We start from the raw sequence: 56,075 nt of genomic DNA on the forward strand, positions 1-56,075 counted from the left end.
AAGATGAGGTGGGCCGTCTCCTCGTCGGAGAGTTCGTCGGCTTCCGCCGCCGAGAGGACGCCGGCGTCGACGGCCTCAGACCGGAGACGATCCGGGTCCAGTCCACTTCCGTCGTCCGAGACGGTGATCGTCACCTGGTCGCGCGTTCGGCTCGCGGTGACCTCGATCTGGCCCTCCCGAGGCTTCCCGGCTGCGTCCCGTTCGTCCGGCTTTTCGATCCCGTGATCGACAGCGTTGCGGACCAGGTGTACCAGCGGGTCACGTATCCGGTCGAGAACGCTTCTGTCGAGTTCGACGTCTTCGCCCCGAATCTCGAAGGAAACGTCTTTGTCCTGTTCGCGGGCGATGTCGCGGACGATCCGGGGAAGGCGATTGACGACGGTCTCGAGCGGGACGAGCCGGACGTTCATCACGGTTTCCTGAAGTTCGGTCGTCAGCCCCTCGAGGTCGTCGAGTTCGGCTTCGATCGCTCCGAGATCGCGGTCGGATTCCACCTCGTGACGGAGCCGAACGCGACTCGTGACCAGCCCCTCGACGAGCGTCATCAGTTCGTCGACCTGATCGGTATCGACGCGGACGGACTGGATCCCATCGTCTTTCTGACTGGTTTCCGGTCGATCGGACGGCTCCGGAACCGTAATATCCGGAATATCGAGCGACGGTTCGTCGACGATCCTGGGGACGTCCTCGTCGGCCGCGCTCGGTTCGTCGGTCGCGCGATCGCTCGAGGCCGTTTCCGAGTCGCTCGAACCGAACCCGTCGATGCCGACGCCGAATTCCGTATCGTCGACGTCCTCGAACGCGTCGTCGCCGAACGTCTCCTCGAACGAGTCGTCGGCGTCGTCAACCAGGTCGAGCGGATCGACCGAGTCGTTGGCGTCCTCGAGCGCGCTATCGGAACGGTCGCTCGAGTCGGCGGCATCCTCGCCCGAACGGTCGGATTCCACCGAAGCCTCGACACCGTCGGAGTCGTCGAAGCCGATATCGTCGCTGCCGAACTCGTCGTCGAATTCGGCGGAATCGGCCCCGCCGAAGCCCACGTCTTCGGATTCGTCGAATCCGTTCGAAGCGTCGTCGAATCCACTGCGTTCGCCGGCCACATCCTCGAAGCCGCCGGCTCCGGAGTCGTCGAACTCGTCGAAACCGCCCGAATCAGTCTGGCCGAATCCGTCGTCTTCGAAGCCGTCGACGGGGGAAACGGTCGACTCCTCCGATTCGTCGAACGATACGTCCGGCTCTGCAGAGTTCGCCTCGAGGGTGTCTGGCGGTTCGACGTCTTCGAACGCTCCATCGGCCGTTTCCTCTTCGAACGCTCCGTCACCTGTTTCCTCTTCGAACGCTCCGTCACCTGTTTCCTCTTCGACCGCCTCATCTTCGGTTGACCCGTCTTCGGTTTCGTCCAGTAATTCGTCGGGGTCCTCCGACGTGTCCGCCTCGTCGATCTCGGCGGTATCCGGTTCGGTGAGGTCGTCTGTCTCCTCCGTTTCCAGTTCCGGATCGGGATCATCCGCCGTCGCTTCGGCCGCTTCCGGAGCGTCGTCGCTCTTCGGACTCCCGTCGTCGACGTCTGCCGGTTCGTGGCCGTGATCGTCCTCGAGACCCGTGCTCTCGACCGTATCCTCGGCTTCGACCACCGTATCGGCGGTATCGACATCCGGGCTCCCGAGAACGTCTTCGGCTTCGACCGCCGGTTTGGCGTCCGATACTTCGTCGGCTCCGTCGTCCGGATCGACGAGAACGTCCTCGAGGTCGTCGTCACGCTCGTGGGCGTCGACTCCGTCGGTCTCGTCTTCGAACTCGTCCCCGAGGAGTTCGTCCATGCTGACTTCTTCCTCGTCGCCGAACTCGTCGAACTCGAGTTCCGCGAGTTCGTCCTGAAGTTCGTCGAATCCGACCGTATCAACCTCCGCTTTCAGTTCCGCGAACACTTCCTCGGCGTCCTCGACTTGCTCGTCGTCGTCACTCGAGCCAGCGTCGGACGGGGTCGAGGCGTCTGGCTCGTCCGAAGACTCCGATCCCGACTCGATGGGATCTTCGGATCGGCTCTCCTGCTCGTCGAGCGAGCCCTCGGCCTGTTCGAACAGATCGTCGAACGAGCCGGCCTCTCCCATCTCGTCGAAAACGCCGAGATCGTCGTCCGCCTCGACTTCCTTTACTTTCTCGTCCAGGTCGTCGAACTCGTCGAACTCGTCGAGGAGTTCGTCGACTCCGAGCTCCATGGCCTCGTCCGAGGAAATGTCGGCTCCGTCGACGTCCGGCGTAAGCGTTCCCGTCTCGATCGGCTCTCGTTCACTCGACCCGGCTCGAGAGGCGGCCGCAAGCTCTTCGGTCACCTCGACGAGTTCGAAATCAGAAACTTCTTCGACGGGCTCGAGTCCCGATACGATCGCGGCTTCGCCCACGGCACAGCCGAAGACGGCATCGAACTGTCCGCCGTAGGCACCGTCTTCGATTCGCTCCCGGGAGGGGACGGTCCCGATCAGATCGAAGGCGTCGACGAGCGCATCGACGACAAGCGTTCCGTTGGTCGGGGCCTCGGAGTCGCCCTCCGCTATCGCGATGCGGGCGAGATAGGCGTCGTGATTGTCGTTCGCCGGCGGATCGAACCGCGACAGAATCGACGACCGTTCGTCCGCCGTCGGTGCCTCGATCGACGTGATCGCCGACCTCTCGAGGTAGTTCCTGAGCGTCCGGATCGTCGACGAGGGGTCCGTTCGGATTTCGCCTTCGCCGTCAACCTCGTCGATCATGGCCTCGAGTTCGTCGACCGCATCGAAGATCCCGTCCATCAGTTCGGGCGTGACGGAGATCCGCCCGCCACGGACCGCATCGAGGAGGTCCTCGATCGCGTGTGCGAGATCGCTCGCGGACTCGAATCCCGCCGCACCGCAGTTCCCCTTGAGGGTGTGTGCGATTCGGAAGATGTTCTCCATCGCCTCCTCGTCGTCAGGGGTTCGCTCGAGGCACAACAGCGCGTTGTTCAGCTGCGTGATCCGTTCTCGACTCTCCTGTACGAAATCGGTCCAGTACTCACTCATCCGTCTCACCCGTAACCGCGTCGATGATTTCGTCGGCGAGGTCGCCCGCAGGGACGACGTCGTCGACGCAACCGGTCTGAATCGCTTGCCGCGGGATTCCAAAGACCGGACTCGTCGCCTCGTCCTGGGCGATGGTGTGGCCACCGGCCTCCTTGATGGCCTCGATCCCCGCCGCACCGTCACGACCCATTCCCGTCAGGACGACACCACAGAGTGGGTCCTCAACCCGGCGAGCGGCGCTTTCCATCGTGACGTCGATCGCGGGTTTGACGCCGTGGACGGGGTCGCCGTCGTCGAGACGCACTCGAACGTTTCCGCCGACGTTGTTCGTGATTTCGAGGTGGGATCCGCCCGGGGCGACGATCGCCTCCCCGGCCCCGATACGGTCGCCGTCGGCCGCTTCGCGGACGGCGTATTCACTGATCGTATCGAGACGTTCGGCGAACCGTCCCGTGAATCCGGCCGGCATGTGCTGGACGACCAGAAGTTTCGCCCCGAGATTCGCCGGGAGTCGGTCGAACACGCGCTCGAGAATCTTCGGACCCCCGGTCGATGCGCCGATGACGATCGTCGAATCGGTTTCCGGTTGCGTCGTGATGTCGACAGAGTGTGTGGACGCCGCCGCCGGACCCGGTTGCGTCTCGACGGGGCTGGCGGTCGTCTCGGAGTTCCCTCCCGCCGTCTGCGTGGTCGAACCGGATGCGGTCGCCCGACCAGTCCGGATCGATCTTGCGGTCGATGCCGTGTGTGCGACCGCGAGCGAGGACACGTCAGCCTCCTCGAGCGCTTCGATCGTCTCGACGAGTTCGTCCGTCAGGTGGGCGATATTTCGCGCCCCCGATCCGTCTGGTTTCGAGAGGAAATCGACCGCTCCCCGCTCGAGCGCATCGAGCGTCGCTTCTGCTCCCCGTTTCGTGTACGCACTGAGCATAACGATCGGGGTCGGGTCCGATCGCATGATCCGATCGACGGCTTCGATACCGTCCATCTCCGGCATCTCGACGTCCATCGTCACGACGTCCGGGTCGAACGTCGATACCATCTCGAGCGCATCGACTCCGTTTTCGGCCGTTTCGACCTCGTATCCAGCAGTAGTGAGTGCGTTGTCGATAACCATTCGCATAAACCGGGAGTCGTCGACAACGAGTACTCGCGTCATGCCGCAGCGACGTCCGTGAGGGCCTTTCTAACGCTCGGTTCCTCGAACGGTTTCGTAACGTATCCATCGGCACCCGCCTTGACCGCCAGTTTCATCTTCTCTCGTTGTCCGACGCTCGTACACATTATCACCCGGGCGTTCGGATCGATCTTTTTGATCGCAGCGGTTGCTTTGATCCCGTTGCATTTCGGCATCACGATATCCATCATCACGATGTCGGGATCGTGTTCTTTGTACAGTTTGACGGCTTCCGCGCCGTTAGTTGCCTCTCCAATGATGCGGTAATCCTGCTCTAGAATTTGGCGCAGTAGATTCCGCATAAAATGAGAGTCGTCCACGATGAGAACCCCTGTCGACATTCACTAGTACACCGACTGTTAGTACAAAAAGAACTACTATAAATGCTGTCTCCCGGCTATCAATAGTGATAACGAACGGAGACCGACGGTGACAGCGGTCCTCTCGGCGACTCTCGCGGGAAGAAGGAAACCCGTCCGGACTCACTCGTCGCGGTGTTCGGGCGCCGTCTCCGAGATCAGATGACCGGAAGCCAACAGGAGTTTCTCGACGTCGACGAGCGGCGTCACCTCGAGGACGAGTTGGCGACTCCGATTCGCGTCGGCGCCATCGTTCGTCTGGATCTCCTCCAGAGGAGGCCGGTCACCCGATGCGGACGGCGGTGGTGACACCGCGTTATCGGCATCGACGGCTGGCATCGTTTTTTCGGCGTCGGCAGGCATCGCGTTCTCGGCGCCGGCGGCATCCGTACCGACGGCTGTGGACGCCGATGATCCGACTCTGTCACCGCGTCGTTCTCGTTCCTGTTCGACGAGTTTGTCGACGAGCGGGTGCTCGAGGGAATCGCTCGAGTATTCCCGGGATTCCACGTCATCAGGTCCCAGAACGTTACGTTCGGGAACGGCGTCGACGCTGAAGACGTCGTCGACCCGGGCTGCCGCCGACTGCTCGTCTGCGGGCGTATCGAAGACGAGCAACTGCTCGCGACCGTTCCGCGTTTCGGAGGTGGGGAAGTGTGCGGTGATGTCGAGGACCGCCGTGATCTCCCCGCGGAGATCGGTCATCCCCTCTATCGCTTCCGGCGTCCGTGGTACCCGCGTCAGATCGGACGGAACGTCCGTGATCGTCTTGACACTGTCGACGGGTACCGCGAGCCGATGTTCTCCGACCCCGAACGACACGAACCGGACGAGTTCTTCGTCTTCGGCCGTCTCCGTCGGGTCCCGCGTCTGTCGATCGTCCGCAGCACCGATGTCGATGCCGAGTAGCTTCTCGGGGAGATCCGGAGCCATCGTTCTTATTCGTCTATACGATTCCAGCGATAAAACGTTGACTCTCCGCCGGATACTATCGTAGCCACTGAACGTCACCCCACACTCGATCGCCAGACCGATCGGCGATCGGTGTGAATCGTCTCATACGGTTCACCGCAAATTCCGCTGAAACGCCGTCAGGATACCCGATCTGGCGAACGGCCCCATCAAAACACTTATTTCACACTCGAGTCGGGTAGATGACGATGACAGCGCCCTCCAGTCGAGACGGTTCCGACGCCGACGCGGACCGGGCGACGGTCCTCACGTTCTCTCTTGCCGAAACGCGGTACTGCGTCCGGGTTGACGCGGTCGCGTCGGCTCTCGGCGTCGGCGATACGAGTTCGATCGATGCGGCCGACGACCCGTGGAACGCGGGTGCGACGACCGTCGACGACGAGCGCATTCGCGTCGTCGATCTCCGACGCGTTTTCGAACCGACGGCTCGCCTCCCAGACCGGTCGGAGACGCCACAACTGCTCGTTCTCACCGAATCCGACGAACGCGGACGTCGGTACGGATGGCTCGTCGACGACGTCGATACCACGAGAACGATCCGAACGGCCGACATAGCGCCCGCCCGAACGAGCGCCAGGTTCGTCGAGGGGAAACTCGAGGTCGACGGCGACGACGTCACCTGGCTCGACGAGAGCGAGATGCACAACTACAGTAGCCACTGAACGTCATCCCACACCCGATCGCGGGACGGATCGGCGATCGGTGTGTACATCGTTTCAGTTGTTACTTTAGGAATTTACGCCGAAATCGAACCGTTCGAGTCGAACAAACTGGCGCTGATCACTTGAACCCCGGCGGCGGTCCGTCGTTGTCGTCGTCCTCGACGTCGACGTCGAGGCCGAGTTCCTTTCGCTGTTCCTCGAGGCGCTTGACCTGTCGGTAGTAGTACCCGATACCGACGCCGCCGATGGTGACGGCGATCACCACGAGCCCGCCGAACAGCGGGATGTCCTGAGCCCGGTAGAACCTGAGCGCAACCGTGCTATCCACCTGTTCCCATTGAATCCGTTCCTGATCGTCGACGACCTCTCGTTCGTACCCGCCCGGGTTGACGTCCCCGAACAGCAGGTTCGACGTTCGATACCCTTCCGGGATCGTCAGGTCGTACGATCCGTCCACGTACGCAGGAAGCTGGAACGTTCGAGCGCCGGTGGAGCCAGAAAACGCGATCGTTCCGTTCCCGTCGGGCACTCGGACCTCGGTACTCGAACGACTTTGGTCGACGTCGAGTTCCGAGCCGGTCAGTTCCGTCCCGTTCGGATACCAGTAGCGAACGCTGTGGATGTCGAGCGCTTGGTCCCGGAAGATGTTCGACCGGTACATCGACAGCTCTTCCGTTTCGTTCAGGTCGTAGACCGCACGGAACTCGCCGTTTCCGACCAGGCCGCCGCTTTCGATGTCGACGGCGACGTCCGCGTCTCGGTCCCGCAGATCGTCGTACTCCTCGTCCCGGTCGAGTTCCTCGTCCGAGATGCCGCCGAATATCATCGAACACCCGGCCAACCCGACGAGTAATCCGACCGCGACGACGGCGAGAACGAGACGCCTGTTCATACTAGGGGACGACACATCGGAGCTCTGCCGGGAGGTACTCGCCGACGCTCGCGAGCAGTCCCGGCGGATCGGTGTCGTCGGTACAGACGACGCTCTGTTCTAACAGGCCGAGACGTTCGACGGTGACGTAATCCTGGGCGTGTCCGGCGCGATTGAGCGTCGCCCGGACCTCCGCTCGCGTCGCGCTGTTGACGTTCAGTCTCCCGCTCCCCCGGGTCCACTCGAAGAGCCGGTCGCGTTCGGCGTCGGCGAGCCGGGACGGCTGGCCACCGTCGACGTCGTCGGATCCGCCGTAGACGAACCGCAACGGGACGTGCTGGACCAGACCGAATCGCTCCCGGACCTGAATCGCCGTCCCCGGGCCGAGCCCGAGTTCGTCGACCGGAATGCGTACCGCCTGCCCGGCGTCGAGGACGAACCCGTCCTCGTCCCAGGACTCGAGCGTGCCGACGTAGGTTTCGCCGGCCTCGAGATCCGGGACGATCTCGCCGAACTCCTCGCGGAGAACGTTGCGTGCGACAGTCGCGTCCTCGCCGTCGATCGTCACCGAAGGGAAGTCGTCGTGGCGCACCCCGAGTTCGAACTCGACGGCGAGTTCGCCGATCTCGTTGTCGACGAGCGACCGGAGCGAATCGAGCGACCGCTCGCGAGCGTCGCCGTCGACGTAGAGTTTGGTTGCGAGTACGACCATCAGGCGTCCGCGTCGATGTTGAGTTCGTCCTCGAGCGCGGCGAGGCGGTCGTCCATCGCGTTGACGAGCCTGTCGTTGTCCATCGATTCGAGCGGCGATCCACACTCCGGACACTCGAACCCGAAGTCCATCGCTTCGCCGAACTCGAAGCGGATCGAACAGATCTCACAGAGGTAGAACTCGTGATTTCGCTCGTACTCCTGTCGGTCCTCGAGGGCGTCGTGGAGGCGGTACATCTCCTCTTCTAGGTTCTCCGGGATGTTGTCGTACTCGAACGTCCAGAGGTAGGTGAGCCACCCCGAATCCTCGTCGCGCAGCCGTCGGTAGCTGGCGAGGTCGTTCTCGTACAGAATGAATAGCGCCCGGCGCACGTCGTTCAACTCGAGGTCCAGTTCCTCCGCGAGTTCCTCGTCGGTCACTTCCCCGTCCGGCGGCGCGGCCGCGACGGGCATCCCCTTGGGACCGACCAGCTCGTGTAGGTACTTCTGGATGACCGGATCCTCGAGCAGGTCCTCAAAAGCCATTACCTATCCGTAACGGCATGTAGCCATTAAGTCTTTTGAGGCGCTTCGACCATCCCCGCCGGTCGTCACGACGGATCGAACTGCGGTCGGCTGAGATGGATTACTGTACCTGGGTCCCGGCGCACCCACCGCCCGGGTCGCGGCTGGGCGGGCAATGACGTACAGCAATCCGTATGAATCACCCGTCTTCGGACTTCTCGACCCCCCACTCCAGCGAAAGCGTGATCTCTTCGCGATCACCGCCCAGCATCGGGGATCGTTCTTCGACTTCGATCCCGTACTCGACGATGGAGCTGGGCGAAAGCGTCAGCATCTTGTTTCCGACGCGAACCTCGGCCGTCCCACCGCTTCGAATCTCGCGGGCGAGCTCCTGGAGCAAGTCGGCTGCCTCGTCGCGCGAGACGTCCTCCTCGTAGTTCGTGGTTTCGCTCATGGGTCCAGTGCCAACGGACGAACAGAAATAGTTTGGCTGCGAGCAGGCAGGCCTCGAGGCGGTGGCTGATGCGGTTTACTGTACGCCACCGCCGGCGAACCCGCCGCCCTGGTCGCGGGTGCGCCGGTACACAGGGGCAGTACTCCGTATGAGACCGCGATCGGCGAGATTCGGCGGGGTCGATTCACTCACCGCCTTCGGGAACGCCGTCGCCCCGAACCGTCCGCCACGCGACGACGAGGAAGACGACGACGAGCGCCAGCGTGAGGCCGCTGACGAGGCCCATCGCGACTGCGGACGGCAAGGTGTGACCGGTCGCGAGCAACCAGACGACGTTGAGAATGACGAGGACGGCTCCGAACATGTACCACTCTATCGCCGTCCGCGGCAGCGACGCGATCGAACTCATACCCACAGTCCGTTCCGGAAGGGTGAAAAACTATGCCGATTCCGGTCCGTTATCGTCCGTTTCGCCGTCACCGCCCGTTTCGCCGTCACCGCCCGTTTCCTCGTTCTCATCCGTTTCGCCGTTGCCGTCCGCCGGTTCGACTCGCTTTCCCGTCTCCATCGGGATCACGCGGCGGTCGGCCCCGACCCACTCGCGCTCGAGTTCCCGGCCCTCGAACAGCCGGTCGAGGAAGACGGCGAGTCCGGCGACCTCCGAGTGAGGCTGGTTCGTCACGCCTACGTTCCAGTCAGCCGCCTCGTAGACGTCGAAGGCGACCTTCTCGGAGCCGACCACGAGCAACAGCGGCTCGCCCTCGTCCCGATGGGCGGACCGGATGTCGCCTTCGACGTCCTGGATTCGCTCGCCGTACATCGTCAGGTGGACGACCCGCCCGTCCCACCCGCGGATGACCGCGTTCGGCGAGTCCGTCAGTTCGACCTCGAAGGGGCCGCCGAAGCGGTCGGTGATGTCGGCGACCGTCTCGAGGGACTGACCGGCGTTGTCCGGAAAGAGGACCCGGTCCGCACCGAGGGCGCGGGCCGTCAACCCGACGTGGGTCGTCATCCGCTCGTCCCGGCCGGGGCGGTGACCGAGTCGGAGGACGGCAACCTCCTGATCGTCGTGCATGAAAGAACCCACTCGTGGTCAGGGTTAGGGGGTTTCGCTTTCGCCCCGACAGCCTTTTTCGCTCACCCCCGAATCACACAGTCGATGATCGTTCGTGCTCGAACGGGGTGTGGCGGATCGTGACGACTCCACGCGACTGGCTCGAGCAGGCTCGTGCCCAGAAGTGGGGGATGTTCGTCGATCTCGTGTTCGCGGTCGGCTGGGTGACGATGGTCCACCTCCTCTTTCGGGTACTCGACGGTCCGGAGTGGGCCTACTACACGTTCATGCTCGCGGGCGTCGTCGCCTACTTCGGCTTCGTCTCGAGTCTCGAGTCCGCGACTGCCGGTCGCGAGCGCTCGGAGAAGTGAGACGGACTGCTATCAGTACCGTCGCGACTGCGACCCGTCATACGGTTTGCTATGACTGATTGCCGGTCGATCGCCCACCGTTCTGCGATCGACCGGTAAAGACCCATAGCAGACCGTATCAGGGTCCCATCGGAATCGATTGACACCGGTTCGTATCAGTCCTCGTCGCGGACGTCGACGACCAGTACCGGAACGTCCGTCGTCCGGAGGGTTCGTTCGGCGACGCTTCCGAGTAACACGCGACGGACGCCACCGCGGCCGGCCGATCCCATGACGATCAGATCGACGCCGTGATCGTCGGCGTATTCGGCGATCCGCTTGTGCGGGTTGCCCGCGACGATCGATTCCGTGACCGGGACGTTGCGGTCGCTCGCCCGTTCGCTCACCCGAGCAACGGCGTCTTTGGCCCGCTGCTCGAGCTCGGGCAGATCGCCGAGGTCGCCCTGTCTGAATCTGTCGATCTGTTCCGTTCCGACGGCGACGTCCATGGCGCTCAAGTCGACGACGTACAGCGCGTGAACGTCGGCGCCGTAGGTCGCCGCGAGGTCGATCGCGTGGTCGATCGCGTTCTCTGCAACGTTGCTTCCGTCCGTTGGAACGAGGATCGTATCGTACATGGTCAGTCGTCTCCAGGGGTGGCGTCGTCAGTAACGGCGTCTTCAGCCGATTCCATTCGGTGCATCGGTTCCGGACTGTGACATTGGCGGACGAGGCGCTTGACGTTTTGCGGTGGGGATTCGGTCAGGATCGAAACGACCACGATCACGGCGAAGACGATCGGAACGCCGAGTAGCGCCGACGACGTCCCCGGCAACCACGTCGCGAGTGCCGGAACGACCGCCTCCTCGTAGCCCGTATACATCGGAATCGCGGTATCGTTCAGGATCGCGCCGAACGAGAGGAGGATGCCGGTGATCATGCCGGCGAGCGCACCTTCTCTGGACGTATTCTCCCACCAGAGTCCGAGGAAGAAAACCGGGAAGAAAACGCAGCCGGCGATGGCGAACGACATCGCCACGAGTTCCCCGATGAGTGCGGGTGGATTCAACCCGATCAACGTCACGAGCAAACCGATTCCGAGGATCGTCGCCCGTCCGACGATCATCTGTTCGCGCTGGGTCGCATCTTCCTTGTAGAGATTCGTGTAGATGTCGTGTGCGGCCGCCGACGAAGCGGTGATGAACAGCCCGGCAGTCGTCGCCAGCGCGGCTGCAACGCCACCGGCGGCGACGAGTCCGACGAGCCACGTTGGCAGGCCAGCGAGCTGGGTCGTCAACACGACGAGTGCATCGCTTTCGGCGGGTGCCATCCCCGCGAAACCGCCACCTTCGGTCACGACCTCGTCGTAGAGAATGCCACCGTAGGCCGCGTAGGTTGCCGTCCCCCAGTACAGCAGGCAGATGAAAAAGAGCCCCCAGACGGTCGACCATCGGGCCGTCCGTTCGTTTTCGACCGTGTAGAATCGAACGAGCACGTGTGGCAGACCACACGTTCCGACGATCAGGCTAAACGCGAGCGCGATCCACTGGTAGTAGCCGGCCGTCGCGAACGGCTCGACGAACTGGGCCTCGATTTCGGCTGCCACTGCGACTTCGGATCCGAACTCGAGATACGGAAAGACCGTCGCCCATCCCTGTGACCATCCGGTCGCGTACAGTCCGAGTGTGAACGCGATAATGAGGATGACGTACTGCAACGCCATGTTCTTCGTCGTGCCGAGCATCCCCGAGAGAGCGACGTAAGCGATGGTGACGCCCATTAACATAACGACGCCGGCCTCGTAGGATATTCCGAAGATGTACTGGGCCATCAGTCCCATCCCGCTTGCCTGCCCGATCGCGTACGTGAAGGCGATTGCGAGCGTCGTGAACGCGGCGATGCCACGCGCCCACTCCGAGTAGAACCGATCCCCCACGAAGTCGGGTGCGGTGTACTTACCGAACCGCCGAAACTGCGCGGCGAGGAAGATAAGCAGGATGAAGTAACCAGTCGTCCAGCCGACGACGTACGCCAGCCCGAAGTACCCCGACAGCGCGACGAGCGACGCCACGCCGAGATAGGACGCGGCACTCATCCAGTTTGCGCCGATCGCCATCCCGTTCTCGATGCTTCCGATCGAGCGGCCGGCGACCCACAGTTCGTCGACTGCGGCGACCCGAAAGAAGTAGCCGACGCCGAGAAACAGGATCAACATTGCGGCCACCGTCAGCGCGGGCACCAGTTTGAACTCGCCGACGTCGAGTGCTGTCTCCTGGAGGACGATCGGTTCGACGACCTCGAGCATCAGTCTTCACCTCCGTCGGTGGCGACGGAGTCACTCGAGTCGGGCGACTGTTCGTGAGAGATACCGTATCTGGTGTCGAGTCGGTCCCGCTGTATGGCGTAGGCGATCGACAGGAGCAATGCTCCGAGTGGGGTGAGAATCGCTGCAAAGAGAAAGTGCAGCGGAAAGCCGCCGAGTATCGTCGTTTCCGTCATGAACGTCGGCGCAATAAGTATCGCGGTCGTCGGTCCGAAGACGACGAGAACCCACGCGGCGAACGCCCCCCAGATCACTCGCAGGTGGTCGCGCATGAACGGTGTCGCCGGCTTGAATATGTTTATCTCCTCGTCGAGGTACGCTTCCGTCTTTACGCCACCGTCGGTGTCGACGGCATCGGCTGAGTCGTGTTTGTTATTATTTGACATTGTATCGATCTCAACTGTCTCTCGATCGGATAGAAAGAGAGAATCAGTCGCTAGTCGTCGCCGACCTGCGCGGCGATATCGTCGACGACGTCGGGGTTACGAAGCGTCGACGTGTTTCCGAGTTCGTTGCCGCTCGCGATGTCCTCGAGCAGGCGGCGCATGATCTTGCCCGAGCGCGTCTTCGGCAGTTCGGGCGTAAAGACCACTTCCTCGGGTTTCGCGATCGGGCCGATGGAGTCGAGGACGCCTTCGACGGCGCGCTCCTCGAGGTCGTCACCTCCCTCGTAGCCGTCTTCGGGGATGGCGTAGACGTAGACGGCTTCGCCTTTGACCTCGTGGTCGCCGCCGACGACCGCGGCTTCGGCGATACCCTCGACGCCGACGACGGCCGACTCGATCTCCATGGTGCCCAGCCGGTGGCCGGAGACGTTGATGACGTCGTCGACCCGGCCGAGAATGGTGATGTAACCGTCGTCGTCGATCTTTGCGCCGTCTTCGGGGAAGTACACCCACTCGTCAGTCTCTTCGTCGGAGTACTCCTCCCAGTACTCGTTGATGAACCGCTCGTCGTTGTTGTACAGCGTCCGGAGCATGCCCGGCCACGGTTTGTTCACCGTGACGTAGCCGGCCTGTCCGGCGTCGACTTCCTCGCCCTGGGCGTCGACGACCTGCGCGCCGATCCCTGGCAGCGGTGGTCCCGCAGTGCCGGGTTTCATGGTGTTGATCCCCGGCAACGTGGTGATCATCATGCCGCCGGTTTCGGTCTGCCACCAGGTGTCGACGATCGGACACTCCTCGTTGCCGATGTGTTTGTAGTACCACTTCCAGGCGCGGGGGTTGATCGGCTCACCGACCGTCCCCAGCAGTCGAAGCGAGGACAGGTCGTGTTGCTCGGGGTACTCCGTGCCCCACTTCATGAACGCGCGGATCGCCGTCGGCGCGGTGTAGAAGACGTCGACTTCTTCCCGCTCGATGATCTCCCACAGCCGGTCCTTGTCGGGATAATCAGGCGTGCCCTCGTACATGACGGTACTCGTCCCGAGCGCCAGCGGCCCGTAGACGATGTAGGAGTGGCCCGTGATCCAGCCGATGTCCGCCGCACACCAGTAGGTGTCTTCGGGTTTCAGGTCGAGCACCGAGTGCCCGGTCCAGGCGGCGTACGCGAGGTAGCCGCCGGTGGTGTGTTTGACCCCTTTCGGCTTGCCAGTCGTTCCCGACGTGTACATCAGGAACAGCATGTCCTCGGCGTCCCGTGAAACCGGCTCGACCGACGCACCCTCGTTTTCGGCGACCAGTTCGTCGTAGTCGTGCTGGTTCTCCGAAAGCGAGTGCTCGAGTTCGTCGCCGAGGCGGTCGACGACGACCACATCGGAGACCTCGTGGTCGACGCCCTCGAGCCCCTCGTTCGCTTTCGAAATGTGATCGAGGGCGTCCCCGCGTCGGTAGTAGCCGTCGCAGGTGACCAGGTACTCGCTGTCGGCCGAGTTCATCCGCGTCGCGAGCGCGTCGGCGGAGAAGCCGGCGAAGACGACGCTGTGTGGCGCGCCGATCCGGGCACAGGCCAGCATCGCGATCGGCAACTCCGGAACCATCGGCATGTAGAGGGTGACGACGTCGTCCTCCTCGACGCCGAGCTCTCGAAGCGTCGCGGCGAACGCTTCGACCTCCGCCAGCAGGTCGCCGTAGGTGTACGTTCGCGTCTCGCCCAGTTCGCCTTCCCACTTGATCGCGGTTCGATCCGACGCGCCGTCTTCTACGTGTCGATCGAGACAGTTGTACGAGGCGTTGAGTTCGCCGCCGGTGAACCACTCGTAAAACGGTGCGTCCGAGTCGTCGAGAACGGTGTCGTAGGACTCCTCCCACGAGAGGAGATCGGCCGCCCGCTCCCAGCAATCCGGCCAGTTCTCTGCGAACTCCTCGTAAATCCCCGGGTCGGTGACGTTCGCCTGCTCGACGAACGACTCGGGCGGATCGAACGCCTCCTGTTCTTCGAGTCGCGCCTCGAGGCTAGCTTCGTCCTGTGTCATAGTCCGTCCGAATGATAGACAACGATGATAGTAAAGCTGGCCTCTAGTTGTACAAAATCAGCGGGCTCGTAGCCGCGGGTTCCGCTACGTTGGAATCCGCTGAGGGCCTTCGGCGTCTTATCGTCGACCGTCGTGACGTCTAGTCGTCGCTCGAACCACCGTCCAGCAGATCGAGTGGATCCGCCGGCTCCACCCCCCGCTCGAGCAGGAGTTCGATGGACGCCTCGAACAGTTCCGGCTCGATCCCTCCGTCGTGGATCAGAACGATGTCGGGGGACGGATGGGCGAGCCTGTCAGACTGCGAGTCGATCTTCCCCCGGAGTTCGTCGCGCCCATCCACCGCCCAGTCTTTCGAATCCAGAGTCCAGTGCCAGTCGTAGTCGCCACCGTGGTGGTCGTCGTACCACTCGTAGCCGAAGCGATCGGCGTCCGGCGGGCGAAAGTCGTATCGCTCCAGCACCTGCTGGAAATCCTCGCGATTCTCGGTTCCTTTCTCCCCGAACGGAAATCGAAACAGCCGTTCGGGACGCGACACCGCCGCCGAGTCGTACACCTCCTCGAGCAGCGTCTCCGTTCGCTCGAGTTCCTCACGGAACGCCTCGACGGAGAGGCCAGACGCGTGTTCGTGAGAGTAGGTGTGATTTCCCAGGTGAAAACCGGCCTCGAGCGCGTGACGCGCACGCTCGGGGTACTCGGCCAGTCGCCTGCCCTCGCAGAAAAACACCGCGGGGACATCGTAGCGCTCCAGCGTGGCGACTTTCTCCGGCAGCGTCTCCGACGGGGCGTCGTCCACCGTGAAATACGCACGAGCCATCAAGCAGTCTACAGTTTCGTCGAAACTTACGTATTTCGAACGGGCGGCCACCCGTCGTCGTTTCACCGGTACCGGCTTCCAACGGTCCCTATCGGCGTCGGTCGTCCGCCGACGAATCGTCGAAGAACGTCCGCAGTAACTCGTGTTGGGCCTTTCGAAGGTGGTTGTGCAGCGTCGGTGAGGTAATTCCCATCACGTCGGCCACCTCCTCGGCCGTGCTCTCCCGGGGCCAGTCGTAGTACCCGCCGAAGTACGCCGCTCTGAGCGCCGACTCCTGTCGATCCGTGAGTCGGTCCTCGAGACCCTCCCTGAACTCCGGGGTCGTTCGAGCGGATCGATCCGTCTCACGCTTGCCGACCAGGTTCGACTCGGGGAAGACGGCCCGCAGGCCGTCGACGATCGTCCGGAGATCGGCGTTTGCTCCGCACTCGGCCGTGATCGTCGCCCGTCCGTCCTCGAAGGTCGCCTCGCGGACCGTCGCACCGTACTCGGTGAGCACCAGCGTCGGGGACGAGCCGTCGACGACGACCTCGAGGCGCGACCCTCGTTCGTCGGTTTCGATCACCCGACAGTCGTCGATCCCCGGTTCCGCCTCCGCGAGGTCGAAGACCGCCGCCGGTGACGCCCCCTCGAGTCGGATGTAGTAGAGCTGGCTCGACTCCGAGACCGGGACGAGCGAGTCGAGTTCGAACCGACACGACAGCGACCGGGAGGCGTCAACGAAGAACGATCCGGTGTCCCGACAGCTGATCTCGAGTTCCACCACCCGATCCGACGACAGCAGCGTCCGACGCCGCGCCGCGGCGATCGCCGCCCCGATCGCTCGAGCGGTCGTCTCGAGCCACCGTCTTTCTTCCCCGTCGAAGGCGTCCGCGCGGGCGGATCCGACCGACAGCGTTCCGTACACGGTCTCGCCGTGTTCGACGGGGACGGTCGCGACCGATCCGTCGAACGAGTCGCCGTCGATCGTAGCGGTGACGTCCCGAAGGACCGCCACCCCCGACTCGTCGCACGTGGTGGAGTCATCGCCGAGATCGTCGCTTCGGGGAGCGCTGTCTCCGAGAGCGTCGGTTCCGGGAGCGCTGAGCGACGTTTTCGGCGACTGCGCTCCGGTTCCGTCCGTTCCACGACGGTTCGAAACCAGCGCGTCGACGGCGTCGGGGGTGACGCCGCTCGTAGTCCGCCACTCCCGACGGCTGTCCGACAGCGTCGTCCGATCGATCCAGGCGAACGCGTACACCTCGCCGTCGACGAGCGCGGCACACGCGTTCGTCTCGATCGCTTCGTGGTCGGTCGACTCGAGCAGCGATCGGGAGACCGCCCGGTGACGACGGGAAACGGCGTCGCGTCGCGCCAGTTCGTCCCGCCGGGTTCGAACCGACTCGAGTGCCTCCTGGTGAGCCGAGACGTCTCGAACGAAGACGGCGTATCCGCGATGGCGACCCCGGTCGTCGCGCAGCGGAGAGATAACTTCCGTCGCGCGAAACCGGGAGCCGTCCTCGTGGACGCGCCAGCCGTCGACCTCGTGACCGGCCTCCTCGAGCGCCGTCGAAAGGGTCCGCTCGGGGACGCCGTCGGCGACGTCGTCGTCGGTGTAAAACGCCGACACGTGCGTGCCGACGATCTCGCCGGTCCGATAGCCAAACAGCGCCGCGGCGCTGCGGTTCCACCGGTCGACGTAGCCGTCCGCGTCGAGGCGGACGAGCGCGTACCGGTCGCTGGCGGCGAGCAGCAGGCGGACGACGCCGTCGTCCCGTACGGGGTCGATGTCCCCCGGGCTGGCGCGATTTCGATCGGTTCGCGAGGTGCCCTCGAGGGCGTCGAACGCGTCGACGATCTCCCCGTCCGTCGGCTCCGGGAGGAAGAACTCGAGGGCGTCGAAGCTCCCCCAGCCGCCGGCGGCCTTGACGGCGCGGGGATTGACGTCGTGGTCGACGAGCGCACGGCGTGCGAAGTACCGCCGCAGATCGGCGGTCGAGACGTCGGCGAGTGCGGGGTCGTCGTATCGCTCGCTCGAGCGGTCGCCGACGGCTGAGACGAGCATCTGCAGGCGACGTGGGGTCACCGCGAAGATCCGGTCGTCCGCCGAGAGGTCGTTGCTCCGCGCGTACCGGCGGAGTTCGCGTTCGACGTCGGTCGGGAGATAGGCCGTTCGGTCCCGACTCTCCGCCCGCTCGTCGTCCGCACCCGGAACGCGAATCAGATACCGCGGCGGATCGAGTCGAACCTGCTCGAGATCGTCGATCGACAGCCGGACGAGTTCAGCCGGACGAAGCCCGACTTCCCCGCAGAGCCGGACGACGAGGGCCTCGCGGTACGTCTCCGCGGCGTCGAGCAACGCCTCGTACCACCGACTCGAGATCGAATCCTCCTCGGCGTCCTCGAAACCCATGTTTCGCAAGTCCAAGGGAATCGAAATAACTGTACCGATTGCGACGGCTGTCGATCCGAACACTATTCAATTGACGGGATTTTCGCCGGTGGTGGGATCCGTACCCGTCCTGGGAGTCGTATCAGGTCTGGGGTCCGCATCTATTCTTGAACCCGTGTCGGCTCTGGGAATCGTATCGCCCCAGTGTCGTGCGGGTCGAACGTGCCGGACGAGGGGTGCCACTGATTTCGCTTCTCTTGAACCTTCGAAATCAGGTGTCGTCTTCACGGCCGGCCCGAATCTCGCCGACGATTTCGGGGTTGCGCAGTGCGCTCGTGTCCCCCACCGCCTCGTCGTTGGCGATGTCCTCGAGGAGACGGCGCATGATCTTCCCCGAGCGCGTCTTCGGGAGTTCGGGCGTGAACACGACCTCGTGGGGTTTCGCGATCGGACCGATGGCGGACTCGACGTTTTCCACGATCGCTCGTCGCAACCCGTCGCCGGGGTTCGATCGCCCTTCGGTGCTTACGTACGCGTAGATCTCGGTCCCGTTCGGCTTGCTCGCTCGGCCCACGACGGCGGATTCGGCGATGCCGTCGACGTCGGTGATCGCGCTTTCGATCTCCATCGTACTCAGTCGGCGACCGGAGACGTTGATCACGTCGTCGACCCGGCCGAGGACGGTGACGTAGCCGTCCTCGTCGACGGCCGCGGTGTCCCCGCTGAAGTAGCGCCACTCGCCGGCGTTGGGATCGGAAAAGCGCTCCCAGTACTCCGATCGGTATCGATCGTCGCCGTCGTACAGCGTTCGGATCATCCCCGGCCACGGTCGAGTGATCGTGAGGTAGCCGGTTTCGCCCGGATCGACCGGCGCTCCGTTTTCGTCGACGATCGCGACGTCGATCCCCGGGAGGGGAGGGCCCGCTGCGCCGGGTTTCATCTCGTCGATTCCCGGCAGCGTCGACACGATCACTGCCCCCGTCTCGGTCTGCCACCAGGTGTCGACGATCGGGCACTCGCCGCCACCGACGTGTTCGTGGTACCAGCGCCACGGCCGCGGACTGATCGGTTCGCCGACGCTCCCCAGCAGTCGCAGACTCGAGAGGTCGTGGCGGGCGGGATACTTTTCGCCCCACTTCATGAACGCGCGGATCGCCGTCGGTGCGGTGTAGAAGACGTCGACGGCGTTTCTGTCGACGATCTCCCAGAGTCGATCGCGATCCGGATAGTCCGGCGTGCCCTCGTACATCACGGTGGTCGTCCCGAGCGCCAGCGGGCCGTAGACGATGTAGGAGTGGCCCGTGATCCAGCCGATGTCCGCCGCACACCAGTAGGTGTCGTCGGGTTCGACGTCGAGGACGGCGCGGCTCGTCCAGGCGACGTGCGCGAGGTAGCCGCCGGTGGTGTGGACGACGCCTTTGGGCTCGCCCGTCGTCCCGGAGGTGTACATCAGAAACAGCATGTCTTCGGCGTCCCGGGAGACCGGTTCGACCGTCTCGCCGGCGAACTCCTCTCGGAGACCGTCGTAATCCCACTCGTTTTCACCGAGAACGTGGGGGAGTTCGTCGCCGAGACGGTCGACGACCACGGTCTCGACGTCCGCCTCGACCGACAGTTTCGCGTTGTCGGCCTTGCTCTTCTGGTTGAACGCGTCCCCGCGCCGGTAGTAGCCGTCGCAGGTGATCAGATACTCGCTGTCCGCGGCCGCCATCCGGGTCGAGAGCGCGTTCGCCGAGAGGCCCGCGAAGACGACGCTGTGTGGCGCGCCGATCCGGGCGCAGGCGAGCATCGCGATCGGTAACTCCGGAATCATCGGAAGGTAGATCGTAACGACGTCGTCCTCCTCGACGCCGAGATCGCACAGTGCGGCGGCGAACTCGTTGACCGCGACGTACAGATCCCGGTAGGTGTAGGTCTCGTACTCGCCGTGTTTTCCCTCCCAGCGGATCGCCGCGTGGGTCTTTCGACCGGCCTCGAGATGGCGGTCGAGACAGTTGTAGGCGGCGTTGAGTTCGCCGCCGGTGAACCACTCGTAAAACGGCGCGCTCGAGTCGTCGAGAACGGTGTCGTACGGCTCCTCCCACGAGAGAAGGTCGGCCGCCCGCTCCCAACAGTCCGGCCAGTTCTCTGTGAACTCCTCGTCGATTTCCGAATCGGTGACGTTCGCCTGTTCGACGAACCACTCCGGTGGACTGTGCGGCGATCCGGCGGGGACCGGACGACCCCGCCCCCACCCGTTCCGATCGTCCATACTCGTTCGAACTGAAGTGAGTCAGCGGAATAAACGTTCCTCCGATCGATTCCGGGCCGAACCGGCCTCTATAGTAGCCACTGGAAGTCAATGCACACCTGATCGCACGACGAGAGCGCGGTTCGGAGTGAGTGTAACGAACGAGAACCGCGATATGGCGAGCGGGGAACGAAGTGACCCGTGAGCTGTGCGATCAGTGTGTAAATAGTTCCAGTTGTTACTATAGCACCGTGGTCGGTTTCTCGTTGCACGGGCGACCGTGAACCACTGCCCGACGCGTTCGGTGTTGATACGCCTACAACCGAGATCGACGAGACTGTCGCCTCGAGGCTTCCCGAACCCGTTAGAACCGTTTCAGTAATACTTTCCTATAGTTATAAGTATATGGTGAGTGGGAACGCGCCACCGTATGAATGGATGATTGTACGAGGTTGCCATCGGGGTTCGAAGTCTTAGATATCGGAATCACTCTCCACGATCCGGAAACTGGCGACATTCTCGACGTAAACGGACGTCTAGAGCAGTTGTACGGGTATTCTGCTGAAACCCTTCGAACGATGACCGTTGAAGATTACACGGCCCCTTCGACCAGATTCTCTCAGGAGGAGGCCGTTCGCCGAATCCGGTCTGCTGCTACAGGAACCAACGAAGTCTTCGAGTGGCAGATCGAACGATCGAACGGGGAACTGCGGTGGGTACGCGTCAATCTGAATTCAGCGACGATCGCTGAAACCCCATGCGTGATCGCTGAGGTTACTGATATTTCGGAGTATAAGGTCCGTGAACAACGATTGCGCTTGCTGAGCAGGATCGTCCGTCACAATCTTCGAAACGACATGACCGCCATCGTGGGGTATGCAGAGCGCCTCAAAAATGCTGTTGAAGATGAAACACTCGAGGATTCAGTCGAAACCGTGTTAGAAATTGCACACGAAGTCGGTTCGCTAAGCGAGTCAGTTACCCAGCTCGAACAGATCGCTGAACCAGACGCGACGGAACGGGGTCCGACTAACCTCGGTGATATCGGACGCTCTCTCCTCCAGAAAGTCCGAACGGAGTATTCAACGGTTGATCTAACACTCGACGCATCAGCTGACGTCTGGATTATCGCGGATCAGGGTGCTCGCTACGCGATCGATCACGCGATCGAGAATGCCATCGAACACAACAACTCGGATACACCATCCGTCACCGTAGAGATAGCCGATCAGCCCGACGCAGACCGTGGGACGATACGGATTACCGACGATGGCCCTCCCATTCCGGAAGTAGAAACTAATATACTCGATTTTGACGTCGAAACGGATAGTACGTATCACGGCTCTGGAGTGGGTCTCTGGGTAATGAAATGGTGTGTGGACTCACTTGGGGGAGAACTCCAGTTCAAGGAGAATTCACCCCGCGGGAATGTCGTGGAGATGTCTTTTCCGAGAACCGAACCACCGTAACCCGCACGCGAGCTGGGTCGGATCGCTGAGACACGTGACAACACTCCGTCCGACGCGAGGACACGTCACACCACTCCGTCCGGCGCAGGGCTCTCGAGCGAACAGCGTTGCTCGCTCGAGACGACCGTCCGGGAACGCACCTGACGCTCATTCGAACTGGAGGAACTGCCGGTCGTCGCCGTGGTCGACGACCGCCGGGTAGGCGACGATGAAGTTCCCGCCGGTCGACCGGGAGATTCGATTCGGAAGCGCCTCTAGCTCCGGGTGCCAGCCGATCGTCTTCCGCCGTGCGCTCACCGCGATTACGAGGTCGGAGTCGGCGACCACCTCGTCGAGCACCTCGAACAGAACGCTCCAGTCGGCGGCACGCTCGAACGTCACGGGAACCGCTGGATCCGCCTGTTCGAACACCGCCTCGAGCTGTTCCGGGTCGTCTTCGACGACGATCGCCCGGACCGGCGCGCCGGTCTGTGCCCCGATCTGTTCGATCGCGTGTACGACGCCGTAGATTCCGTCGTTGCGAGCGATCCCCGGCGGAAACGCGACGACGATTTCACCCGTCGCGGCGAGCGACTCTCGAACGTGTGAGACCAAAACGAGCTTTCGACTGTGGACGAGCACGCGATCGATGACGTCTCCGAACGTCCGTTGTCGACGCGACGGTGCGCCGTCCCAACCGATTATCAGCGTCGTGATCCGGTTCTCGAGGGCGGCGTTGACGATCCCCGAGGCGACGTTGTGTCCGACCCTGGTTCGGCGCTCGACGGGGACCTCGGCACCCGCCCCGTATTCACCACGCTCAGCCAGCGACTCCTCGATATCGGCGATCGCCGCTTCGGTTTCGATCGATTCGACCCCGGACTCGGACCGCGCGACGGTCACGGTGTAAATCGGTTGTCCCTCGGCCGGATCGCGGACGAGCAGGGCGAGTTCGAGCAACCGATCGGAGTACCGAGAGTCCCGGGAGAAGGGAACCATGATTCGCTGTGGCGTCTCTCTCGCATCCGTTGTCGGCCGATCGACAACTCGAACGAGTTTCCGTCCGTATCGGTCGACGACCGTCGGGCTGAGAACGCTGACGACCAGGATCATCACGACGACGGCGTTGAGCATGGCCTCTCCGAAGAGGCCGACCTCGAACCCGATGAGGACGATCGCGAGTGCAGCCGCTGCCTGACCGACCGAAAGTCCGAACATCGTCATCACGTCCTCGTGGGAGTACTCGTACAACTTCGCCGTCGCCCACGCAGCGAGGTACTTCGTCGTCACCACGAGAACGAGAAACGCCGCCGCGATCGTGGCCGTCTCGAGGCCGGTCGCGACGACGCGGACGTCGACGAGCATGCCGACCGAAAGCAAAAAGAAGGGGATGAACAGCGCGTTCCCGACGAACTCGATCCGGTTCATCAGCGGACCGCGTTCCGGGATCAGTCTGTTGAGCGCGAGGCCGGCGAGAAAGGCACCGATGATCGGCTCGACGCCGGCGAGTTCCGCGAGATACGCCGAGACGAACAGGATCGTCATCACGAACAGGAACTCGAAGTAACTCTCCTGGTGGACCGTCCTGAAGAACCACCGGCCGACGTACGGGACGAGCACCCAGACGCCGACGAAAAAGAGCGACAAGCCGACGGAGAGTTCGAGCCAGAACAGCGGCCCCAGTTCGCCGACTTCGGCGGCGACGACGACCGCGAGGACGAGCAACGCGAGCGTATCCGTCACGATCGTCCCGCCGATCGTCACCGTGACGCTCTCGGCTTTGGCGATTCCCAGCCGGTTAACGATCGGGTACGCGAGCAAGGTGTGAGAGGCGAAGATTGCGGCGAACAGCGCGGCAGCCCCGAGGGACAGTCCGAGAACCCAGTAGCCGACGACGGTCCCGACCGCCTGCGGGACGACGAACGAGAGGAGGCCGAAGACGACGCTTCGTTCCCGGTACTCGATGAACTGCCGGAGGTCGATCTCGAGACCGGCGACGAACATCAGGTAGACGATGCCGACTTCGCCGAGCAGAACGATCGTCTCGCCGCGCTCGAGTATCTCGAGGCCGTTCGGTCCGATCGCCGTTCCGACGAGAATAATGCCGACGATCCCCGGCAGCCGGTACCGCTGGAGCAACAACGGTGCCGACAGGAAGACGAACGTCGCGATTCCGAAGATGAGGATCGGATCGTCGACCGGGAGTGACAGACCGGGAACCGTCATGAGCGATCGCTAAGACGGGAGTTCGAGCGGGGCGGAGCGACGACGGGAGAGCGCACCGTCGTCGGACGGTGACGGAATCGGTCGGGTTCGGAGCGCACGGACAGTCTCGATACCTTCGATGCCCACGTCCAGGCACATACCGGCTGGGATCGGTCTCGATGAGAGACACGAGATCGGAAGAGTCCCGACACTCGAGAGTGTCATCGACTGCTCGGGAGACAGGAGGGGGCCAGATGCGGTAAGACCTCGCGTAGTCACTCCCTCGAACGCGTTTCAGGGCGCTCGAGGCGCAAGGGGTTTTCGCTCACTCAGTAGGCCACCTCGTTCGAAAATCGGATTACTCCAGCGCCGCCGACCGACCGCACGGGCGTACTATTCCGTCATCGAGTCGACGTCGGAGACGTCCGCCGGGTCGGCCGGAGAACCGGGCTGGCGAACCACGTACACGTCGTATCGCTGGTCTTTCGCGACGGGACTGCCGACGCTCGACTGCGGTGCGATCACCGATCCCGCGTTCTCCGAACCGATGAAGACGACGCTGGCCTCGATCTCGGCGGCGACCCGGCGGATCTCTCGGACGACCTCCGTCGTCGGGGTCGCCGTCGGCTCCTCGGCGCTGACCCGCTCGGTCCGGAACGTCGCTGCCGGCGTGACTTCCCGGGCCCGGGCTTTCAGTCCCTCCGCTGTGGTTTCCCGGTCGAACGGCTCCCCCCGAGTGATCCAGCCGCGGTCACGCGCGTACTCCGCGTCGTCGGGGATGACCGTCAGAACCACGACCTCCTCCTCGAGGAGGTCACCAAACTCCGACGCCCGCTCGAGGGCGTTCGTCGCGAGCGGCGAGGCATCGAACGGAACGAGTAACGTCATTGCTCCAATAGACATGACAGTGCGAGGTAAAGCTTCGGCTCGAGCGTCGCGCTCGGTGGCGGCGCTACCGCGGCGCTTCGTCCCCGACGACCAGCACCGGCCTGTTCGCGAGCCGAACGATCGCGTCGACGGTGCTCCCGAGCAGCGCACCCGTAAACGACGACCGGCCACGAGAGCCGACGACGACGGCACTCGCGTCGCGTTCCTCCGCTGCAGCCAGGATCTCTTCGTGAGGGACGCCCGTTCGGATCGTCGTCTCGACCGGCACGTCGACCGCTTCGGCCCTCGTCTCGAGATCCGAGAGCGCGCGCTCGGCCTGTTCTCGCTGTCGCCGTCTCGTCTCCTCGGGATCGACGATGGCGTTGTCGTAGTCGGTCCGGCTCTCGAGGACGGCGACGCCGGAAAGCGGAACGTCGAACTGTCCGGCGAGTTCGACGGCGTGGTCGACCGCGTCGGTCGCGGCGTCGCTGCCGTCGGTCGCGACGAGAATCGAATCGTACATACCACGGCAAACGGGCGGCGAGAAGAAAGGTGTCACGTCCGACGCGCGGACGAGAAGCGGGAGTGGTGGCGATCGGTGCCAGCGATCGAAAACCTCAAATCACTTTTATCGAGCGGTGCAAACGGCCGATCATGTCGGAGGAAGTCCCGGTAAACAGAACCGATCTCGCCGTCCTGATCGTCGTCTCGGTGGTCGGCGGTATCGCGCTCGCATCGTGGCTGATGACCCCGCAACTCTCGCCCCAGTTCGCGAACGCGATCATGGTCGCTACGGTGTTGCTCGCGTTCTTCCTGTTTATACCCGTCATGGGAATACGGCTGTTCGTCGACGACTGGCGCGAAAAACGGTGAGCGACGTGGCCTCGGTACGCTCGCGTTAGCCGTCAGTCGGTTCCGAGAACGTCACCCGGATGACGACACGACGTCTCGGTGGTTCACCGACCCTCCGACCAGTTCGACGACGTCGCCGCGATCACTCGAGGGGTTCCACCAGTTCGACGACGTAGCCGTCGGGGCCCTCGATGAACGAAACCCGGCTACCGGCTGCATCCACGGTCACCGGCCCGTCGACGACCGCACAGCCGGTTTCGTCGACCATTCGTTCGGTCTCGGCGTCGACGTCGTCGACGGTCACGGCGAGGTGATCGATGGTCGTCCCGTCCGGCTCCGGATCGGGGCGGTCGGGATCGTACCGAAGCTGGATCTCGCCGTGTTCCCCGCCGACGAAAACGTTCTCGGTGTCGCCCGCGGTGAACGACCACTTCTCCTCGAGGCCGAGCGCGTCGACGAAGAACGCGCGTGCGTCCTCGAGATCCGATACGCAGATTGCGGTGTGGACGACGTCCATGCGTCCCGGTTCGCGTCGAGCCTCTTATACTGTAGTCGTCGCGGACGAGCGAACGATCAGCGCGCGTTCCGATCGGGCATCGTCGAGTGTCGTCTGACGGCTTTCATGTCCGCACGGTCGGACGGGGACGGCGCGACCGTCGAGTAGTGTCCGCCCCCATCACCGTCGCTCCCCCGGTCCCCGCCCGTCCCGAGGTCCGGCTCGAGATCCGGCTCGAGAAGCCCGTCGTCGTCCTCGACCGTTTTACTGTCTGCATCCTCGTCCTCGGCCGTTTCACCGTCTGCGGCCGGGTCGTCGTCTTCTGCGTCCGCGTCCGGGTCGTCGACGCCGGAACGCATCCCCTCGAGCCGATCCCGAAGTTCCATCACGTCGTCGCTGACCTCCTCGAACGAGTCGGCCATCGCCGATCGAAGTCGCTCCTCGAGGTCGGCGTCACTATCGACGTCAGCCACACTATCACCGTCCCCCTCGGATTCGTCGTCCGGTTCCTGCTCGGCACCTACCTCGGTCTCCTCGCCCGATTCCGCTTCGTCGACCATCTCCTGGCCGGAAGCCGACTCGTGCTCGTCGGCCACCGCCCGAACCGCACCTACCGCTCCCTCGAGTTCCTCCTCGTCGGATCGGTCGGCGACCCTCGCCAGACGAACCAGCCGACGGAGCGTCTCGACGTCCTCGGGTTCGCCGTGTGCTATCGCCGCCGGGATGGAGTCCGGTTCCGTCCCGTCCGGCAGGGTACCGAGACCGACGGCCTCGAGTATCGCCGTCGGTTCTTCGGACTCGAGAATCTCGTCGGCTTCGTCTGCCGCCTCGAAGAACGCTTCTTCGGGTTCGTCCGCCGAATCGTCGGCTTCGCCTCGAGTTTTCGCTCCCGACACGAGCGCACCGCCCGCTGTGTCGACCCGTTCTAACACGCCGTCGATGCGGTCTGATACTGACTCTGACATAGTTCGAAACACTCCCGGATTTTCCGTCGAACTCGCCGACGGCCAGACCACCACACTCGCCGACGGCCAGACGGTCTGGTGCCCGCTTCTGTGTGCGCGACCGTCAGACGATCTCGCCGCTAAATCGGTACACCAATCACTCTCAGTCGGCCCCGGCATCGGCGTTCGATCCGCCGTTAGCCTCTGACTCCGTGTCCGCATCTGGTTCGCCTTCGGACTCCGCGTCTGCATCCGATTCCTCGTCGGCCGCCGACGCAGATTCCGAATCGGTCTCCGCGGCAACCGTGTCGACGATCTCGTCGGTCATCTCCTCGCGGCTCAGGTTCGCCTTCACGTCGACGTCCTTCGCGATCGACTGGAGGTCCTCGTAGGACAACACGGCGAGGAAGTCCTCGAGCGTCTCGCGTCTGAGTTCCTCGAGGTCCGCCGCGGAGGGGGCGGATTCGTCCTCGTCGGCCGCCTCCGCGTAGGCCGTCTCTGAATCCTCCTCCGTTTCATCGGATTCTCGTTCGTCCTCGTCCGGTTCGGCTTCCTCTTCTTCCACCTCCTCTTCTTCCACCTCCTCTTTTTCCTCCGTCTCCTCGAGGAGTCCCTCGACTCGACTATCGTCGGCGACAGCCTCTCCGACCGACTCGAGCGAGTCGCGGGCGCTGCTGTCTTCGACCGTCTCCGTGACGGCGTCACGGATCGCCGTCGTGACGTCCGATCGGACGTCGCCGAGGTCGCGTTCCTCGTCCTCGAGGCCGCGGGCAATCGTTTCGTGGAGTTCTCGTCCGACAGACGCGCCGAGTTCCCGACCGATCCGTTCTCCCAGCGATCGGCCGACGGCCGCGCCGACCTCGCCGCCGTCGACCTCGTCCTCGAGCGATCCGTTGCCGATCAGATCGGTGACCTCGACCTGCTCGCTCACCTCCTCGGCGACGAGCTGTTTCAGCCCCGATTTCTCACTCATCGCGATCACCTTCGCTCTCGAGACCGGCGATGCTGGATGCGTTCACGGATCTATTCCCCCTCGGCTTCGCCCTCGCCGCCTTCACTCTCGGCTTCCTGCTCGCCTTCCGATTCCGCCTCGGATTCGCTTTCCTCACCGGAATCTTCCGATGTGTCGGCTTCGCTCTCGTCCGCTTCGGACTCGTCCGTATCGTTGTCATCAGCCTCTTCAGCCCCTGATTCGTCTTCTTCGGCTTCCTCTTCGTCCTCTTCGACTTCTTCGGCTTCCTCTTCGGCCTCTTCGTCTTCTTCGGCTTCTTCAGCCTCTTCTTCTTCGGGTTCGGTCCCGAGTAGCTCGTCCATCACGAGTTCGCCGATCGTCCGACCCAGCTGTTCGCCGACCATCCGTCCCACTGCTGCGCCGATCAGACCCCCAAGAGTCTGGCCGAGGGGTTCGTCTTCGTCGATTTCGTCTTCCCACTGGGTTCCTTCGACGAGTTCGTTTACGTCGACGTTCTCGGTGATTCGTTCGTAGTCGATACGTTCCGTCAGTGAGCCGGACTCGGAGTCGCCTCCCGAATCGGCTTCGGCTGTTGATTCCTGACTCATGATCCTGCCTCCGCTTGCTCCGCGTCCGCGTCTTGCTGTTCGCCCTGTTCCTTACCATCCGGCTCGAGTTGCTGGACGAGTTCGCGAACGACCTCGCGGACGAGCGTCGCGATGATCTCCTCGATCGGGAGGCTGGGGACGAGCGAAGCCAGTCCCTCTTTGAGCCGACCCGCCGCGGAGGAGAACAGCCCGCGAATCCACCCGAGAGCCGACGAGAGAACGCCGCCTTCCGACTCCTCGTCCTCTGCATCCGTTTGCTCGCCCTCCTCGCCTTCTCCGCGGCCGAACAGTCCCGCGACGAACTCCCTGGGCTTGTTCGCGATCCCCTTGAACCAGCCGGTGATCCGGCTCCACGCGCTTTTGAGCCACGATTTCGGTTTCCCGAGAAGCGACGTTACCTTGTTCAGTACGGCACTCGGGCCGTCCAACAGGCCGGAAACTGCCGACAGCAGATTCCCGAGCAGATTGTTCTCTCCGGGCCGCGCCGAGACGTCGAGGGTGACCGGATTGAGGTTGACCTCGAGCCCGAGCAGGTCGAGAAACAGCCCGTCGAGGTCGAGGTGCAACACGCCGGACGTATCATCGCCCTCGTAGACGTCGTCTGCGTCCTCGACGTGATACTCGTCCTCCTCGTCTTCTTCCGACTCTTCTTCGGATGCCTCTTCCTCTGACTCTTCTTCCTCCGACTCTTCTTCGGATGCCTCCTCCTCTGACTCTTCTTCCTCCGACTCTTCTTCGGATGCCTCCTCCTCTGACTCTTCTTCCTCCGACTCTTCTTCGGACGCGCCTTCGTCCGATTCCGCGCCCTCTTGCTCGCTTTCGTCGGCTTCCGTCTCGCTCTCGGAACCGTCGTCCGCGTCGGCTTCCGTTTCGTTGTCTTCGCTCGATTCGTCTTCGTTAGCCTCTTCGCTCGATTCGTCTTCGTCGGCCATCGTCTGGCCGCCGTCGGTGACCAACCGCCACGAGTCGTCGCTCTCGCATCCACTCGAGCGGCGGCGGTTCGACGGGGGCCTGGTCTCGAGGACGGCCGAACGGTCATCGCGGTCGGTACGTTCGGATCCCGCTGTCATTATCCGGGAATAGCCACTACCGACAGCGTTGTGGTAATTGGCCTTGCGTATGCGACTCTCGACGTCCGGAGCAGCGTTCGTCGTCGACGTTCAGACGACTGCGGTCGATCGCGACCGGTCGACCCGTTCGGCGGGGGCTCAGGATATCAGAACAACGGCCCGTATCGGGTTTGAAACGCCACTCATACGGTTTACTGGAAGTCATTACCGGAGCGACCGGGAGCCGTCCCGCGGTCTCTGGTACACAGGTACAACAATCCGTATCAGTACCCTCCCAAGCGTTGACTGATGAGCGAAATCGGACCACACCGCGTGATTTCGCTCATCAGTGCAGGCTTGGGACGCCACTCAGTCGAACGACGCGAACGACGACTGGAGCGACCGACTCGTCTCGCCCCGCTCGAGTTCGTACCCCACCAGGTCGCGCATGTCGACGGCGTACGTGGTTCCGCCGTTCTCGAGGATCAACAGCCTGCCTTTCACGCCGACGACCGTTCCCGTCGCGATCGTCTCGCGGACCGGTCGGCTCTCGAGGTCGAAGCCGTAGTCGAACGCGAATCGCTGGCGGACGTCGAACTCCGCGAGGGCACGTTCCCACGCGTCGGCGTCGACGTCGCCTTCGAGCGAGTCGACTTTCGCGTCGGTTCGAACGCGGTCGACGAATCGAGTGGCGATTTCGGCCTCGAGTTCGCGGGCGATTCGACCGTTCGAGACGGTGTGGACGTGCGCCGCCCGGTCGGCACCTTGCTCTCGAAGACGGGTCTCGAGTCGGCGGCGTTTCGTGACGCCGACTTTGAACGTCTCCGGCGCGAACGCGGCGAGGTAGACGGCGTGTTCGTCGTAACAGTCCATCTCGTCTTTCAGGCACGTTCCGGTACACCGGGCACAGACCCACGTGCTGGTGTGGTACTCGCAGTAGGGTGCCGACGGGCGGTCGCAGTCGACGTGGTCGTCGCCGTCGAGGACGCCGGCACAGCGGCGCGAATCGAGCGAATAGGAGAGTGAATCGCCGGGCTCGAGCGACCTGCGGTCGATCGTCCCGTCGTCGTCCGCGATCACCAGCGCCGAGCCGCGCCCGCTCGGTTCGTAGCCGACCAGTTGCACGGATTCGGGTTGGTGTCGGCGGCCAATATACTGTTCGTCTCGGGGGCTCCTCGAGGAAGGCCAACCCATATGTGCGTCGACATCGAAATCGAAATTATGGTACTCGAGGGCGCACTCGACGCGACGGTATCGGTGGACGGGCGCGGCGGACAGACGGTCGCGTTTGCGTTCACCGTCAGGAACGCGGGATCCGAACCGATCGAGTTACAGTTCTCCGATACCGCGAAAGCGGAGTTCGTCGTTCAGGAGGAGGGCCGCGAAGTTTGGCGGTTTACTGACGGGCGCGCGTTCGCCCAGGTGATCGGATCGGAACGACTCGCACCCGACGAGACGGCGACCTACGACGAGGAGTGGACCGATCCGGAACCGGGGTCGTACACCGTCGTCGCCGAACTCAGAGCCCAGACGGAACACTGCGAGGCGCGGACCGATCTGACGGTTCCGTCCTGATCGTGTGGCAGTTGTGTCCCGTCGGGGTCGTTACGCCCGTTCCGACGGGCACCCGGTGGCGGCGACGAGAACCGCCAGCGAAGTTCCTATACCGTCCCCCTCCTAACGTCGATCCATGCAAGCGCTGGTCATCGCGGCACACGGATCGCACCTGAATCCGGACGCGTCCGATCCGACGTACGCCCACGCGGACACCGTCCGTGAGACGGGGGCGTTCGACGAGGTTCGCGAGGCGTTCTGGAAAGAAGAGCCCCACTTCCGCGAGGTGATCCGAACCCTCGAGTCCGAGGAGGTGTTCGTCGTCCCGCTGTTTATCAGCGAGGGGTATTTCACCGAGCAGGTGATCCCGCGGGAACTGCGCCTCGAGGCGTGGGATCCCGAGAAGTGGGACTCCGACGGAACGAGCGCCACGGAGGTAACGCTCGAGGTCGGCGACGCGGACAAGACCGTCCACTACTGTGGTCCCGTGGGAACCCACGACGCGATGACGGATGTGATCGTCGGCCGCGCCGAACGGGTGACGGGAGAGTCAGACGTCGGGGAGGGGTTCGGCCTCGCCGTCGTCGGCCACGGCACCGAGCGAAACGAGAACTCGGCGAAAGCGATCGAGTATCACACCGAGCGGATTCGCGACCGGGACAGATTCGACGAGGTGAAGGCACTGTTCATGGACGAACAGCCGGAAGTCGACGACGTCACCGACTACTTCGAGAGCGACGACGTCGTCGTCGTTCCGCTTTTCGTCGCCGACGGCTACCACACCCAGGAGGACATTCCCGAGGACATGGGCCTGACCGAGGACTTTCGGCTCGGGTGGGACGTGCCGACCGAGGTCGACGGCCACCGGATCTGGTACGCGGGAGCCGTCGGGACGGAGGAGTTGATGGCCGACGTCGTCCTCGAGCGCGCCGCGGACGCCGGAGCGGAGCTCGGAAACGCCGCCGAGGTCGTTCGGGACGGAGCCGCCGTCGAGATGACCACTCGCGCCGACCGGGAACCGACGACGAGCGAACCGGGTGATTGACCGTGGTCGACGTTGCGAACGTCGTGGCGGCCGCCGACGACGAGGGCGTTCTCGAGTTCGACGGGTTACGTCTCGAGTCGCCAGAAAACGGTGAGAACAAGGGATACGTCCTCGAGACGCCGTCGTCCGAGCCGGCGACGCTCGAGCCGGACGCGCTTCGGGACACCCTCGAATCGGTCTACCGGTTCGTGACGAACTGGCACTACTGGCAAGAGCGCGTCGGCGGCGAGGGCACCGCCCGCCGGGCGTTTCTCCGGTGGTGTGAACGGGCACCGGTCGCCGGCCGCGAGCACGCCCCCGGATCCGATGCGTCGGAACCGCTCTCAGTCCCCGACCGAGACGATGCGCTGCGCGACGGAATCGACCGGGAGTGGGGGCAACTGTGTATCACCGCTCGCTACCTCGACGTGGATCGACCCGACGGCGAACGGGTCTACGACCTCTGGCACGTCGACGACGCCGGCACCGACGTGAGCGACCTCGAGGTGTACGACGATCCCCGTGACGCACGCGAGATCGCGACGACTGACGACGACGGTCGCTACCGGCCGTTGAAGACGGCACCGACGCTCCCGTCGGGGTGGGCCTTCACGGGCCTCTCCGGGGACGAACTCGTCGACGCAGTCGACTTCTTCTACCCGGCGACGGTCGCGAACTGGCACCGCGAGCGGCTGGGCGACCTCGACGTCGACCACTGGCTCGAGACCGCACGGCGACAGACCGGGATCTACGACGTGATCGACGAACTCCCACGCGATGCGGTCGAGTGGATGGCGGAGGCCTGCTGTGTCGACTCGCAGTGTCTGCGTCGGCGCGAGTGGCAGTATGCAGACGACGACGAACTGGCCGTCGACGGAGGAGAGGGGGCGTTCCCCTGCCGAGAGCCGTGTTCGCTCGTCGTCGCCGCAGCCCGGAAGTGGGCGATCCTCGAGTCGGAGTCGGAACGGACGTACGAACTCGAGTTGACGACCAGCGAGTTCAACCAGCTCGCGGAGCTGATCGACGCAGTTGCGGAGGGCCGAACCGACGAGATCCGCGAGGCCGACGTCAACGACGGGGCGAACCGGTACCGCGCCCGGTATCTCCGGGCGAAACGGTTCGACGGCGACGAACTCGAGGCTCGAGCGCGTTCGGAAGACGATCGGTAAACCGTATGATGCGGATTACTGTAACTGTGTACCGGCGCACCCGCCGTCCGGGTCGCGGGTTCGCCGGTACTGATTTACAGTAAACCGTATGAATCGGTGCAGTTGGTACTCTCGCTTGTCCGACGGTCTCACGCGAGAAGCAACCACAGCGCGACGACGACGCCGGCGACGACGATCGCGAACCCGAGAAGGGCGACGAACCCGCCAACGGTCGCCGCCGTCAGGGTCGCGATTCCGAGCGCGACGATCCCGAGGACGAGAACGCCGGCCGTCGACGTTCCGAAGCCGATCGCCGACGCCGCCCGTTCGGTAAGCGACGGCTCGGGTGCGGAACGCGTCGGCTGTGCGAGCGATTCGTCGATGTCGACCTCGGGCGGGGGCGGGACGATGGTCACGTCGATCGAGAGCGACTCCGACCCGTAGCCCGTCACGACCTCGAGTTCGCCGTCGACGGGTGCCTCGAGGTGATCCGCCTCGACGTCGATCGAAACGACCGTGACGCCGTCCGGTTCGAGATAGTAGTTCGGGTTGCCGATCGAGACGGCGCGATCGAGATCACCGCCGAGACGCAGGTGGACGTGTGCGGGGCGATCGTGTCCGCGGAAGACGACCGAGATCTTCCGATGCGTCTCGAGCGATCCGGTATCCGTCTCGAGCGTGTTCGCGTTTCCACGGTTGACGTGGACGGTGATCTCGGTCTCTCGCACGGTCGATCTGGCCGGTCAGGCCGGCGTCTCCTCGCGCATGTCCGGCGGTAGCAGGTTGGGAATGCCGTCTTCGATCGGATATCGCTCCCCACACTCAGAGCAGACGAGTACGCCCGAGACGACCTCTTCGCCGTCGTCCGCGTACTCTGCGTCCTCGAGTTCCAGTTCGTGTTTGTCGAGCGGGCAGCGGAGGATCTCCAGCAACGACTCCTTCATGGTACGTAGGCTGACCGCATGAAGCAAAAGGTTTCGGAAACGCAACGGCGGCCTCGAGTCGGCGGAGCCGCCGTCTCTTCCGGTTCGTACTATTCGTAGGGGTTCTCGACGACGACCGTCTCCTCGCGACCGGGCCCGACGCCGACCGCGTAGATCGGCGCGTCCAGTTCAGCCGAGACGTACTCGAGGTACTCGCGTGCGTTCGACGGGATCGCATCGTAGCCGTCCTCGGCGACCGCCTCCCAGTCGACGTCCGGCCAGCCGTCGAACGAGCGGAAGACGGCCTCACAGCGGCCCCACTTTTCGGTCGTCGCCGGCATCGTGAGTCGCTTCTCGCCGTCGAACTCGTAGGCGTGGCCGACGGTCACCTCCTCGAGTCCTGCCAGCACGTCGATGTGGTTGATCGCGAGGCCGGTAAAACCGTTCGCGCGAGCGGCGTGACGGAGCATCGGCATGTCGAGCCAGCCGACGCGGCGCGGTCGGCCGGTGACGGTTCCGTACTCGCCGCCCTCGTCGCGGATGTACGTCGCCAGTTCCTCCTCGTCGTCGTCACCGCCGTCGGAATCGTATCCGGGCGTCTGTCCCTCGACGCCGCCGAGTTCGGTCGGAAGCGGTCCGGTTCCGACCCGCGAGAGGTAGGCTTTGACGATGCCGATCACTTCGCCTTGGCCGACGACGGTCGGACCGAGACCGGTGCCGACGCTCGCGCCGCCGGCGGTCGGGTTCGACGACGTGACGTAGGGGTAGATGCCGTGATCGATGTCGATCGACGTTCCCTGTGCGCCCTCGAGCATCACGTTGTCGCCGTCGTCGATACGCTCTTGCAGGAATGTTCCGCAGTCGACGACCATCCCCTCCTCGGCGAGGCGCTCGCCGTACTCGCGGTAGGTTGTATAGAGCTGTTCGACGTCGAACTCCTCGCCGGTCTGTTTCCCGAAGACGTCCTCGGCGAGCGCGCGTTTCTGGGGGACGACGTACTCGAGTCGCTCGCGGAGGACGTCCGGATCGAGCAGGTCGCCGACTCTGACGCCGCGTCGACCGGCCTTGTCCTCGTAGGTGGGTCCGATCCCCCGGCCGGTCGTTCCCGCGGCGAGTTCCTCTTTCTCGTCCTCCTCGATCCCGTCGAGCGCGCGGTGGTACGGAAAGATGACGTGTGCACGTTCGCCGACGCGGACGTCCGGATCGAGGCCGCGCTCTCGAAGCGTATCGATCTCGTCGAACAGCGTCTCCGGGTTGACGACGCAGCCGTTTCCGAGCACGCCGACTTTCCCGCGGACGGCTCCCGACGGAACGAGCGACAGTTTGTACTTTTTACCGTCGTAGACGACGGTATGGCCTGCGTTGTCCCCGCCCTGATACCGGGCGACGACATCGGCGGCGTCGCCGTAGAGGTCGACGACGCCACCCTTGCCTTCGTCGCCGAGTTGCGACCCGACGATTGTGACGGTCATAACAGCGAGCGGTTCTTGCCGGGCCGATAAACAGATTACGGTCTCGACGGCGAAACGAGTTCGCTCGCGGATCACCGGGAACGGAAGCGTTAACTACTGGCAAGAACGAGCACCGAGTTGAACGTGGTCGTTTCAGTCCGCGAGAGTAACTTTTAAAAGGCCCAAAGACAAGTTAACAAATGCCATGATAGACCGACTAGAGAAGGAAGTCGATATGCTGGAACGACATCTCCAGGTCCTGAAGATGGTCATCGAGAACGAACCGATCGGTATCGTCAAGATGTCGAACGAGACTGGCTACCCACACCACAAGGTCCGCTACTCGCTTCGCGTCCTCGAGGAAGAAAACCTGATCGAGCCCTCGAGTCAGGGTGCGATCAAAACCGAACGGACCGCCGAATTCGTCGACGAACTCGACGGCAAACTCGACGACATCGTCGACAAGCTCGACGCGATGAAGATCGAAGACGTAGCCGAGATCGAAAGCTAGTCTCTCTTTACAGTTCGGGAACGTTCATGTGGAATCCTTCGGATCGCGATTCCACCAGACAGAGATGGTATCCCTGTTTTCGCGAGAGGTTGACGTAGCTCTGTTTCGATCCCCGGCTGAGGAAGCCGCTGCTGGTGGCCTGTTCGGTCACTTCGAGCGCACCCGGGTCGAAGTAACTCGAGGTGACGGCCATCGCAGCCGCGAGGTCGGGGTAGTTCGCTTTCACAGCCGACGCAGCAGCCTCCATTCCCTCGAGCATCTCTCGGGTCGCCGGTTCCCGTGAGTCGTTCAGGTTGACGAGGACCAGCGGGTTCCCCATCTTGTCGTACGCGACGACGTCGAACGTGATCTCGTCGGGGACGTTCTCGGTATCGTCGTCCTCAAGCGAGATGGACGCGTCCAGTTCCGCACGGTCGATTCGCGGGAGTGCGTCGTAGAGATCGCCGAGCGAGTCGGCGTGACCGGTATCCCGGATTTCATACAGGAGCACGTCGGTAAGCCAGTCGACGAACCGGTACTCCATCGTCGCGGGGAGAAACTCGTCGTAGGGCTGTCCGGCGACGGCGGTATCCCCGGCGTCGAACTCGGTGTGATGTTCGATACGAAGGTTCGAGGAGACGTCCTCGCGGTTCGCCCCGTCCGTGTGGGCCGTCTCGAGGGTCGGCTGACTCTTCGATTCGTACCGGACGAAGAGGTTCGTCTTCGAGAGGGCAGCCTGTGGGGCAAGCTGCATGGACGCAGTCGAACTGGCTCCAACTCCCGTCTCGCGGGCGTCGCTGAGCTGTTCCTCGAGATCCTCGATCCGGGATCGGAGCTCGTCGACGGTGGCTGAAAGCTCCGTGTTCTCGGATCGGAGTCTGTCGCGCTCTGCCTCCAGCTCGGCGGCTTTCGACTCGAGTTCGTCGCGTCGGCGCTCCACTTTTTCGATCCGCTGTGTGAGCTTCGACACGTCCCGTTGCGAGTCGGTCCGGTTCGACGAGGACGACCGCTGTGTGCGTTCCCGAGATCGGTCCGAGGACGTTTCGGCGTTCGCCCGACCGGAGCCCGACGGGGACGTGGAACTCGAGGCGGATTTCGACGTCTGCCTGGAATCGGAGGGGTACTCGGTCGATTCCGACGTCCCGCGACCGGAGTTGGTTCGCCCAGCCGTCGTGGACGTACCGGATGGCGATCTGGCCGTCGCGTCTCCTCTCTCGGCCGTGGCGGTGTTGTCCGGATCGATCGACGGGATACTCCGCGTCGATCGCCACTGTTGTTCCTCCTCGAACCGTTCCTCGAGCGTTTCGTCGTCGTCCGGTACTTCGTCGCCGGTGTCTGCAGACGTCGTACCAGCGGTGTCCGCAGACGCTGTCCCGGCGCTGTCGGCGGACGTTTCGTCCGCGGGGTCCGTCGCCTCCGTGTCCGACTCGTCGCCGGTCCAGGAGATGTCGTTTCGGTCCAGTTCCTCGGCTGCGGCCTCGACTTCGTCGGGATCGAGATTCGAGCGGTCGGTCGCCGCGCCAGTCTCGCCGGCGGAATCAGTTTCGCCTGCTGGCCTCGTCTCTTCGATGAGGTCGTCTTCTTCAGACCCCGACGAACCCGGGCCCGTCTCGGTGTCGTCCGGTTTCGACGGCGGAGACGAACTCGGCGGTTCGGCCAGCGGTTCCGACTCGGTCGAGCCCTCATCCTCGGTCGTGATTCCCGTTGGCTCGTCCGTCGGCTCCGAATCGACCGGGAGCGTCCTGTCGTCGGCCGTGATCCCCTCGAGTTCGGACCCGCTGTCGGAACTCGACGACGATCCGCTCGAGACGTCGATCGGTTCGATCGGCGACTCGTCCGGGTCGATACTCACGCCGGAGTCGGAATCGGATCGGTTTTCTGCGCCCGAGTCGACCGATTCCGACCCGGTCGACGGGTTCGGATCGCGCCGGGAGGATGGCGCTGGATCAGCGTCCGGCGGCGACTCCTCCTCGTCGGTACCGGTCGGGACGTCCGTCACGTCGAGGTCGACGGTTTTCACCTCGTAGATGCCGACTTCGTTGTTCGCCCGTTCGAACGCCTCGTCGCCGGTTATCAGCCGCTTTGCGTTTCCGATGTAGGCGGCCGCCATCCGTTTGCCCCCGTAGTAGACGGCGTAGTAATCGCCGCTCAGGACGTTCTCGCTCAGTTCGATGTAGCCGGTGAACGAACCGTCCTGGAGCGTGGAATCGACCTCCTCGAGCGGCGTTTCGTTCGTGTAGTAGTTCGCGCGAGTCTCGCCGCCGCGTTCCTCCATAGAGCAGAGCAACGGAAGCGACGGGTGCGGTGCCTGATAGACAGTTCCAGAGGCGGTCTCGAAGTCCTCGATTTCGCCGTCGAAGACGCCGACGACCCGCCCGTTGAGCATGAACAGCCACGCTCCGTTTCCGGAGACGGCTCCCGAGAAACCAGTGTCGACGAGATCAGAAAGGCCATCGTAGCCGCCACTGAACGGGCGAGAGTCCCATTGCTCGACGCGCTTTTTCGTGCGCGAGTGCATAGTTTAACAAGCGGTAACCGGGACAAATACGTTTCGCCTAGTGTCGTGTGATCCAGAGATACGAGAGACGTCTGACTCGACCGTGTCGACTCCCTCAACCAGCCGACGCCCCGAAGAGACTATATTTTCGATTCTGCGTCTTCAGCGAGTTCTTTCATCCGTTTCCCGATACGGCCGGCACTCGAGAACTCGTCTTTACTCATCGCTGACGCGAGCGCGTTTCCGAGGACGAACACCGCGTGTTTGTGCTCGCTTTTCGATTTGTGGACGTGGGAGGGATCGACGTCGAGTTGGCGGTACGGCTCGAAGAGTTCCTCGTCGACCTCCTCGCGCTCGGCGAAGTACTCCATGATGATGACGAGTTCCTCGTGTAACTCGAGAAGTTCGTCCTTGTGCATGACCGCGAGTACGAACGGTCGCGGCTTAAGGATTGTGTGCCTGGCACTCCCAAGATCGGTATAATAGCCACTGAAAGTCGATGCACACCCATTCGCAGGACTGCTGTGCGATCGGTGTGTACATCGTTTCAGTTGTTACTATAGATAGCACTCGGGAATTCGTATCTCCAGTACGGCTCGGCGTTACGGTGATTCGTATCAGAAACCGAGGGTTAGGATCGGCCGGCGTCACGACCGCCGCCCCAATCTCGCCGAGCGAGTGGAACCGCGAGCACGGTGATCCAGACGGCGAACGCGAGAGCGGCGACGAATTCCGGGACGGCAAACCACGTCCACGGATCGGTCGCCGTGGGACGATAGAGCAACCAGCCGATCCAGGCCAGCGGGTGGACGATTCCGAGCCAGATCGACGAGAGACCGAGCGTCGTCCGCCCGGCGCGAATCGAGCCGGTACCATAGATCCAGTGTGCGAAGGGAGCGACGACGAAGTACGTCGCCGCCGCGTGGACGTGGAGTTCGGTGTTCAGGTAGACCGCCGGGTGGTCGAGAAAGAAGACGCCGACGCCGACCAATCCGACGAACGAAACGACGAGGAGGACGACCCCGAGGCGCTCGAGGCGCTCACGCGCGTCGATCCAGAGTCGCCAGGAAAACGCCAGCCCGAGCAGCCCCCCGAGGACGACCCCGCCGTTGAAGACCCAGAACGTCTCCGCCGCGTACTGACCCATATCGGAGAGGGCACGGTCGCGCCAGGTGAACGTCTCCGGCGAGGCGAGTACCGTCGCCAGAACGATCGCACCGATCACAGCGGGCGGGCCGACGACGCCACAGGCGCTGGCGAATCGTTTCGACTCGCGTCCGGACATACGGTGCGATATCGCGACGAGCGCCACATGAAGGTGACTGTTCGATCGGCAGTCCACTCGAGCGGGTTTCCGACGAATCGCCCCATCGCCGGTGGGACCACGAAGTGCATCGGTCGTTCCTGATACGATTTTCTCTGAGTCTGTCCCGGTCGGTCACTTCCCGTTTTCGACCGGCCGGCAATCAGTCATAGCAAAGCGGACAAATCCGCACGACTGTCCGTGTCATACGGTTTACTGTACGTCGTTACGGGAGCGATTAAGCGCCGCCCCACGGTCGCTCCGGTACACAGGTACGGCAATCCGTATCAGTCCGCTGCAACCGAGACGTCATCGTCCCGTTGGCCACCCGGGAACCAGGCGAGTTCGTGGTCTGCCGTGACGCGGACGGCGACGCGTTCGTCGAGGTCGATCCGATCCGAGTGGTTGTGCATGCACTCGATCGTCTCGCCCGAATCGAGTTCGACACGGTAGAGAACCGTCGGACCGAGGTAGCGTCGATAGACGACGCGGCCGTTCGCCTCCGGTCCATCGGCCGGGTACGCGGTCACGTCGTCCGGCCGAACGAGGAGATCGATGTCGGTCCCGTCGTACTGGTGGGCGAGACCGTTGACGTCGTCACGAAGCACGCGCCCGAGTGCGGTGTCGACGTGATCGCCGCTGACCGACCCCGAGAGGAAACTCGCGTGGCCGAGAAAGCCGGCGACGAACCGGGACTTCGGGTCCTGAAAGACGCGTTCGGGAGTGTCGATCTGTTCGATATCGCCGTCGTGCATCACGGCGACGCGGTCGGAAATCGAAAGCGCCTCCTCCTGATCGTGAGTGACCGAAACCGCGGTGACGCCCGCCTCCTTGATGATTCGGCGGACCTCCTCGCGCATCTCGACGCGGAGATCGACGTCGAGGTTCGAAAACGGCTCGTCGAGCAACAGCATCTCCGGTTCGGGTGCCAGCGAGCGAGCGAGCGCGATCCGCTGTTGCTGGCCGCCCGAGAGTTCCTCCGGATAGTGTTCGCCGTAGTCTTCGAGTCCGACCAGTTCGAGCAGTTCCGTGACTCGCGCGTCGCGCTCTTCGGCCGTCCACTCCTGTAATCCGAAGGCGACGTTTTCGCGCGCGGAGAGGTGTGGAAAGAGGGCAAATTCCTGAAAAACGACGCCGACGCCGCGTTCTTCGGGCGGAACGAAACGGCCGTTTCCGGCGACCGGATCGTCCTCCAGACGAATGCGTCCGGCGTTTGGCCTCTCGAGACCCGCGATCAACCGAAGGGTTGTCGTCTTGCCACAGCCGGACGGCCCGAGTAGCGTAAGAATTTCCCCATCGCGGACGGCCAACGAGAGACTCGAGATGACCGCTTCGCTTCCAAATCGCTTGGCGATACCCTCGAGTTCGAGGACGACGTCGTCGCCGCTCGATTCGAGTTCTCGAGTCGGTTCGTCGGTCGTCGTAAGTAATCGTCCGTTCGCCATTGTCGACCCCGGCGTCGGCCGGCTCTATTCGTTTTAGGAGTGCCTAAAATACTTATAACTGCCGGTCTCTTCCCGGGTTGCTGGAACGTGACCCAGTGACACGACCGAAAAACGGTGTGCGGTGTGTCAAAGTTCGACGCCGCTCGGGATCAGACTGTGCTGGCGGAGCAGATTACCCTCGTCGTCGTATACCAGAAACGTCTGCTTGTCGTACGTGACGAAGTGTTCGTCCTCGACGGTGATTCGAACTTCGTAGCGGCCCTCGTCGTCGGAAGCGTCTTCCCCGTATCCCCTCGCGGCCCGGATAAACCGGAGGACGTCCTCGGCGTCCTCGTTGAGTTCGAGGATGAACTCCCCCGTGATCCGGTTGGTGACGCTGACGACGCCCGCTGCGTCGCTTCCTAGCGGTTCCTGGAGACGCAACGCGACGTCGGTTTCCCCCGCCTCGAGCACGTCACCATTGGGATCGGTAAGGCGCTCACGGAGCATCGTCGACGGGCCAGTAAAGTCGATCGATACCGAGGGTTTGCTCGGTTCGCCGTCGGTTTCGACCCAGTCGATATTGCTGACAGTTAACGTGAAGTGGTCGCGCCTCATTCCGTATTTCTCGATTAGCGCTCCCACCGTATGAACGTAACGCACGGTTGATCAAGCATCTGACCAGTCCGCAGAGCAGGGGAGCCGAAGACGTTCGGATCCGACCAGCCGGCCGATCGGAATCGGCCATCCCATTTAAGAACGGGCCGGCCCGATATCGGGCAGAACGACCCGACTTTCCCGAGGACCTCGATGCACGACCGAAACAGACGTTCCGAAACGACGATCGGGGCCGCACGTCGGGCGGTTACGCGCCTCGCCGAGACGCTTCGCGGCTCGCGAATCACGATACGAGAGTACGATCCTGCGACCCACGGGCCGTTGATCGAGTTCGACGGTATCGACGGACTCGAGGAGGTCGACCGCTACTGGGTCAACGCGCCGTTCGCGTTCGTCTCGATCGGATACGACCCGGCGACGAATCAGCACCGCTACAATGTCGTCGAGCCGGCGCTTCGTGCCGACGAACGCGTCCTGCTCGAGACACTCTCGGAGGACGTTCGGGACCCGCTTCTCTATCGCGAGAAACGCCACGATAACGTCGCAAGACTGCTCGAGGAGACCGTCCACGAATACCTCGAGCGCTACGGCGCAGACGTCGACACGAAGGCGTTTTACCGGCTGTTCTACCACCTTTACCGAGACTTTCGTGGGTACGGCCGTCTCGACCCGATCATGCACGACCCTCGCGTCGAGGACATCTCCTGTGACGGCTACGAGCTGCCGATCTACGTCTATCACGAGGAGTACACCGACATCGAAACGAGCGTTTCCTTCGAGAAAGAGGCGCTCGACCGGTTCGTCGTCCGACTCGCTCAACACTCCGGCCGCCACATTTCGATCGGCGATCCGATGGTCGAGACGACGCTTCCCGACGGCTCGCGGGCGGAACTGGCTCTCGGGGAAGAGGTCACCCCGCGTGGGTCGGCGTTCACCGTCCGCAAGTACGCCGATGAGCCGTTCACGCCGATCGACCTGATCCAGTACGGGACGTTCAGCGTCGAACAGATGGCCTACCTCTGGCTCGCCATCGAACACAATCGGAGCCTGCTGTTCGCCGGTGGCACCGCGTCGGGCAAGACCACCAGCATGAACGCCATCTCGATGTTCATCCCACCCCGGTCGAAAGTGCTGACGATCGAAGACACCCGCGAACTCGAGCTCTATCACGACAACTGGCTCTCGTCGGTCACGCGCGAGCGATCCCACGAGGGCAAACACGTGACGATGTACGACCTGTTGCGCTCCGCGCTCCGTCACCGCCCCGAGTACATCGTCGTCGGCGAGGTCCGCGGCGAGGAGGCGATCACGCTCTTTCAGGCGATGAACACCGGTCACACGACCTACTCGACGATGCACGCCGACTCGGTCCAGACCGTGATCAATCGCCTCGAGAACGAACCGATCAACGTCCCGCGGCCGATGGTCCAGAGCCTCGACGTACTGTCGATCCAGACGCTCACCAGACTCGAGGACGGTCGCGTCCGCCGAAACAAAGTCCTCGCGGAGATCGAAGGGATCGACCAGCGAACTGGCGAACTCGACTACTCACCCGCGTTCACGTGGGACGGCGAATCGGACAGCCACCAGTCGAAAGGGAGCCAGCTCCTCGAGAACATTCGCGACGAACGCGGGTGGAACCGGACGGAACTGCTGTCGGAGCTTCGAACCCGCGAACGGTTTCTCGAGTACCTCGAGACGAACGACATCGACGACTACCGACAGTTCACCGCCCTGATAAACGAGTACTACGCGGACAGGGCGGGCGTTCTCGACCGGATCGGTATCGACGGCTCTCTCGAGGACGAACAGGACGACGGAGAGTAAACAGATGCGCTCTGTGAATTTCGTCCCGCTCGCGCTCGCGCTCGCCTGTCTCCTTCCGATCGTCCTGTCTCGATACCACGCTCGAGTCGACCGATTTCTCACCAGGTTTGCGGTCCGGACCTTTGGATCCTACATCGACGAATTCAGGGGCGAACACCCGACCAGGCAGTCCGCGCTTCGGGCGGCGCAGTTCCCGACGACCTACCGGGAGTACGGATCGAAGACGATGCTGTACGCCGCGATACTCGCAGTCGTCGGGTCGATTGCGGGAATATACGCCATCTGGGCCGTTCTGCTCGTTCTCGCGGTCGACGCCGAAACCATGCGCGAGGCACTGCCGGGCGCACTCGAGTTCCTCGCGAACCTCGGCGGTGTCCCGGCGCTGTCGCCGGGCGAACTGTTCGTCCTCATCGCCCTCGCCTGTTTCACCGTCGGCGCGGTGGCCGCCAGCGGGACCTACTGGCTGCGGTGGTGGTATCCACGGTACGTCGCCGACGCCCGGTCACAGCGGATCGAACGGGCCCTCCCCGCGACCGTCTCGTTTATCTACGCGCTCTCGCGAAGCGGAATGGCGTTTCCGACGGTCATCCGGATCGTTGCCCGTCACGAGGAGACCTACGGCGAAGCTGCGGCGGAGTTCGAGGTCGCCGTTCGCCACATGGATACGTTCGGCACCGACGTCGTCACCGCACTCCAGATCATGGGTCGGCGATCACCGAGCCCGCAGTTCGGCGAGTTCACCGAGAACCTGGTCAGCGTCTTGCAGAGCGGACACAGCCTCTCGGAGTTTCTGGAACGGCAGTACCGCGACTACCAGGAGGAATCGGAGACCCAGCAAGAGCGAACGCTCGAGTTACTCAGCACGCTCGCGGAAGCGTACGTGACGGTGCTGGTCGCGGGACCGCTGTTTCTCATCACGATCCTGGTCGTGATCGGAATCGCCGTCGGCGACACCCTCGATCCGCTCCAGGCGTTGATCTACGGCATCCTCCCGCTCGGAAACCTCGCGTTCGTGATCTACCTGAGCGTCGTCACGGACTCGATCGTCCCCGGGTCGGAGACGGCAGAACTGCCGTCTCGGTCGACCGCTTTCCCCAGCGATATCGAACGACGGGCGAACGCAGACGGCGGCGTCGCGGACGCCAGTACTGGTTCGACCGCTGGCGAAGCGGACCTCTCTGTCACCGCAGCGGCGAACATCGAACGGGTCGGCTACTACCGGCGGCTTCGGGCGGTCAGAGACCGCTTCGGCGATCCGAAATCGGCACTGCTCGAGCGTCCGTCCCGAACGCTTTTTCTCACCGTCCCGATCGCCGTCGCAGCCGTTCTCTGGCAGTTGCCCGCGGCGTTCGCGGGCGGTGGATTCACTCCCTCGGCGATCGACGACGTCGTCGCGGCCGCCCTGCTGGTCGTGCTCGTGCCGTTCGCCGTCGTCTACGAACTGCACCGGCGACGGATTCGTGCGATCGAAGCGGCGGTTCCGGACCTACTCGATCGACTCGCCAGCGTCAACGAGGCGGGACTGTCGATCGTCTCCGCCATCGACCAGGTACGCGAGTCCGAACTGGGGCCGCTCGGCGCGGAACTCGATCTCGTCTGGCGGGACGTCCAGTGGGGCGCGGACCTCGAGACGGCACTTCGCCGGTTCGACCGCCGGATCCGTACCCGGTCGGTCTCCCGCGTCGTCACCCTGCTCACCGAGGCGATGAACGCGAGCGGAGACCTCGCGACCGTCCTCCGGATCGCCGCCAGACAGTCCGCTTCCGACCGCCGCCTCGAGCGCGAACGCGCCCAGACGATGGTGGAGTACATGATCGTCGTCTACGTCTCGTTTCTCGTCTTTCTGTTCATCATCACGGTGCTCGCCGCGTATCTGCTCCCGAACCTCCCGACGGAGGGTGCGGAGGTGGCAAGGGGTGGCGGAGACGCCGGGACTTTCAGCGGCCTTTCAGCCGGCGAGGCCGACGCGTACGGGACGCTATTTTACCACGCGGCACTCGTTCAGGGACTGCTTTCGGGGTTGATCGCAGGCCAGTTGAGCACCGGCGAGTTGCGGGCGGGCGCAAAACACGCGGCGATCATGATCGCGCTCACGATCGGGTTGTTCGCGCTCGTCGTCTGACCGGTCCGATCCGTCCGCAGTCGAACGCTTTTTGCGAGTTCCACGCCGACATCTCCCATGGCCGACGAAGACGGCGACGGGAGCCGTCCGAAACGGGCGGACGTTCGCGCCACCTACGACCGGATCGCGACGCACTTCGCCGCCACGCGAGAGTACGCCTGGCCCGAAGTCGAGTCGTTCGTTTCCGCGCAGGATCCAGCCCCTTCCTCCGACGGCGTCGGTCTCGACGTCGGCTGTGGGAACTGTCGACACGCCGAACTACTCGCCGACGTCGACGGCATCGAGTCCGTCGTCGGCGTCGACGCCAGTCGCGGCCTCCTCGAGACTGGACGGGCCCGCGCGGCCGACCGGGGGTTCGAGGTCGAACTGCTCGAGGGGGACGCAGCGTCGCTCCCGCTCGCCGCCGACACCGTTTCGCTCGCCGTCTACGTCGCGACGCTTCACCACCTGCCAACCCGCGAAACGCGGGTGGCCAGCCTCGACGAACTCGCCAGGGTGCTCGCCCCCGACGGTCGGGCGCTAGTCAGTGCGTGGTCGACCGCACACGACCGCTTCGACCGAACGGAGGGCTTCGATACCACCGTCGAGTGGACGCTCCCCGGCGGAACGCCCGTCGATCGATTCTACCACATCTACGCACCCGACGAGTTCGAGGCCGACCTCCGGAACAGCGACCTCGACCTTCTCGAGTGGGAACTCTCGAGCGGGAACTGTTATGCGACAGTCTCCGGTTCGAACCGTCGGGAAACGGACGATCAGGGGACGAATCGATTATAAATGTCTTGCTCTGTGTAAGTCCAGATTTCATCACTGAATCTGCATTTGAAAGGTGTTGCTAGATCGCGAACGTCGACCCCCCAGGGACGCCTTTCGAACCACCTGGCCGGTTACCTCGACAGAAAATATTAAGAAATCTGAATATAGTCTACGGACTGTATGTCAAGAGCACTCACCGTTTCGGGCTTTCTGGGCCTGACGGTAATGATGGGGGTCGGTATGTACCAAAACGTCCTGAACGCAACCGGAGAGGGCGTTCCAGCGTGGATGATCGGGGGTCACGCGCACCTGGGCGTGCTTTCGATTCTCGCGATCGTTCTCGCGTTCGCCATTCCGGCGCTCAACGTAACGGGGACGCTCGAGACCGTCGTTACCTGGACGTTTATCCCCGGTCAGTGGGGGCTTCCGCTCGTCCCGTGGCTGGCCGTGGGCGGTGGAATCAGCGTTCTCCACCCGACTGCGTTCCTCTGGGGCGGATTGCTGTTGGTTTCGATGCTCATCATGACCTGGCAGGCAGCGGTCCAGACCGAAATCGCTGTCGGGGGTGGTGGTGTGGATCCGACGCCCGCCGACGATTGACTCGAAATGAGAAGAGTCTTAAATCGGCCGCACCGAAATCCAAGTACCGAGCGCGGATGGTCTAGTGGTAGGACCTGAGCCTTCCAAGCTCATGGCCCGGGTTCAAATCCCGGTCCGCGCATTGCTGTCGCGAGCAAACTCGCGAGCGACAGCAATCGTACGAGGGATTTGAATTACGGAAGTCGCACGCTCGAGAGCGAAGCGAGCGAGACCGTCTTCCGGTGGTTCAAATCCCGGTCCGCGCACTTTTCGACGAACGGACGTGAGAAGAAAATGCGCGATAGAGGGATATGAAGCACGCGAGTCGCAGCGCGAACGCAGTGATCGACCGTCTCGCAGTCGGGTTCAAATCCCGGTCCGCGCACTTTTCGACGAACGAACGTGAGGAGAAAATTCGCGATAGAGGATTTAATGCACACGAGTCGCAGCGTCCGAACGACGTAAGCCGCGAACAGCTGGAAGATCCCGTCGCTACTGTGGACGACCCTGGACGTCGGGCTGCGTCCGATCGAAGTGCGGCGAGCGACGACGTCGTGGATAGACACGTCGAACAGCGTAGTACGGATTCCAAAGGAAGACTCGGCAAAGAATACGGAACACTGGCGGTGTAGCTTGTCGGATCGAACGGTGATGGCAGTCGAACGGTGGATCGAAGAGCGGAGTTGGCGGGACAAATACGAGAATACGGAGCAGCTTTGGCTCACCCGGTTCGAAAACCCGTACTCGACCGAATCACTGAACCGAATATTTCGGGAAATCTGTGCAGAAGCCGGAATCGCAGTGGCGGATCGCGACTTGACGTGGTACTCGATGCGCCATAGCGTCGGGACGTACATGCTAACGAACTGGCAGTGAAGGCGGCCGCAGCGCAACTGCGCCATCGATCGATCAAATCTACGGTCCGGTACGATCAAGCGCCGATCGAGGAACGAAAAGAGGCTCTCGAGCAGATGGGTTAATTACTATTTACATGAAGCGAACCAGATTGATTGGGTTGACATTCGGATATGCGAAGTTCGCTGACCCGGTACCCACGATAGATTGATAGTTGAAACTCTATCTGAAGGCCGCATAATTGGTGTGGGAATAAAGTTATTGTTCTCGAAGCCAAATAATAGATTAGAATATGGCTGACGACGAATCTCTGGCACCACCCGAAGCGATCGAGATCGGAGACGAGGCGGAACACACCGACGAATGGACGGACGAGATGCCGGGAGTCGACCGCGTGATTTCGGTCGCGTTGACACTCGAACAACCGCGGACGGCGGACTGGATTGCGGAGCAAGCCGAGGTATCACCGACGACGGCACGGAGTCACCTCGAGCGGTTGGTCGATCTGCATGTCCTAAGTGCAGTCGAACAGCGAGGTGCGAAGACGTACTATCCCGATGCCGCGTACCAGCGGTTCAAAGTAGTGTCACAATTGATCGAGGAACATACTCGCGACGAGATCGAGACGATAGCGGTCACCGCAAAGGAGGACATCGAGGAACTCGGGGATACGTACGGTGTCGAGAGCCCAGACGAACTGCGGAAACTCGCGACGGCCGAAGACACCTCCTCGACGGAGGCACGGGAGTACTTCAAAAAGGCTTCTGAGTGGGACTCACACTCGCACATGATCTCGATAGCAGAGGAAGCGCTCGAGCGATACGAGAAATTCAGCGAGCATTACCAACCGCCGGTAGATTCTGCTGTATAAATGTCTCCCGGGGCTTTGCTGGCAGATGGCGGATCTGACCCGATCAGTTTATCCGGTCGTCGGGGTCGGATCTTCGAGCAGTTACGGATCAATCTGAACCACCATCCCGCGACCGAGACGGTAATCGTCAGACCGACACGCGACCAGAAAGACCGGAAACTCGTCGCTCGCTTCGATACGCAGATCCTGGTCGATGGGCTCGTCGGCGCGGACGAAGCCAGACTCGAGATTAACTGGTGGACGCATCCGCCCGGGATCGACGACCAGTTCAAATTCCACTACGTCGAGTCGTCGGGCTACGATTGCGGCTGGCATCGACAACCGCATCCGGAGGAATCAGACATCCCGTTCGACCACTTTCAGCAGCGGGCCTCGCCGGAGAGCGACTACCGGTACCAGGGTGTCGACTTTCTGGAAGACACTCCCGTCGGACTACTGTGGGAAGTGACGCGAACGCGACTGCCGAGGATCATCCGGGCTCGGTACGATCCCGAGACGGAGTTTTAGGATTCGTCGCCTATCGTGTCGTAGATCTCCCAGTGACGGTCCATCCCGCGTCTCCCGATGAACCGCAGCAATCGCTCACGATCCGCATGAGGCGTCATGCCCTCGAGTTCGTCGTCGATCAGGAAAGTAGGATCAACGATCCGTACTATGCCTCTACGTTCGAGTAAGCCCCGAAGCTCACGACACCGTTCTTTGTAAATTCCTAGATAGTATTACGAGTCGAGGAAACCAGGAACGTCGACGAAGGAAAATACAATACGGGGGCAGGATGACCGGCGAAACGATCGTTGAATCTGTGTCGGTCGGCGTCGATTTGGCACCTGTTTGATGGGTGAAATCACACAGATTGTGATACAAGCCTTCCAGGCTCATGGCCCGGGTTCAAATCCCGGTCCGCGCATTGCTGCGGCGAACAAATTCGTGAGCCGCAGCAATCGTACGAGGGATTATGAGTGAGAGAAGCCACAGCGCAACCGACCGACTCATACGGTCTGCTGTAAGTCATTACCGCTACACCCCGGACCCGTTCACCGGGTGTAGCGGTAAACAGTTACAGCAATCCGTATCACTCCTCGAACGGATTCCCCGGCGACCGATCGGAGACGTCGACGGTTGCGGCGAAGACGATCCCGAGGACGGTCCCGAACAGCAGGTGACCGACCAGGCTTTCGACGGCGATCGCCGGGAACTCGCCGGCGGCTTCGGTTCCGATCGCCTCGAGCCACACCGGGAGGACGATCAACGGAAGGATCGCCCAGATCGCGAGCCCGAAGACGAACCCCGCGGCGACGATCCGGGCCGCAATGGCGGTCTGTGAGAGCACGTCGGTTTCCGGATTCATCGTTACGGCCCCGAGGATCAGATCACGGGTGACGAGAAAGCCGAAGACGATTCCGAGTACGATCCCGTGAGCAATGTGAATGCCCCAGCCGGCGACGCCGACCGGCTCGAAGCCGTAGATCGCGGGTATCGCGGCCGTGAGAATATCGGGATCGAACACCCACATGAGGATCCCGAAGGCCGCGGCTCCGACCGCCCCGCCGAGGGCCCCGCCGATCGGCCATCCCCACTGGCTACTGATCCCGAACGCGGACGTGGTGTCGGATTCGGCGCTCATGGTACCCCGGCTTACCACGAACGACGGCAAAAGCGTTTGTCCGGCAAGAGCCCGGTCGAGTATCGGACCGCTCACGTCGTCCGCGGAGACGGTTGCGGTCGACACCCGTGCGATCGGCCGGCCTATTACACGCAACGGAGTGCTGTACGAGAGCCGGCGTCCCATCCGGCGCCGGCCCGTCGCCGACAGCCGACACTGTATTGATCGCCGACGCCGCAGACCCGAACGTGGAGTGTGAACTACTGGGTTGGCCGCCCGACGGGCCGAAACTCCGACTCGATCACGAGCGCTTCAGCTACGCCGGCAAGTTCGTCATGACGAACACGGGAAAGGCGGTCGCTCGAGACGAGGGGCGGATCGTCGCGGCAGCCTCGTTCAACGAGGACCGGACCGACGAGCGGACGCTGTGGATCCGGTACGTGACGGTCGACCGGGACCGTCGCGGGGAGGGGATCGGGCCCCTGCTACTCGCGCTGGTCCGTGACCGGGGTGTCGAGCGCGGTTACGACCGAATTCGGATCGCCGTCAACAACCCCTTCGCCTACGAGGCGCTCTACCGGACCGGTTTCGAGTACACCGGCGACACCTCCGGAATCGCCGAACTGGTCCTCGAGTACCCGCCCTCACTCGAGGCGAGTGGAGATGGCGAAATCAACGGTGACGATGGAACTGCTGAGACCGCGTGCGAGGGCGGTCCGTCCACCCGGGAGCGCTATCAGGCGGGCCTCGAGGAGTTTCGCGACCGCGACCTCTCGAGGCCGGAAGCGGAGTTTCTCGCGTCGCGTCGGGGCGACGATCCGCCGTCGCCGATCGACTGATCTGGACTGCCGGCAGACCGGCCGAACTCCTAATCACCTCGCCTGGTCCGTCCACCGCCGGTATGTGGTCGCAACGATCGTCGCGTCCAACGTCCCCGCCACGGTGACGCTCGCAACCGTCCCGACGACGAGTCCGAGCGGTGTCGACGAAACGAGAGAGCCGAGCCCCGTTAGCGCGTAGCCGATATATCCGAGGCCCACCACCAGTATCGTCGTCGAACTCGGATTGGCGAGGGCGTACTCGAGGCTCTCGAGGGTCGCCTCTATCGGTCGGGTTCCGCCGAGGACGATGAAGCCGGGCGTCAGAAAGAGCGCGATCGACACCGGAACGACGACGAAAAGAATCAGCGCGACGAGACCGAGCGTTCCGGTTCCCGACAGGCCTGCAAGGAACGTCACTCCCCACAACACCCCCTGGACGACCACCGCGAACGCGAGGAGCCAGCCGATCCGCTCGAGCGGGACCACGACGCCGGTCGTCTCCGGCGAGGAAAGCCAGAGAACGGTTCCAAACGCGGTCACGGCGACGCCCGCCAGTGCGAGGTGCCACCCGAGCAATCCGAGGAGGAACGTCGGTTTCATCCCGGGAAGGATGGAGGGTCCGATCTCGATAGCCGGCTCGAGATCCGGAACGAGCGGTGCAGAGAAGACGAGCTGTCCGCGTCGGGGGAAGGTGGCGATTCCGATCGGATACCGGCTCTCGAGCCGCCCGATCGTACTCGTCGCACCCAGGAGTCCGGCGAGGACGAACGGGAGAGCCAGCGCGGGTCGCGTTCGGAGGGAACCGATCGCGCCACGGAGAATCGAACGGACGTCGACGCCGGCGATCGGGTCGGGCCGGCCGGCTCCGGATCGGTCGGTCGAACCGGATCCGTCGGCGGTCGTATTCGGCGCGCTTGGCTCTTCCGCGACGCCACCGCCGCCGTCAGTGCCGGTCCCGGCTATCTTATCGACCCCCCTCGAGGCAGTAGAGCATGACCGTCGTGCCGAGGACGATTCGATCGTCGGAGACGACAGCGGGTGTCAACCCCGCGCGCTCCGTTTCGCCGCCCCCGGAGGTCCCGACCGTCTCGGTGAACGTCCACAGGTGGTCACCGGAGCGTCGGTCGAACGCGTGCAGTCCCAGCCCGCCGGGAACGAGGAGGTGCTCCCCGGCGACGGTCGGCGGCGGTGCGTGGGCGCTCCAGACGTTTCCAGGCGAATCGTCGACCGTCGTCTCCCAGTAAACGGTGCCGTCCGTGCGCGAGAGAGCCGTTACAGCGAACGGGTCGCTCCCCCCGTCGGCCTCGAGTCCGACGTGAAACACCGTCGTCTCGTCGACGGCGATGCCGACGTGACCCGTTCTCGCGAGCGGGCGCTCCCAGCCGCGATCGCCGGTCGCCGCGTCGACTTCGAGAACCCGAAGCTCCCGACCGGAAGCCGCCCTGTCCACCGAGTAAACCGAGCCGTCGCGAGCGGACAGACTGTCCTGCTCGTCGACTGCACGTTCGCTCGCCGTGTCCTCGCCGTCGGTCCACTCGAGGCTGCCATCGGCGAGGTCGATCCCGACGTACGCCGGTCTGCCGGCGATCCGTCCCATCACGACGACCGTTCCGGAGGCGGTATCGACGACGTGACCGAGCGGGGTAAACGGGTACTGGGCATCGAGGTCCGCGTTCTCGAGTTCGTATCGCCAGCGTGGGCTCCCGTCGTTGCCGTCGACGGCGGAGACGATGCCAGCAGTCGGATGGACCGAGACGACCGACCCGTCGGCGACGACCGGCGACGCGAGCCACGGGAAATCGGCCGCCGAACCCCCGGGAAACTCCGGGGTGGCAGTTTCACCGTCGGTCCACCACCGGGATCGCCGTTCGCCCAGCCCGTCGACTTCCGCCGGCCACCCGTCGGGGTCGGCGGCGTATCCGCCGACCGGGTCGCCGTACGGAACGATCAACACGCCGTCCCGGTAGAGTTCCGTCGAACCGAACGCCATCGGCCCGGTCCCGCGGCCGAACCCGCCGTGGGTCTTTGCCAGGCTTCCCTCGCCGGTTTCGACGTCCAGGACGAACAGCCCGTTCGCATACTGGCAGTAGACGGTACCGGTCGCCACGATCGGTGGCAGCCATCCCGACGCACCGGTCGACCGCTGCCAGGCGACGTCGACACCGTCTCGCGGAAGCGACGCGTCCGGAACGAACCGCGACCGTCCCGGGTCACGCCCGTACATCCGCCAGTCGGCCTCGCGCGTCGCGGGTGTCGGATCGGCCTCGAGGAGCGACGGCGGCCGTCCGGAACCGAGACAGCCCGCGAGGAGGATCGAACCGGCGGTCGCGAGCACCGCTCGGCGGTCAAGGTGGGGGGCTCGAGTCATTCGACGTATTGGTTCCGATACATATCCGTCGGTAAAAGTCGTTTGTGTTCCGTCTCGATCGATCCGAGTCGAAACCGGTCCGGAAGCCAACGATTCAAATCCCGGTCGCCCCAATACGGTCACAATGGGAAACGCCGCACTACGCGACATCGCCGTCATCGAGGAGATTCCCTTCGACGACGTCGAGGGGATCGTCGCCGTCGACGCGCACAACTGGCTCTACCGGTATCTGACGACGACGGTCAAGTGGACCGCAAGCGACACGTACACGACCGCCGACGGAACCGAGGTAGCGAACCTGGTCGGCATCGTCCAGGGGCTCCCGAAGTTCTTCGAGAACGACGTCACCCCGGTGATGGTGTTCGACGGCGGCCCCTCCGAACTCAAAGAAGACGAGATCGAATCCCGGCGAGAACAACGCCAGACGTACGAGGAACAGCTCGAGGTCGCCCGCGAGGAGGGCGACGAACTCGCGATCGCCCAGCTCGAATCCCGCACGCAACGGCTGACGCCGACGATCCAGGAGACGAGTCGCGAACTCCTCGAACTACTCGACGTGCCGATCGTCGAAGCGCCCGCGGAGGGGGAAGCACAGGCGGCGCACATGGCTCGACGCGGCGACGCCGACTACGTCGGCTCGGAGGACTACGACGCGTTGCTCTTCGGCGCGCCCCTGACGCTGCGCCAGTTGACGAGCAAGGGCAATCCCGAACTGATGGATCTCGAGGCCACCCTCGCCCACCACGACCTGACCTTAGAACAGCTCATCGACGCGGCGATCCTCATCGGGACGGACTTCAACGAGGGCGTTACGGGAATCGGCCCGAAGACGGCGATTTCCGAAATTACCGAACACGGCGACCTCTGGAGCGTCCTCGAGGCCCGCGGCGACGATGTCGAGTACGGCGACCGCGTCCGCGAGCTCTTTCGGCAGCCGAACGTGACCGACGACTACTCCTTCGACCCGGACCTCGAGCCCGACCTCGAGGCTGCGCGAGCGTACGTCACCGAGGAGTGGGGGGTCGACCCGTCCGAGGTCGAACGCGGCTTCGAACGGATCGACGAGAGCGTCACGCAGACGGGGCTCGATCGATGGACGTAGCCGTCACAGAGCGCCGAAGACGGGAGGGCCGATGCCAGCTGAAAGGCGGTCCGAGGAATCGTCGATGACCGACGGGTACGACCTCGAGTCCGGCCCGGATCCGGCGACGTTCGCAGCCGCAACGCCCGAACCGGATTTCGAAGCCAGCTCGGAAGCGGTCGTCCACGTCGTCGGGATCGGGCCGGGAAACCCCGAGTACCTCACGCCCCGCGCCGAGCGGACGATTCGGGAAGCCGACGTCGTCGTCGGGTTTTCGACCGTCGTGGCGTTCGTCGAGGACCGGACCGATGCGGACGTACTGACTTGTGGCTACCGGGACGAAGCCGAAACCCTCTCGACGTTCGGCGAGCGCGTCGCCGCGGGGGAGACGGGAGTCGCCGTCGCGATGGGCGATCCAAACCACTCCGGCTACCAGTTCGTCGGCAAGGTCCAGAACGCCGTCGAACGCGAAGCCGACCGCGAGGGGGTCGAGCGGTCGACCGTCCGCGTCGTCCCCGGCATATCATCGCTTCAGATCGCTGCGAGTCGCGCTCGAACGCCGATGGAAGAGGCGGAGTTCGTCACGCTCCACAAAAGCGGTGACCTCGAGGCCGACGTGGACCGGTTGAAACGCACCGTCGGCGAACGCCACCTGCTCGTCCTGCCCCGTCCGTACGACCTGATGCCGGGTGATCTCGCCGCGACGTTGCTCGAGGCGGGCGCAGAGCCGGACCTCGAGGCACTGGTACTGGAGCGACTAACTCTCGAAGACGAACAGATCCACCGGTTTCCGCTGTCGGAACTCGCGGAGTACGCCGGCGGGAACGGAAGAGACGACACGCCGTTTTCCGATCTGGTGGTCCTCGCAGTTCGTCGTCCGGTACCGTACGAAGCGTCGCCTGCTGAGTGAGAGGGATCCTCTGCAGGGTTTCGGTCATCTGTCGACGGTTGGAACGGTACTTAACGAAGCGACCTCTCGAGCGCCCGGGAGCGGGCCGAACTGACGCGGCAAGGACGAACAATCGTTTGTCTCATA

At 63.4% G+C, this 56,075-nt stretch carries 55 protein-coding genes and 1 tRNA gene (1 of these 56 only partly in view); 19 read left to right on the plus strand and 37 right to left on the minus strand.

From position 1 onward, the window contains the following. From EA473_RS15680 to EA473_RS15695, 4 genes are all read right to left on the minus strand, one after another. Positions 1-3,038, minus strand: the 5' portion of a protein-coding gene (locus EA473_RS15680; RefSeq protein ID WP_124196599.1) for a chemotaxis protein CheA. 547 nt of this gene lie to the left of the window's left edge; 3,038 of the gene's 3,585 nt are visible here — the first part of the coding sequence; its start codon is at positions 3,036-3,038; the stop codon falls past the left edge of the window. After that, positions 3,031-4,197 (minus strand): protein-glutamate methylesterase/protein-glutamine glutaminase, encoded by a 1,167-nt coding sequence (locus tag EA473_RS15685; RefSeq protein ID WP_124196600.1) that lies wholly within the window; start codon positions 4,195-4,197, stop codon positions 3,031-3,033. The genes EA473_RS15680 and EA473_RS15685 overlap by 8 nt, the downstream gene beginning before the upstream one ends. Further along, positions 4,194-4,556, minus strand: a complete 363-nt coding sequence (cheY, locus tag EA473_RS15690; protein WP_124196601.1) for a chemotaxis protein CheY — start codon at positions 4,554-4,556, stop codon at positions 4,194-4,196. Before cheY ends, EA473_RS15685 begins: the two co-directional genes overlap by 4 nt. Before the next feature lie 141 nt (positions 4,557-4,697). Next, complete coding sequence (locus EA473_RS15695; RefSeq protein WP_124196602.1) at positions 4,698-5,507, minus strand: chemotaxis protein CheW; 810 nt, start codon at positions 5,505-5,507, stop codon at positions 4,698-4,700. A gap of 227 nt (positions 5,508-5,734) precedes the next feature. On the opposite strand from EA473_RS15695, the gene EA473_RS15700 reads away from it, so the two are divergent. Further along, complete coding sequence (locus EA473_RS15700; protein ID WP_124196603.1) at positions 5,735-6,208, plus strand: chemotaxis protein CheW; 474 nt, start codon at positions 5,735-5,737, stop codon at positions 6,206-6,208. A 118-nt stretch (positions 6,209-6,326) separates the two neighbouring features. Here EA473_RS15700 and EA473_RS15705 read toward each other — a convergent pair whose 3' ends face one another. The 6 genes from EA473_RS15705 to EA473_RS15730 form a co-directional block, all read right to left on the minus strand. Continuing rightward, positions 6,327-7,100 carry a DUF5803 family protein gene (locus tag EA473_RS15705; protein ID WP_124196604.1) on the minus strand — a complete coding sequence of 258 codons (774 nt, stop codon included), beginning with the start codon at positions 7,098-7,100 and terminating at the stop codon, positions 6,327-6,329. A gap of 1 nt (position 7,101) precedes the next feature. Then, a complete protein-coding gene (locus EA473_RS15710; RefSeq protein ID WP_124196605.1) occupies positions 7,102-7,791 on the minus strand; it encodes a DUF2110 family protein in 690 nt (229 codons plus the stop codon). Beyond that, on the minus strand, positions 7,791-8,315 hold the full coding sequence (gene tfe, locus EA473_RS15715; protein ID WP_124196606.1) for a transcription factor E: 525 nt from the start codon (positions 8,313-8,315) through the stop codon (positions 7,791-7,793). Before tfe ends, EA473_RS15710 begins: the two co-directional genes overlap by 1 nt. A 178-nt stretch (positions 8,316-8,493) precedes the next feature. Beyond that, complete coding sequence (locus EA473_RS15720; protein ID WP_124196607.1) at positions 8,494-8,748, minus strand: amphi-Trp domain-containing protein; 255 nt, start codon at positions 8,746-8,748, stop codon at positions 8,494-8,496. Positions 8,749-8,932: 184 nt separating this feature from the next. Further along, a complete protein-coding gene (locus tag EA473_RS15725) occupies positions 8,933-9,157 on the minus strand; it encodes a hypothetical protein (protein WP_124196608.1) in 225 nt (74 codons plus the stop codon). Between the two features lie 30 nt (positions 9,158-9,187). Next, positions 9,188-9,823, minus strand: coding sequence for a tRNA (cytidine(56)-2'-O)-methyltransferase (locus EA473_RS15730; protein ID WP_124196609.1), 636 nt, complete (start codon positions 9,821-9,823; stop codon positions 9,188-9,190). A 170-nt stretch (positions 9,824-9,993) separates the two neighbouring features. Here EA473_RS15730 and EA473_RS15735 point away from each other — a divergent pair, with 170 nt between their 5' ends. Further along, positions 9,994-10,173 carry a hypothetical protein gene (locus EA473_RS15735; protein ID WP_394341313.1) on the plus strand — a complete coding sequence of 60 codons (180 nt, stop codon included), beginning with the start codon at positions 9,994-9,996 and terminating at the stop codon, positions 10,171-10,173. A 155-nt stretch (positions 10,174-10,328) separates the two neighbouring features. Here EA473_RS15735 and EA473_RS15740 read toward each other — a convergent pair whose 3' ends face one another. From EA473_RS15740 to acs (EA473_RS15770), 7 genes are all read right to left on the minus strand, one after another. Further along, a complete protein-coding gene (locus tag EA473_RS15740) occupies positions 10,329-10,790 on the minus strand; it encodes a universal stress protein (protein WP_124196611.1) in 462 nt (153 codons plus the stop codon). A gap of 2 nt (positions 10,791-10,792) precedes the next feature. Further along, entirely contained in the window at positions 10,793-12,457 is a 1,665-nt protein-coding gene (locus tag EA473_RS15745; protein WP_124196612.1) for a sodium:solute symporter family transporter, read from the minus strand. Then, the gene (locus EA473_RS15750) at positions 12,457-12,861 is read right to left on the minus strand and encodes a DUF4212 domain-containing protein (RefSeq protein WP_124196613.1); all 405 of its coding nucleotides are present in this window, start codon (positions 12,859-12,861) and stop codon (positions 12,457-12,459) included. The genes EA473_RS15745 and EA473_RS15750 overlap by 1 nt, the downstream gene beginning before the upstream one ends. A 50-nt stretch (positions 12,862-12,911) precedes the next feature. Beyond that, positions 12,912-14,888, minus strand: a complete 1,977-nt coding sequence (acs, locus tag EA473_RS15755) for an acetate--CoA ligase (RefSeq protein WP_124196614.1) — start codon at positions 14,886-14,888, stop codon at positions 12,912-12,914. Positions 14,889-15,027: 139 nt separating this feature from the next. Next, on the minus strand, positions 15,028-15,702 hold the full coding sequence (locus EA473_RS15760; RefSeq protein ID WP_124196615.1) for a polysaccharide deacetylase family protein: 675 nt from the start codon (positions 15,700-15,702) through the stop codon (positions 15,028-15,030). An 88-nt stretch (positions 15,703-15,790) separates the two neighbouring features. Further along, the gene (locus tag EA473_RS15765; RefSeq protein WP_124196616.1) at positions 15,791-18,094 is read right to left on the minus strand and encodes a bacterio-opsin activator domain-containing protein; all 2,304 of its coding nucleotides are present in this window, start codon (positions 18,092-18,094) and stop codon (positions 15,791-15,793) included. Between the two features lie 250 nt (positions 18,095-18,344). Next, positions 18,345-20,324, minus strand: a complete 1,980-nt coding sequence (gene acs / locus EA473_RS15770) for an acetate--CoA ligase (protein ID WP_124196617.1) — start codon at positions 20,322-20,324, stop codon at positions 18,345-18,347. Positions 20,325-20,737: 413 nt separating this feature from the next. On the opposite strand from acs (EA473_RS15770), the gene EA473_RS15775 reads away from it, so the two are divergent. After that, entirely contained in the window at positions 20,738-21,772 is a 1,035-nt protein-coding gene (locus tag EA473_RS15775) for an ATP-binding protein (protein WP_124196618.1), read from the plus strand. A gap of 147 nt (positions 21,773-21,919) precedes the next feature. Here EA473_RS15775 and EA473_RS15780 read toward each other — a convergent pair whose 3' ends face one another. From EA473_RS15780 to EA473_RS15790, 3 genes are all read right to left on the minus strand, one after another. Next, complete coding sequence (locus EA473_RS15780; RefSeq protein WP_124196619.1) at positions 21,920-23,977, minus strand: cation:proton antiporter; 2,058 nt, start codon at positions 23,975-23,977, stop codon at positions 21,920-21,922. A gap of 372 nt (positions 23,978-24,349) precedes the next feature. After that, positions 24,350-24,844 (minus strand): universal stress protein, encoded by a 495-nt coding sequence (locus EA473_RS15785; RefSeq protein ID WP_124196620.1) that lies wholly within the window; start codon positions 24,842-24,844, stop codon positions 24,350-24,352. A gap of 64 nt (positions 24,845-24,908) precedes the next feature. Next, positions 24,909-25,346 carry a universal stress protein gene (locus EA473_RS15790; protein ID WP_124196621.1) on the minus strand — a complete coding sequence of 146 codons (438 nt, stop codon included), beginning with the start codon at positions 25,344-25,346 and terminating at the stop codon, positions 24,909-24,911. 131 nt (positions 25,347-25,477) lie between these two features. On the opposite strand from EA473_RS15790, the gene EA473_RS15795 reads away from it, so the two are divergent. Next, a complete protein-coding gene (locus EA473_RS15795) occupies positions 25,478-25,696 on the plus strand; it encodes a hypothetical protein (protein WP_124196622.1) in 219 nt (72 codons plus the stop codon). 121 nt (positions 25,697-25,817) lie between these two features. Here EA473_RS15795 and EA473_RS15800 read toward each other — a convergent pair whose 3' ends face one another. From EA473_RS15800 to EA473_RS15825, 6 genes are all read right to left on the minus strand, one after another. Continuing rightward, positions 25,818-26,192 carry a VOC family protein gene (locus EA473_RS15800; RefSeq protein WP_124196623.1) on the minus strand — a complete coding sequence of 125 codons (375 nt, stop codon included), beginning with the start codon at positions 26,190-26,192 and terminating at the stop codon, positions 25,818-25,820. Between the two features lie 56 nt (positions 26,193-26,248). Further along, the gene (locus EA473_RS15805; RefSeq protein ID WP_124196624.1) at positions 26,249-27,136 is read right to left on the minus strand and encodes a hypothetical protein; all 888 of its coding nucleotides are present in this window, start codon (positions 27,134-27,136) and stop codon (positions 26,249-26,251) included. A gap of 142 nt (positions 27,137-27,278) precedes the next feature. Then, the gene (locus EA473_RS15810) at positions 27,279-28,088 is read right to left on the minus strand and encodes a hypothetical protein (RefSeq protein WP_124196625.1); all 810 of its coding nucleotides are present in this window, start codon (positions 28,086-28,088) and stop codon (positions 27,279-27,281) included. A 50-nt stretch (positions 28,089-28,138) separates the two neighbouring features. Further along, positions 28,139-28,675: a hypothetical protein gene (locus EA473_RS15815; RefSeq protein WP_124196626.1), complete on the minus strand. Its 537-nt coding sequence runs from the start codon at positions 28,673-28,675 to the stop codon at positions 28,139-28,141. Next, on the minus strand, positions 28,672-29,745 hold the full coding sequence (locus EA473_RS15820; protein ID WP_165875303.1) for a hypothetical protein: 1,074 nt from the start codon (positions 29,743-29,745) through the stop codon (positions 28,672-28,674). Before EA473_RS15820 ends, EA473_RS15815 begins: the two co-directional genes overlap by 4 nt. Before the next feature lie 348 nt (positions 29,746-30,093). Continuing rightward, positions 30,094-30,849: a DUF2797 domain-containing protein gene (locus tag EA473_RS15825; protein ID WP_124196627.1), complete on the minus strand. Its 756-nt coding sequence runs from the start codon at positions 30,847-30,849 to the stop codon at positions 30,094-30,096. Between the two features lie 96 nt (positions 30,850-30,945). Between EA473_RS15825 and EA473_RS15830 the strand changes: the two genes are divergently transcribed. The 3 genes from EA473_RS15830 to EA473_RS15840 all read left to right on the plus strand — a co-directional run bounded on the left by EA473_RS15830 (position 30,946) and on the right by EA473_RS15840 (position 33,471). Then, complete coding sequence (locus EA473_RS15830) at positions 30,946-31,299, plus strand: BsuPI-related putative proteinase inhibitor (protein WP_124196653.1); 354 nt, start codon at positions 30,946-30,948, stop codon at positions 31,297-31,299. A 115-nt stretch (positions 31,300-31,414) separates the two neighbouring features. Next, positions 31,415-32,323, plus strand: a complete 909-nt coding sequence (locus EA473_RS15835; protein ID WP_124196628.1) for a CbiX/SirB N-terminal domain-containing protein — start codon at positions 31,415-31,417, stop codon at positions 32,321-32,323. Further along, positions 32,320-33,471: a DR2241 family protein gene (locus tag EA473_RS15840; RefSeq protein WP_124196629.1), complete on the plus strand. Its 1,152-nt coding sequence runs from the start codon at positions 32,320-32,322 to the stop codon at positions 33,469-33,471. Before EA473_RS15835 ends, EA473_RS15840 begins: the two co-directional genes overlap by 4 nt. A 128-nt stretch (positions 33,472-33,599) precedes the next feature. Here the strand turns inward: EA473_RS15840 and EA473_RS15845 are convergent, their stop codons facing one another. The 3 genes from EA473_RS15845 to EA473_RS15855 all read right to left on the minus strand — a co-directional run bounded on the left by EA473_RS15845 (position 33,600) and on the right by EA473_RS15855 (position 35,845). Then, the gene (locus EA473_RS15845) at positions 33,600-34,178 is read right to left on the minus strand and encodes a DUF7524 family protein (protein ID WP_124196630.1); all 579 of its coding nucleotides are present in this window, start codon (positions 34,176-34,178) and stop codon (positions 33,600-33,602) included. Positions 34,179-34,193: 15 nt separating this feature from the next. Continuing rightward, a complete protein-coding gene (locus EA473_RS15850) occupies positions 34,194-34,394 on the minus strand; it encodes a methytransferase partner Trm112 (protein ID WP_124196631.1) in 201 nt (66 codons plus the stop codon). A gap of 89 nt (positions 34,395-34,483) precedes the next feature. Further along, positions 34,484-35,845, minus strand: a complete 1,362-nt coding sequence (locus EA473_RS15855) for an adenylosuccinate synthase (RefSeq protein WP_124196632.1) — start codon at positions 35,843-35,845, stop codon at positions 34,484-34,486. A gap of 184 nt (positions 35,846-36,029) precedes the next feature. On the opposite strand from EA473_RS15855, the gene EA473_RS15860 reads away from it, so the two are divergent. Continuing rightward, the gene (locus EA473_RS15860; RefSeq protein ID WP_124196633.1) at positions 36,030-36,335 is read left to right on the plus strand and encodes a hypothetical protein; all 306 of its coding nucleotides are present in this window, start codon (positions 36,030-36,032) and stop codon (positions 36,333-36,335) included. A 7-nt stretch (positions 36,336-36,342) separates the two neighbouring features. Here the strand turns inward: EA473_RS15860 and EA473_RS15865 are convergent, their stop codons facing one another. From EA473_RS15865 to EA473_RS15885, 5 genes are all read right to left on the minus strand, one after another. Further along, positions 36,343-38,832, minus strand: a complete 2,490-nt coding sequence (locus EA473_RS15865) for a DUF7527 domain-containing protein (protein WP_124196634.1) — start codon at positions 38,830-38,832, stop codon at positions 36,343-36,345. A gap of 119 nt (positions 38,833-38,951) precedes the next feature. Next, entirely contained in the window at positions 38,952-39,230 is a 279-nt protein-coding gene (locus EA473_RS15870; protein ID WP_124196635.1) for a UPF0058 family protein, read from the minus strand. 212 nt (positions 39,231-39,442) lie between these two features. Then, entirely contained in the window at positions 39,443-40,096 is a 654-nt protein-coding gene (locus EA473_RS15875) for a DUF998 domain-containing protein (RefSeq protein WP_124196636.1), read from the minus strand. Positions 40,097-40,401: 305 nt separating this feature from the next. After that, complete coding sequence (locus EA473_RS15880) at positions 40,402-41,559, minus strand: ABC transporter ATP-binding protein (RefSeq protein WP_124196637.1); 1,158 nt, start codon at positions 41,557-41,559, stop codon at positions 40,402-40,404. Positions 41,560-41,685: 126 nt separating this feature from the next. Then, positions 41,686-42,156: a DUF5793 family protein gene (locus EA473_RS15885; RefSeq protein WP_124196638.1), complete on the minus strand. Its 471-nt coding sequence runs from the start codon at positions 42,154-42,156 to the stop codon at positions 41,686-41,688. Positions 42,157-42,348: 192 nt separating this feature from the next. Here EA473_RS15885 and EA473_RS15890 point away from each other — a divergent pair, with 192 nt between their 5' ends. The 8 genes from EA473_RS15890 to EA473_RS15925 all read left to right on the plus strand — a co-directional run bounded on the left by EA473_RS15890 (position 42,349) and on the right by EA473_RS15925 (position 49,673). Continuing rightward, positions 42,349-43,983, plus strand: a complete 1,635-nt coding sequence (locus tag EA473_RS15890) for a type II/IV secretion system ATPase subunit (RefSeq protein WP_124196639.1) — start codon at positions 42,349-42,351, stop codon at positions 43,981-43,983. A 4-nt stretch (positions 43,984-43,987) separates the two neighbouring features. Then, positions 43,988-46,105 carry a type II secretion system F family protein gene (locus EA473_RS15895; protein WP_124196640.1) on the plus strand — a complete coding sequence of 706 codons (2,118 nt, stop codon included), beginning with the start codon at positions 43,988-43,990 and terminating at the stop codon, positions 46,103-46,105. Positions 46,106-46,162: 57 nt separating this feature from the next. Next, positions 46,163-46,882: a class I SAM-dependent methyltransferase gene (locus tag EA473_RS15900; protein ID WP_124196641.1), complete on the plus strand. Its 720-nt coding sequence runs from the start codon at positions 46,163-46,165 to the stop codon at positions 46,880-46,882. Positions 46,883-47,041: 159 nt separating this feature from the next. After that, positions 47,042-47,461, plus strand: coding sequence for a hypothetical protein (locus EA473_RS15905; protein ID WP_243645279.1), 420 nt, complete (start codon positions 47,042-47,044; stop codon positions 47,459-47,461). A gap of 50 nt (positions 47,462-47,511) precedes the next feature. Further along, positions 47,512-47,582: transfer RNA gene (locus EA473_RS15910), tRNA-Gly, on the plus strand. 392 nt (positions 47,583-47,974) lie between these two features. After that, positions 47,975-48,316: a site-specific integrase gene (locus EA473_RS15915; protein ID WP_243645280.1), complete on the plus strand. Its 342-nt coding sequence runs from the start codon at positions 47,975-47,977 to the stop codon at positions 48,314-48,316. Between the two features lie 271 nt (positions 48,317-48,587). Beyond that, positions 48,588-49,166 (plus strand): winged helix-turn-helix domain-containing protein, encoded by a 579-nt coding sequence (locus tag EA473_RS15920; protein WP_124196642.1) that lies wholly within the window; start codon positions 48,588-48,590, stop codon positions 49,164-49,166. After that, positions 49,167-49,673, plus strand: a complete 507-nt coding sequence (locus EA473_RS15925; RefSeq protein WP_124196643.1) for a hypothetical protein — start codon at positions 49,167-49,169, stop codon at positions 49,671-49,673. A 565-nt stretch (positions 49,674-50,238) separates the two neighbouring features. Here the strand turns inward: EA473_RS15925 and EA473_RS15930 are convergent. Beyond that, positions 50,239-50,790 carry a hypothetical protein gene (locus EA473_RS15930; RefSeq protein WP_124196644.1) on the minus strand — a complete coding sequence of 184 codons (552 nt, stop codon included), beginning with the start codon at positions 50,788-50,790 and terminating at the stop codon, positions 50,239-50,241. A gap of 227 nt (positions 50,791-51,017) precedes the next feature. On the opposite strand from EA473_RS15930, the gene EA473_RS15935 reads away from it, so the two are divergent. Continuing rightward, entirely contained in the window at positions 51,018-51,608 is a 591-nt protein-coding gene (locus EA473_RS15935; protein ID WP_124196645.1) for a GNAT family N-acetyltransferase, read from the plus strand. A gap of 33 nt (positions 51,609-51,641) precedes the next feature. Here the strand turns inward: EA473_RS15935 and EA473_RS15940 are convergent, their stop codons facing one another. Then, positions 51,642-52,190, minus strand: coding sequence for a hypothetical protein (locus tag EA473_RS15940; RefSeq protein WP_124196646.1), 549 nt, complete (start codon positions 52,188-52,190; stop codon positions 51,642-51,644). 364 nt (positions 52,191-52,554) lie between these two features. Beyond that, positions 52,555-53,958 (minus strand): outer membrane protein assembly factor BamB family protein, encoded by a 1,404-nt coding sequence (locus EA473_RS15945; RefSeq protein ID WP_124196647.1) that lies wholly within the window; start codon positions 53,956-53,958, stop codon positions 52,555-52,557. A 124-nt stretch (positions 53,959-54,082) separates the two neighbouring features. On the opposite strand from EA473_RS15945, the gene fen reads away from it, so the two are divergent. Together fen and EA473_RS15955 are read left to right on the plus strand one after the other, a co-directional pair. Continuing rightward, complete coding sequence (gene fen, locus EA473_RS15950) at positions 54,083-55,060, plus strand: flap endonuclease-1 (protein ID WP_124196648.1); 978 nt, start codon at positions 54,083-54,085, stop codon at positions 55,058-55,060. Between the two features lie 64 nt (positions 55,061-55,124). Continuing rightward, entirely contained in the window at positions 55,125-55,949 is an 825-nt protein-coding gene (locus EA473_RS15955; protein ID WP_124196649.1) for a cobalt-precorrin-7 (C(5))-methyltransferase, read from the plus strand. Positions 55,950-56,075: the final 126 nt, after the last annotated feature.

It is taken from the genome of Natrarchaeobius chitinivorans (genome assembly GCF_003841505.1).
Lineage (GTDB): Archaea > Halobacteriota > Halobacteria > Halobacteriales > Natrialbaceae > Natrarchaeobius > Natrarchaeobius chitinivorans.

What these genes read in the sequence shown, in the direction of transcription:
- EA473_RS15880 (WP_124196637.1), bottom strand. Translation starts at nt 41,559, where the DNA reads ATGGCGAACGGACGATTACTTACGACGACCGACGAACCGACTCGAGAA.
- EA473_RS15895 (WP_124196640.1), top strand. Translation starts at nt 43,988, where the DNA reads ATGCGCTCTGTGAATTTCGTCCCGCTCGCGCTCGCGCTCGCCTGTCTC.
- EA473_RS15860 (WP_124196633.1), top strand. Translation starts at nt 36,030, where the DNA reads ATGATAGACCGACTAGAGAAGGAAGTCGATATGCTGGAACGACATCTC.
- acs (WP_124196617.1), bottom strand. Translation starts at nt 20,324, where the DNA reads ATGGACGATCGGAACGGGTGGGGGCGGGGTCGTCCGGTCCCCGCCGGA.
- cheY (WP_124196601.1), bottom strand. Translation starts at nt 4,556, where the DNA reads ATGTCGACAGGGGTTCTCATCGTGGACGACTCTCATTTTATGCGGAAT.
- EA473_RS15945 (WP_124196647.1), bottom strand. Translation starts at nt 53,958, where the DNA reads ATGACTCGAGCCCCCCACCTTGACCGCCGAGCGGTGCTCGCGACCGCC.
- EA473_RS15955 (WP_124196649.1), top strand. Translation starts at nt 55,125, where the DNA reads ATGACCGACGGGTACGACCTCGAGTCCGGCCCGGATCCGGCGACGTTC.
- EA473_RS15905 (WP_243645279.1), top strand. Translation starts at nt 47,042, where the DNA reads ATGTCAAGAGCACTCACCGTTTCGGGCTTTCTGGGCCTGACGGTAATG.
- EA473_RS15695 (WP_124196602.1), bottom strand. Translation starts at nt 5,507, where the DNA reads ATGGCTCCGGATCTCCCCGAGAAGCTACTCGGCATCGACATCGGTGCT.
- EA473_RS15780 (WP_124196619.1), bottom strand. Translation starts at nt 23,977, where the DNA reads ATGACGGTTCCCGGTCTGTCACTCCCGGTCGACGATCCGATCCTCATC.
- EA473_RS15875 (WP_124196636.1), bottom strand. Translation starts at nt 40,096, where the DNA reads ATGTCCGGACGCGAGTCGAAACGATTCGCCAGCGCCTGTGGCGTCGTC.
- EA473_RS15735 (WP_394341313.1), top strand. Translation starts at nt 9,994, where the DNA reads ATGTTCGTCGATCTCGTGTTCGCGGTCGGCTGGGTGACGATGGTCCAC.
- EA473_RS15785 (WP_124196620.1), bottom strand. Translation starts at nt 24,844, where the DNA reads ATGACGTTACTCGTTCCGTTCGATGCCTCGCCGCTCGCGACGAACGCC.
- EA473_RS15925 (WP_124196643.1), top strand. Translation starts at nt 49,167, where the DNA reads ATGTCTCCCGGGGCTTTGCTGGCAGATGGCGGATCTGACCCGATCAGT.
- EA473_RS15760 (WP_124196615.1), bottom strand. Translation starts at nt 15,702, where the DNA reads ATGGCTCGTGCGTATTTCACGGTGGACGACGCCCCGTCGGAGACGCTG.
- EA473_RS15870 (WP_124196635.1), bottom strand. Translation starts at nt 39,230, where the DNA reads ATGCACAAGGACGAACTTCTCGAGTTACACGAGGAACTCGTCATCATC.
- EA473_RS15885 (WP_124196638.1), bottom strand. Translation starts at nt 42,156, where the DNA reads ATGAGGCGCGACCACTTCACGTTAACTGTCAGCAATATCGACTGGGTC.
- fen (WP_124196648.1), top strand. Translation starts at nt 54,083, where the DNA reads ATGGGAAACGCCGCACTACGCGACATCGCCGTCATCGAGGAGATTCCC.
- EA473_RS15720 (WP_124196607.1), bottom strand. Translation starts at nt 8,748, where the DNA reads ATGAGCGAAACCACGAACTACGAGGAGGACGTCTCGCGCGACGAGGCA.
- EA473_RS15725 (WP_124196608.1), bottom strand. Translation starts at nt 9,157, where the DNA reads ATGAGTTCGATCGCGTCGCTGCCGCGGACGGCGATAGAGTGGTACATG.
- EA473_RS15810 (WP_124196625.1), bottom strand. Translation starts at nt 28,088, where the DNA reads ATGAGTGAGAAATCGGGGCTGAAACAGCTCGTCGCCGAGGAGGTGAGC.
- EA473_RS15900 (WP_124196641.1), top strand. Translation starts at nt 46,163, where the DNA reads ATGGCCGACGAAGACGGCGACGGGAGCCGTCCGAAACGGGCGGACGTT.
- EA473_RS15930 (WP_124196644.1), bottom strand. Translation starts at nt 50,790, where the DNA reads ATGAGCGCCGAATCCGACACCACGTCCGCGTTCGGGATCAGTAGCCAG.
- acs (WP_124196614.1), bottom strand. Translation starts at nt 14,888, where the DNA reads ATGACACAGGACGAAGCTAGCCTCGAGGCGCGACTCGAAGAACAGGAG.
- EA473_RS15940 (WP_124196646.1), bottom strand. Translation starts at nt 52,190, where the DNA reads ATGAAACCGACGTTCCTCCTCGGATTGCTCGGGTGGCACCTCGCACTG.
- EA473_RS15815 (WP_124196626.1), bottom strand. Translation starts at nt 28,675, where the DNA reads ATGAGTCAGGAATCAACAGCCGAAGCCGATTCGGGAGGCGACTCCGAG.
- tfe (WP_124196606.1), bottom strand. Translation starts at nt 8,315, where the DNA reads ATGGCTTTTGAGGACCTGCTCGAGGATCCGGTCATCCAGAAGTACCTA.
- EA473_RS15710 (WP_124196605.1), bottom strand. Translation starts at nt 7,791, where the DNA reads ATGGTCGTACTCGCAACCAAACTCTACGTCGACGGCGACGCTCGCGAG.
- EA473_RS15775 (WP_124196618.1), top strand. Translation starts at nt 20,738, where the DNA reads ATGGATGATTGTACGAGGTTGCCATCGGGGTTCGAAGTCTTAGATATC.
- EA473_RS15820 (WP_165875303.1), bottom strand. Translation starts at nt 29,745, where the DNA reads ATGACAGCGGGATCCGAACGTACCGACCGCGATGACCGTTCGGCCGTC.
- EA473_RS15700 (WP_124196603.1), top strand. Translation starts at nt 5,735, where the DNA reads ATGACAGCGCCCTCCAGTCGAGACGGTTCCGACGCCGACGCGGACCGG.
- EA473_RS15855 (WP_124196632.1), bottom strand. Translation starts at nt 35,845, where the DNA reads ATGACCGTCACAATCGTCGGGTCGCAACTCGGCGACGAAGGCAAGGGT.
- EA473_RS15800 (WP_124196623.1), bottom strand. Translation starts at nt 26,192, where the DNA reads ATGGACGTCGTCCACACCGCAATCTGCGTATCGGATCTCGAGGACGCA.
- EA473_RS15790 (WP_124196621.1), bottom strand. Translation starts at nt 25,346, where the DNA reads ATGTACGATTCGATTCTCGTCGCGACCGACGGCAGCGACGCCGCGACC.
- EA473_RS15765 (WP_124196616.1), bottom strand. Translation starts at nt 18,094, where the DNA reads ATGGGTTTCGAGGACGCCGAGGAGGATTCGATCTCGAGTCGGTGGTAC.
- EA473_RS15835 (WP_124196628.1), top strand. Translation starts at nt 31,415, where the DNA reads ATGCAAGCGCTGGTCATCGCGGCACACGGATCGCACCTGAATCCGGAC.
- EA473_RS15740 (WP_124196611.1), bottom strand. Translation starts at nt 10,790, where the DNA reads ATGTACGATACGATCCTCGTTCCAACGGACGGAAGCAACGTTGCAGAG.
- EA473_RS15795 (WP_124196622.1), top strand. Translation starts at nt 25,478, where the DNA reads ATGTCGGAGGAAGTCCCGGTAAACAGAACCGATCTCGCCGTCCTGATC.
- EA473_RS15750 (WP_124196613.1), bottom strand. Translation starts at nt 12,861, where the DNA reads ATGTCAAATAATAACAAACACGACTCAGCCGATGCCGTCGACACCGAC.
- EA473_RS15865 (WP_124196634.1), bottom strand. Translation starts at nt 38,832, where the DNA reads ATGCACTCGCGCACGAAAAAGCGCGTCGAGCAATGGGACTCTCGCCCG.
- EA473_RS15705 (WP_124196604.1), bottom strand. Translation starts at nt 7,100, where the DNA reads ATGAACAGGCGTCTCGTTCTCGCCGTCGTCGCGGTCGGATTACTCGTC.
- EA473_RS15890 (WP_124196639.1), top strand. Translation starts at nt 42,349, where the DNA reads ATGCACGACCGAAACAGACGTTCCGAAACGACGATCGGGGCCGCACGT.
- EA473_RS15805 (WP_124196624.1), bottom strand. Translation starts at nt 27,136, where the DNA reads ATGTCAGAGTCAGTATCAGACCGCATCGACGGCGTGTTAGAACGGGTC.
- EA473_RS15920 (WP_124196642.1), top strand. Translation starts at nt 48,588, where the DNA reads ATGGCTGACGACGAATCTCTGGCACCACCCGAAGCGATCGAGATCGGA.
- EA473_RS15830 (WP_124196653.1), top strand. Translation starts at nt 30,946, where the DNA reads ATGGTACTCGAGGGCGCACTCGACGCGACGGTATCGGTGGACGGGCGC.
- EA473_RS15730 (WP_124196609.1), bottom strand. Translation starts at nt 9,823, where the DNA reads ATGCACGACGATCAGGAGGTTGCCGTCCTCCGACTCGGTCACCGCCCC.
- EA473_RS15850 (WP_124196631.1), bottom strand. Translation starts at nt 34,394, where the DNA reads ATGAAGGAGTCGTTGCTGGAGATCCTCCGCTGCCCGCTCGACAAACAC.
- EA473_RS15745 (WP_124196612.1), bottom strand. Translation starts at nt 12,457, where the DNA reads ATGCTCGAGGTCGTCGAACCGATCGTCCTCCAGGAGACAGCACTCGAC.
- EA473_RS15685 (WP_124196600.1), bottom strand. Translation starts at nt 4,197, where the DNA reads ATGACGCGAGTACTCGTTGTCGACGACTCCCGGTTTATGCGAATGGTT.